51 protein-coding genes and 1 tRNA gene (1 of these 52 running past the window's edge) are annotated in these 57671 nt (G+C 56.8%); 32 read left to right on the top strand and 20 right to left on the bottom strand.

Annotation, left to right across the window (positions count from 1 at the left end; genetic code table 11):
* The first annotated feature begins 275 nt into the window (after positions 1–275).
* The 4 genes from AVO41_RS07115 to fabB all read left to right on the top strand — a co-directional run bounded on the left by AVO41_RS07115 (position 276) and on the right by fabB (position 3171).
* Complete coding sequence (locus AVO41_RS07115; RefSeq protein WP_068584867.1) at positions 276–1034, top strand: type III pantothenate kinase; 759 nt, start codon at positions 276–278, stop codon at positions 1032–1034.
* Between the two features lie 79 nt (positions 1035–1113).
* Positions 1114–1189 (top strand) — tRNA-Thr (locus tag AVO41_RS07120).
* Between the two features lie 244 nt (positions 1190–1433).
* Positions 1434–1949, top strand: coding sequence for a 3-hydroxyacyl-[acyl-carrier-protein] dehydratase FabA (fabA, locus tag AVO41_RS07125; RefSeq protein ID WP_068584869.1), 516 nt, complete (start codon positions 1434–1436; stop codon positions 1947–1949).
* A 1-nt stretch (position 1950) separates the two neighbouring features.
* Positions 1951–3171, top strand: coding sequence for a beta-ketoacyl-ACP synthase I (gene fabB, locus AVO41_RS07130; protein WP_068584871.1), 1221 nt, complete (start codon positions 1951–1953; stop codon positions 3169–3171).
* A gap of 50 nt (positions 3172–3221) precedes the next feature.
* Here fabB and AVO41_RS07135 read toward each other — a convergent pair whose 3' ends face one another.
* Together AVO41_RS07135 and ftsY are read right to left on the bottom strand one after the other, a co-directional pair.
* Entirely contained in the window at positions 3222–4145 is a 924-nt protein-coding gene (locus tag AVO41_RS07135; RefSeq protein WP_082676634.1) for a DUF2914 domain-containing protein, read from the bottom strand.
* A complete protein-coding gene (gene ftsY / locus AVO41_RS07140) occupies positions 4145–5236 on the bottom strand; it encodes a signal recognition particle-docking protein FtsY (protein WP_068584876.1) in 1092 nt (363 codons plus the stop codon). The genes AVO41_RS07135 and ftsY overlap by 1 nt, the downstream gene beginning before the upstream one ends.
* Positions 5237–5329: 93 nt before the next feature.
* On the opposite strand from ftsY, the gene AVO41_RS07145 reads away from it, so the two are divergent.
* Together AVO41_RS07145 and AVO41_RS07150 are read left to right on the top strand one after the other, a co-directional pair.
* The gene (locus tag AVO41_RS07145; protein ID WP_068584878.1) at positions 5330–6712 is read left to right on the top strand and encodes a pitrilysin family protein; all 1383 of its coding nucleotides are present in this window, start codon (positions 5330–5332) and stop codon (positions 6710–6712) included.
* Complete coding sequence (locus AVO41_RS07150; protein ID WP_082676635.1) at positions 6712–8040, top strand: pitrilysin family protein; 1329 nt, start codon at positions 6712–6714, stop codon at positions 8038–8040. The genes AVO41_RS07145 and AVO41_RS07150 overlap by 1 nt, the downstream gene beginning before the upstream one ends.
* Before the next feature lie 4 nt (positions 8041–8044).
* Here AVO41_RS07150 and AVO41_RS07155 read toward each other — a convergent pair whose 3' ends face one another.
* Entirely contained in the window at positions 8045–9394 is a 1350-nt protein-coding gene (locus AVO41_RS07155; RefSeq protein ID WP_068584880.1) for an APC family permease, read from the bottom strand.
* Between AVO41_RS07155 and AVO41_RS07160 the strand changes: the two genes are divergently transcribed.
* The 8 genes from AVO41_RS07160 (at position 9393) to modC (ending at position 15277) form a co-directional block, all read left to right on the top strand.
* Complete coding sequence (locus tag AVO41_RS07160; protein WP_235584697.1) at positions 9393–9878, top strand: CidA/LrgA family protein; 486 nt, start codon at positions 9393–9395, stop codon at positions 9876–9878. The genes AVO41_RS07155 and AVO41_RS07160 overlap by 2 nt on opposite strands.
* The gene (locus tag AVO41_RS07165) at positions 9875–10609 is read left to right on the top strand and encodes an LrgB family protein (protein WP_068584884.1); all 735 of its coding nucleotides are present in this window, start codon (positions 9875–9877) and stop codon (positions 10607–10609) included. The genes AVO41_RS07160 and AVO41_RS07165 overlap by 4 nt, the downstream gene beginning before the upstream one ends.
* Before the next feature lie 7 nt (positions 10610–10616).
* On the top strand, positions 10617–11249 hold the full coding sequence (gene rsmD, locus AVO41_RS07170; RefSeq protein WP_068584886.1) for a 16S rRNA (guanine(966)-N(2))-methyltransferase RsmD: 633 nt from the start codon (positions 10617–10619) through the stop codon (positions 11247–11249).
* A gap of 3 nt (positions 11250–11252) precedes the next feature.
* A complete protein-coding gene (gene coaD / locus AVO41_RS07175) occupies positions 11253–11729 on the top strand; it encodes a pantetheine-phosphate adenylyltransferase (RefSeq protein WP_068584889.1) in 477 nt (158 codons plus the stop codon).
* 90 nt (positions 11730–11819) lie between these two features.
* Positions 11820–12626 (top strand): TOBE domain-containing protein, encoded by an 807-nt coding sequence (locus AVO41_RS07180; protein WP_068584892.1) that lies wholly within the window; start codon positions 11820–11822, stop codon positions 12624–12626.
* A 69-nt stretch (positions 12627–12695) separates the two neighbouring features.
* Positions 12696–13469, top strand: a complete 774-nt coding sequence (gene modA / locus AVO41_RS07185; RefSeq protein WP_068584895.1) for a molybdate ABC transporter substrate-binding protein — start codon at positions 12696–12698, stop codon at positions 13467–13469.
* 20 nt (positions 13470–13489) lie between these two features.
* Positions 13490–14182 (top strand): molybdate ABC transporter permease subunit, encoded by a 693-nt coding sequence (gene modB / locus AVO41_RS07190; protein WP_068584898.1) that lies wholly within the window; start codon positions 13490–13492, stop codon positions 14180–14182.
* 3 nt (positions 14183–14185) lie between these two features.
* Positions 14186–15277 carry a molybdenum ABC transporter ATP-binding protein gene (gene modC / locus AVO41_RS07195; protein ID WP_068584902.1) on the top strand — a complete coding sequence of 364 codons (1092 nt, stop codon included), beginning with the start codon at positions 14186–14188 and terminating at the stop codon, positions 15275–15277.
* A 29-nt stretch (positions 15278–15306) separates the two neighbouring features.
* On the opposite strand, the gene AVO41_RS07200 is transcribed toward modC, so the two are convergent.
* The 6 genes from AVO41_RS07200 to mutM all read right to left on the bottom strand — a co-directional run bounded on the left by AVO41_RS07200 (position 15307) and on the right by mutM (position 22703).
* Positions 15307–16029, bottom strand: a complete 723-nt coding sequence (locus tag AVO41_RS07200) for a 3'-5' exonuclease (protein WP_068584904.1) — start codon at positions 16027–16029, stop codon at positions 15307–15309.
* A 2-nt stretch (positions 16030–16031) separates the two neighbouring features.
* A complete protein-coding gene (locus tag AVO41_RS07205) occupies positions 16032–17936 on the bottom strand; it encodes a DUF294 nucleotidyltransferase-like domain-containing protein (RefSeq protein WP_068584907.1) in 1905 nt (634 codons plus the stop codon).
* Between the two features lie 140 nt (positions 17937–18076).
* Complete coding sequence (locus AVO41_RS07210; RefSeq protein ID WP_068584910.1) at positions 18077–18523, bottom strand: isoprenylcysteine carboxylmethyltransferase family protein; 447 nt, start codon at positions 18521–18523, stop codon at positions 18077–18079.
* Positions 18524–18544: 21 nt separating this feature from the next.
* Positions 18545–21238 (bottom strand): cation-translocating P-type ATPase, encoded by a 2694-nt coding sequence (locus AVO41_RS07215; RefSeq protein ID WP_068584913.1) that lies wholly within the window; start codon positions 21236–21238, stop codon positions 18545–18547.
* A 23-nt stretch (positions 21239–21261) separates the two neighbouring features.
* Positions 21262–21786 (bottom strand): hypothetical protein, encoded by a 525-nt coding sequence (locus AVO41_RS07220; RefSeq protein ID WP_068584917.1) that lies wholly within the window; start codon positions 21784–21786, stop codon positions 21262–21264.
* 80 nt (positions 21787–21866) lie between these two features.
* Positions 21867–22703 carry a bifunctional DNA-formamidopyrimidine glycosylase/DNA-(apurinic or apyrimidinic site) lyase gene (mutM, locus tag AVO41_RS07225; RefSeq protein ID WP_068584921.1) on the bottom strand — a complete coding sequence of 279 codons (837 nt, stop codon included), beginning with the start codon at positions 22701–22703 and terminating at the stop codon, positions 21867–21869.
* A 204-nt stretch (positions 22704–22907) separates the two neighbouring features.
* On the opposite strand from mutM, the gene AVO41_RS07230 reads away from it, so the two are divergent.
* Positions 22908–23147 carry a hypothetical protein gene (locus AVO41_RS07230; RefSeq protein ID WP_068584924.1) on the top strand — a complete coding sequence of 80 codons (240 nt, stop codon included), beginning with the start codon at positions 22908–22910 and terminating at the stop codon, positions 23145–23147.
* Here the strand turns inward: AVO41_RS07230 and AVO41_RS07235 are convergent.
* Together AVO41_RS07235 and AVO41_RS07240 are read right to left on the bottom strand one after the other, a co-directional pair.
* Positions 23144–25327 (bottom strand): molybdopterin cofactor-binding domain-containing protein, encoded by a 2184-nt coding sequence (locus AVO41_RS07235; protein WP_068584927.1) that lies wholly within the window; start codon positions 25325–25327, stop codon positions 23144–23146. The genes AVO41_RS07230 and AVO41_RS07235 overlap by 4 nt on opposite strands.
* A 3-nt stretch (positions 25328–25330) precedes the next feature.
* Positions 25331–25798 (bottom strand): (2Fe-2S)-binding protein, encoded by a 468-nt coding sequence (locus tag AVO41_RS07240; protein WP_068584930.1) that lies wholly within the window; start codon positions 25796–25798, stop codon positions 25331–25333.
* 255 nt (positions 25799–26053) lie between these two features.
* On the opposite strand from AVO41_RS07240, the gene AVO41_RS07245 reads away from it, so the two are divergent.
* The gene (locus tag AVO41_RS07245; RefSeq protein WP_235584698.1) at positions 26054–28762 is read left to right on the top strand and encodes a diguanylate cyclase; all 2709 of its coding nucleotides are present in this window, start codon (positions 26054–26056) and stop codon (positions 28760–28762) included.
* 100 nt (positions 28763–28862) lie between these two features.
* Here the strand turns inward: AVO41_RS07245 and rpmG are convergent, their stop codons facing one another.
* The 4 genes from rpmG to radC form a co-directional block, all read right to left on the bottom strand.
* Entirely contained in the window at positions 28863–29015 is a 153-nt protein-coding gene (gene rpmG / locus AVO41_RS07250; RefSeq protein WP_068584933.1) for a 50S ribosomal protein L33, read from the bottom strand.
* Positions 29016–29026: 11 nt separating this feature from the next.
* Positions 29027–29263, bottom strand: a complete 237-nt coding sequence (gene rpmB / locus AVO41_RS07255) for a 50S ribosomal protein L28 (protein WP_068584936.1) — start codon at positions 29261–29263, stop codon at positions 29027–29029.
* A gap of 200 nt (positions 29264–29463) precedes the next feature.
* Positions 29464–30213 carry a hypothetical protein gene (locus tag AVO41_RS07260; RefSeq protein ID WP_068584938.1) on the bottom strand — a complete coding sequence of 250 codons (750 nt, stop codon included), beginning with the start codon at positions 30211–30213 and terminating at the stop codon, positions 29464–29466.
* Positions 30210–30887, bottom strand: coding sequence for a DNA repair protein RadC (gene radC / locus AVO41_RS07265; RefSeq protein ID WP_068584940.1), 678 nt, complete (start codon positions 30885–30887; stop codon positions 30210–30212). The genes AVO41_RS07260 and radC overlap by 4 nt, the downstream gene beginning before the upstream one ends.
* A 62-nt stretch (positions 30888–30949) precedes the next feature.
* Here radC and AVO41_RS07270 point away from each other — a divergent pair, with 62 nt between their 5' ends.
* Both AVO41_RS07270 and coaBC read left to right on the top strand, forming a co-directional pair.
* Positions 30950–31345: a thioesterase family protein gene (locus AVO41_RS07270; protein ID WP_068584948.1), complete on the top strand. Its 396-nt coding sequence runs from the start codon at positions 30950–30952 to the stop codon at positions 31343–31345.
* Positions 31342–32592, top strand: coding sequence for a bifunctional phosphopantothenoylcysteine decarboxylase/phosphopantothenate--cysteine ligase CoaBC (coaBC, locus tag AVO41_RS07275; RefSeq protein WP_068584950.1), 1251 nt, complete (start codon positions 31342–31344; stop codon positions 32590–32592). The genes AVO41_RS07270 and coaBC overlap by 4 nt, the downstream gene beginning before the upstream one ends.
* Positions 32593–32620: 28 nt before the next feature.
* On the opposite strand, the gene AVO41_RS07280 is transcribed toward coaBC, so the two are convergent.
* On the bottom strand, positions 32621–33454 hold the full coding sequence (locus AVO41_RS07280; RefSeq protein WP_068584953.1) for a pirin family protein: 834 nt from the start codon (positions 33452–33454) through the stop codon (positions 32621–32623).
* A gap of 122 nt (positions 33455–33576) precedes the next feature.
* Here AVO41_RS07280 and AVO41_RS07285 point away from each other — a divergent pair, with 122 nt between their 5' ends.
* The 4 genes from AVO41_RS07285 to recQ all read left to right on the top strand — a co-directional run bounded on the left by AVO41_RS07285 (position 33577) and on the right by recQ (position 40783).
* Entirely contained in the window at positions 33577–34506 is a 930-nt protein-coding gene (locus AVO41_RS07285; RefSeq protein ID WP_235584699.1) for a LysR family transcriptional regulator, read from the top strand.
* Positions 34507–34578: 72 nt separating this feature from the next.
* Positions 34579–35748 (top strand): efflux RND transporter periplasmic adaptor subunit, encoded by a 1170-nt coding sequence (locus AVO41_RS07290; protein WP_068584956.1) that lies wholly within the window; start codon positions 34579–34581, stop codon positions 35746–35748.
* Positions 35748–38888, top strand: a complete 3141-nt coding sequence (locus tag AVO41_RS07295; RefSeq protein WP_068584959.1) for an efflux RND transporter permease subunit — start codon at positions 35748–35750, stop codon at positions 38886–38888. The genes AVO41_RS07290 and AVO41_RS07295 overlap by 1 nt, the downstream gene beginning before the upstream one ends.
* A 65-nt stretch (positions 38889–38953) precedes the next feature.
* A complete protein-coding gene (recQ, locus tag AVO41_RS07300; RefSeq protein WP_068586018.1) occupies positions 38954–40783 on the top strand; it encodes a DNA helicase RecQ in 1830 nt (609 codons plus the stop codon).
* On the opposite strand, the gene AVO41_RS07305 is transcribed toward recQ, so the two are convergent.
* Complete coding sequence (locus tag AVO41_RS07305) at positions 40780–41424, bottom strand: DNA-J related domain-containing protein (protein WP_068584961.1); 645 nt, start codon at positions 41422–41424, stop codon at positions 40780–40782. The genes recQ and AVO41_RS07305 overlap by 4 nt on opposite strands.
* Before the next feature lie 40 nt (positions 41425–41464).
* Here AVO41_RS07305 and nadD point away from each other — a divergent pair, with 40 nt between their 5' ends.
* From nadD to lspA, 5 genes are read left to right on the top strand one after another with little or no spacing between them, the layout of a single operon-like run.
* On the top strand, positions 41465–42184 hold the full coding sequence (nadD, locus tag AVO41_RS07310; protein WP_201022864.1) for a nicotinate-nucleotide adenylyltransferase: 720 nt from the start codon (positions 41465–41467) through the stop codon (positions 42182–42184).
* 29 nt (positions 42185–42213) lie between these two features.
* Positions 42214–42579: a ribosome silencing factor gene (gene rsfS, locus AVO41_RS07315; protein ID WP_068584964.1), complete on the top strand. Its 366-nt coding sequence runs from the start codon at positions 42214–42216 to the stop codon at positions 42577–42579.
* Complete coding sequence (gene rlmH / locus AVO41_RS07320; protein WP_068584966.1) at positions 42580–43050, top strand: 23S rRNA (pseudouridine(1915)-N(3))-methyltransferase RlmH; 471 nt, start codon at positions 42580–42582, stop codon at positions 43048–43050.
* Positions 43051–43087: 37 nt separating this feature from the next.
* Positions 43088–44461, top strand: a complete 1374-nt coding sequence (locus AVO41_RS07325) for a GGDEF domain-containing protein (RefSeq protein ID WP_068584969.1) — start codon at positions 43088–43090, stop codon at positions 44459–44461.
* An 11-nt stretch (positions 44462–44472) separates the two neighbouring features.
* Positions 44473–45003, top strand: a complete 531-nt coding sequence (gene lspA / locus AVO41_RS07330; protein WP_068584973.1) for a signal peptidase II — start codon at positions 44473–44475, stop codon at positions 45001–45003.
* 179 nt (positions 45004–45182) lie between these two features.
* On the opposite strand, the gene AVO41_RS07335 is transcribed toward lspA, so the two are convergent.
* Positions 45183–46409, bottom strand: coding sequence for a lytic murein transglycosylase (locus AVO41_RS07335; RefSeq protein ID WP_068584976.1), 1227 nt, complete (start codon positions 46407–46409; stop codon positions 45183–45185).
* 98 nt (positions 46410–46507) lie between these two features.
* Here AVO41_RS07335 and rlmKL point away from each other — a divergent pair, with 98 nt between their 5' ends.
* Positions 46508–48727: a bifunctional 23S rRNA (guanine(2069)-N(7))-methyltransferase RlmK/23S rRNA (guanine(2445)-N(2))-methyltransferase RlmL gene (gene rlmKL / locus AVO41_RS07340; protein ID WP_068584979.1), complete on the top strand. Its 2220-nt coding sequence runs from the start codon at positions 46508–46510 to the stop codon at positions 48725–48727.
* Positions 48728–48760: 33 nt separating this feature from the next.
* Here rlmKL and AVO41_RS07345 read toward each other — a convergent pair whose 3' ends face one another.
* Both AVO41_RS07345 and amt read right to left on the bottom strand, forming a co-directional pair.
* A complete protein-coding gene (locus AVO41_RS07345) occupies positions 48761–50908 on the bottom strand; it encodes a methyl-accepting chemotaxis protein (protein ID WP_082676637.1) in 2148 nt (715 codons plus the stop codon).
* Positions 50909–51044: 136 nt separating this feature from the next.
* Positions 51045–52874: an ammonium transporter gene (amt, locus tag AVO41_RS07350; protein WP_068584982.1), complete on the bottom strand. Its 1830-nt coding sequence runs from the start codon at positions 52872–52874 to the stop codon at positions 51045–51047.
* 225 nt (positions 52875–53099) lie between these two features.
* On the opposite strand from amt, the gene AVO41_RS07355 reads away from it, so the two are divergent.
* The 4 genes from AVO41_RS07355 to AVO41_RS07370 all read left to right on the top strand — a co-directional run.
* Positions 53100–53711 (top strand): flavin reductase family protein, encoded by a 612-nt coding sequence (locus tag AVO41_RS07355; RefSeq protein ID WP_068584985.1) that lies wholly within the window; start codon positions 53100–53102, stop codon positions 53709–53711.
* Positions 53712–53874: 163 nt separating this feature from the next.
* Positions 53875–55257, top strand: coding sequence for an oxygen-independent coproporphyrinogen III oxidase (gene hemN / locus AVO41_RS07360; RefSeq protein ID WP_068584988.1), 1383 nt, complete (start codon positions 53875–53877; stop codon positions 55255–55257).
* Between the two features lie 204 nt (positions 55258–55461).
* Positions 55462–56892 carry a tRNA (N6-isopentenyl adenosine(37)-C2)-methylthiotransferase MiaB gene (gene miaB / locus AVO41_RS07365; protein ID WP_068584991.1) on the top strand — a complete coding sequence of 477 codons (1431 nt, stop codon included), beginning with the start codon at positions 55462–55464 and terminating at the stop codon, positions 56890–56892.
* Positions 56893–57005: 113 nt separating this feature from the next.
* Positions 57006–57671, top strand: partial view of a PhoH family protein gene (locus tag AVO41_RS07370; RefSeq protein ID WP_068584994.1) — the 5' portion only. The gene runs 315 nt beyond the window's last position; only the first 666 of its 981 coding nucleotides appear in the window; it begins with the start codon at positions 57006–57008; its stop codon lies beyond the right edge, outside the window.

The raw sequence follows: 57671 nt of genomic DNA on the forward strand, positions 1-57671 counted from the left end.
TGCCGAACTCAGAAGTGAAACGTCTCAGCGCCGATGGTAGTGTGGGAGGTCCCATGTGAGAGTAGGTCATCCCCAAGCTTATATCCCAAACCCGTGAGGTAGCCCCTCATGGGTTTTTTTATGTCTGACGTTTAGGCATCAGTGGATGGTGACAAACCCGCTAAGCTCTATTTTAATTGTGTATGATAGCCTGCCGATAGGGCGCAAGCTTGAGTAAGCTGCATGCTGATGCGTCTGCTTGTGAGCATGGGATAAAGAACGATACTTAGGACACTATGAAATTATTTTTTGAATTAGGGAATTCGCAGATCAAAGCGGCCCTTGTCAGCGAGGCCGGTTATGAATACTTGGGGCGAATCACCAATGCATCGGTCGATCAACAACGGGTGATCGAAGACTTTGACTTGCAGGGTGAGCCGATTGATGCTGTGTTTCTAAGCTCTGTCGCCAGTGCGGAACGCAATTCATTATTTATCGAGCAGATACAGACGAATTTTGGCTGTTACCCCACCATGTTGACGACACAGCATCAAAGCGCTGGAATTGAATGCGGTTACCAGCAGTTCGAACAATTAGGTGTGGATCGCTGGATGGCCATCATTGGTGCAACCAATGGACGAGCAAAGCCAACGTTGATCGTTGACGCCGGAACAGCATTAACCATTGATGTGGTCGATGGCCGTGTGCATCAAGGTGGGTTTATTGTCCCCGGCTTGTCTTTGATGCGTCAAACGCTGTTTGATAAAACCGCCCAAGTGAAACAGGCGAGTTTGAAACAACCTTTGACTGAGCCAGCAGGGCGCTCTCTTCTGGCGAAAGACACCGAAAACGGGGTCTTGGGCGGCACGCTTTACATGACGGCTGCGTACATCAATCATCTGGTCCAAGACATGGAAGCGGAGACCGGACGCCGTTTTGATTGCGTGGGTACAGGAGGTGATTTCCCGGTGATTCAGGGCATGCTGGACCGTTCTTTTGAGTACATCGAAGATTTGACATTAAAAGGCATGGTTAGAGTCATCGAAGAAGCTTAATCTCTCGGTACAAAATTGAGTTTCTAGCAGGTTCTTTGCTTGACATGCTCAAAAGAAAAACTATAATACGCCTCATTCAGCCGAAATAGCACAATTGGTAGTGCAACTGATTTGTAATCAGTAGGTTGGGGGTTCAAGTCCCTCTTTCGGCACCATATCTCAAAGCCTCCTTTTAGGAGGCTTTTTTGTTTGTTGTCTTACGTTCCATAATTACCCCGAACATACGTTGCTGTTAGGCAACGGTCCCCTCCTGTATAAAGCTTCCATGACTAAGAAGGTCAATGATTATAAGTCGTAGCGCGCAGACCAATAGAATTGTAAATTGAGTCTTCCGCTTTGATTGTAATGAATTTCTGGCAACTGTTATAATACCCAAAATTTTTATTATCTGGAAACTGAATGGAAAAGCAATCAAGCTACACCAAAGAAGAACTGCTCGCCTGCGGGCGGGGTGAATTATTCGGCCCGGGCAATGCCCAGTTGCCCCTGCCGCCTATGCTGATGTTTGATCGCATCACACACATTTCGGATGAAGGTGGTGCTTATGGCAAGGGACAACTGCGCGCCGAATTGGACGTAAAACCAGACCTGTGGTTTTTTGACTGCCATTTTAATAACGATCCGGTCATGCCCGGTTGTTTGGGGCTGGATGCTATGTGGCAATTGATTGGCTTTTTCCTCGGCTGGACCGGCGGCCCTGGGCGTGGGCGTGCCTTGGGTGCCGGTGAAGTCAAGTTTTATGGACAAGTGTTGCCCAAAGCCAAAAAAGTTGAGTATGTCGTCGATATGAAGCGCGTGATCAAGCGTAAGCTCTACATGGGCATTGCGACCGCACACCTTTATGTAGATGGACGTGAAATTTATTCGGCGGATGATTTGAAAGTCGGACTGTTTACTAATACGGATAATTTTTAACATGAAAAGAGTCGTTATTACCGGTCTCGGGATCATTTCAAGCCTGGGCAATGACAAACAAGCGGTGACGGATTCCTTGAAAAACGGACGTTCCGGCATCGAGTTCGCACCGGAATACAAAGAAAACGGGCTGCGTTCGCAGGTACACGGTTCGATTAAGAACCTGGACCTGTCTGAACATATCCATCGCAAAACGCTTCGTTTTATGGGCGATGCGGCTGCCTACACCTATATTGCGATGGATCAGGCGATCAAAGATGCCGGTCTGACCGAAGAGCAGGTTTCCAACGTACGCACTGGCTTAATCGCAGGTTCCGGTGGTGGTTCCAATGCGCAATCGGTCAAAGCGGTTGAAACAGCCAAAACCCGCGGCGTGAAACGTGTCGGTCCCTATATGGTGACCCGCACCATGGGCAGTACGGTTTCGGCCTGTCTGGCCACGCCTTTCAAAATAAAGGGCGTCAATTTCTCCATCAGCTCCGCCTGTTCGACGTCGGCCCATTGTATCGGGACGGCGGTGGAACAGATTCAACTGGGCAAACAGGATGTTGTGTTTGCCGGTGGTGGGGAAGAGTTGGATTGGACCATGTCGGTGCTGTTCGATGCCATGGGTGCCTTGTCCACGAAATACAACGACACCCCGGAAAAAGCCTCACGTGCTTATGATGCGGGTCGGGATGGTTTTGTCATCGCCGGTGGCGGCGGCATGGTAGTTGTGGAAGAGCTTGAGCACGCACTGGCGCGTGGCGCGAAAATTTACGCCGAAATCACCGGTTATGGGTCCAATTCGGATGGATATGATATGGTTGCCCCATCCGGTGAAGGGGCCGTACGCTGTATGAACATGGCGCTCAATGGCGTGCAGGGTCCAGTGGACTACATCAATCCGCATGGCACTTCCACCCCGGTTGGAGACACCAAAGAAGCAGCGGCGATTCGTGAAGTCTATGGCAATGACGTGCCTAAAATCAGTTCGACCAAGTCGCTTTCAGGCCACTCTCTGGGGGCAGCGGGCGTGCACGAATTTATTTACAGCCTGTTGATGCTTGAAAATGATTTTATTGCGCCCTCAGTCAATATCGAAAACCTCGACCCCGATGTGGAAGGTATGCCGATTGTCACCGGGCTGGTTGAAAATGCCGGACTGAATCGCATCATGAGCAACAGCTTCGGGTTTGGTGGTACCAACGCGTCTCTGGTCTTTGAAAAATATACAGACTGAACGTGTTGCGACTCAAACATTGTTTATAAAAGCCGCTTTGAGCGGCTTTTTTATTGCCCGGATGTTTCTTGATTCTGAGCGATATAAACAAATTCGAATCGTTCAATGACCTCACCGCGTTCGTTTTCAATATCAATCCGCCAAGGTCCGGCCCAAGCACTGCTCAGACGTTTGCTCGACCAGGTACGAAAGCGGTCGCTTCCGATGTCGAGTTCAATTTCTGCCATGGAGCGATTGCGGTGGTACCAGTGGTGCGTCAAGGTCTGGCCTTTTGCGCCAACCACCTCGGTGAAAAACACGATGCGGCGGACGTATTTAGGAACTGGATGATTGAGCACCCCGGTCGGCTCCATTGACTGCACAGATCGAGCCAGTGTCATGCGTCGAACATCGACTGAAGAGCTTGTTACAGGCGGAACTGGATCGTGGGTCGCATTTAACTTGGCCAGATCTTGCTTGCGCTCGCTGAGATCTTGCCGGGCCTGGTCAGAGATTAAACTCAATTTTGGCTTTGTCTCGGCGCTTTCCGGCTTGTCTGGTGTTGTGTCAGCGGCTAAATTAGCCGAATCGGCCATCTGTGACGGCGTTGTTTGCAAAAAAAGGGGAGATGCCTCAGAGACTGTGTTGGCTGGCTCAGGCGTTGTGCTTGCCAGGTTGGCATCTGACGGTGCATCAGGGGATCGCTCGGATTCAATGTTGTGCAGCATCAGCCCTGCTGTGGCCAGACCCGCCAAGGCCATCATCACCCACCAGGCCAGGCGCTGGCGCCAGGGTTTGTGGCGAGACGCGAGCGTGGATTCAGCCAGATCGGCCTGGTACTGTTCGTAACCGGCGACGAAATAATCCCGCAGGTTGGCCTCATAGCGGATTTGACTCGGCATGAACGTCTGGGCAAGCCCTGCTTTGGCTGTACGATAACCCTTTTTGAAGGCATAGAGCTCGTGGGCGTTCTCAGTATCGGGCAGCCGCATCATTACTGATCATCACGCGCAAACAAAGCATCCACAAAGGTTTTGGCGTCAAAAGGACGCAAGTCGTCGGCCGATTCCCCCACGCCAATAAAGCGCACTGGTAAGCCCAGCTGTTTGGACAGGGCCACAATGATCCCCCCTTTGGCAGTGCCGTCCAGTTTTGTCAGGGTCAGGCCGGTGACGCCCACCGCCTCATGAAACTGTTTGGCCTGACTCAATGCATTCTGACCGTTGCCGGCATCGAGCACCAGCATGATTTCATGCGGTGCGGTGTCGTCCACTTTTTGCATGACCCGTTTGACCTTTTTCAATTCTTCCATCAGGTTGGACTGGGTGTGCAACCGTCCGGCTGTGTCCGCAATCAGTACATCCATGTTTTTGGCGCTGGCGGACTGGATCGCATCAAAAATAACGGCGGCCGAGTCGGCGCCGGTTTTTTGTGCCATCACCGGTACTTGGTGTCGCTCGCCCCAGGTTTGCAGTTGTTCCACCGCGGCCGCCCGAAAGGTATCCCCGGCGGCGAGCATGACCGATTGCCCGTCCTGTTGAAATTTTTTGGCCAGTTTGCCGATGGTGGTGGTTTTGCCCACGCCATTGACGCCTACCATCAAAATCACATAAGGCCGATCCGAATCCGGTAATGTCAGCGGCTGGGTGACAGGTTCCAACATTGCGCACAGCTGTGTTTTCAAGCTGTCAATCAGCGCTTGCGGGTCTTTCAGGGTTTTGCGTGAAACCTGATCGGTAAGGTTTTCAATGATTTCGTCGGTGGCTTCAATGCCGATGTCGGCGCTGAGCAGAATCATTTCCAATTCATCCAGCAGGTCGTCATCGATTTCCTTGCGCCCCAGGACCAGACTGGCCAGGCCATCGCTCAAGCCTTTGCGCGTTTTGCTCAGTCCGGATTTCAGGCGGGCAAACAACCCTTGTTTCGGCTCGGAGGCCGCAGGGGCGGTTTCGATTGCGGTCGACGGCTCGGAAGTCGACTCGGTCAAGGACTCGTGCGATTGGGCATTGGTGTCCGTTGATTCGAGCTCGCTTGACGCGTCATTGGATACGTCAGTGTCTTTTTTGCGTTTAAACAGCTTAAGCATGAAGGTGTTTCCAGCGTTTGTTCAGGGTTGAAACCGATTTTTTCGGTATTATAAACCAATCGTGGTACAAACACCGAACACAGGAGCGTAACGATGACAGCGACGCGCAGGCATTTTAACCAGGCCTGGTGGTTTTTGGGTTGGCTCAGTGCCATCTGGCTTTTTAGCAGTCTGGCACAGGCGAGTCTTCACACTGCCGAACTCGATAATGGCATGCGTGTCATTATTAAGGAGGACCATCGCTCGCCGGTGGCGGTGCAACAGGTCTGGTATCGAGTCGGCTCCAATTTTGAGCACAGCGGCCGTACCGGTCTGTCACACATGCTCGAACACATGATGTTCAAGGGCACCAAAACCCGTGGGCCCGGCGAGTTTTCCGATATTGTTTCGCGTCTGGGTGGACAGGACAATGCGTTTACCTCGCGTGACTACACCGCTTATTATCAGGTCATCGGCGCTCAGCATCTGGAAACAATGATGGCGCTCGAAGCCGACCGCATGCGCAACATCGACATCTCAGATGAACATTTCCAGACCGAACGGGATGTCGTGGCCGAAGAACGTCGCTGGCGGACCGAAGACCGCCCCAGTTCAAAATTGTATGAGCTGTTCCGGGCCACTGCATTCATCAACAGTCCGCAGCACCACCCTGTGATCGGTTGGATGAGCGATATTCAGAATTGGACCCTGGAAGATGTTCAGGCCTGGTACAAGCGCTGGTATGCACCCAATAACGCCACGTTGGTGGTGGTCGGGGACGTGGATCCCGAACAGGTGCTTGACTGGGCGCAGACCTATTACGGTCAGCACGCGCCCGAGACCATCGAGCCTCCCAAGCCTCAGGTGGAAATGCCCCAGAACGGCGAGCGCCGCATGACGTTGAAAGCGGCCACGCACACGCCGGAACTGTTGATGGGCTTTCATGTGCCTTCTCTGGTCACAGCGAAAGACGCATCCGAAGTGTATGCGCTGGCCGTACTCAATCACATTTTGGATGGGGATGACAGCGCACGCCTGACCACGGAACTGGTGAATCAGTCTAAACTCAACTCGGCCGCCAGCTGGTATGACAGCACCAGCCGCTGGGAGAGTCTGTTCACGTTGAATGCCACACCCAAGCAGGGACAAAGTCTGGATGAGGTGGAGCAATTGCTGTGGGCACAGATCGAGCGGCTGAAGACCGAACTGATCAGTGAGACCGATTTTCAGCGTGTCTTGGCACAGGCCGAAGCCCAGCATGTGTACCACCAGGACTCGATTCAAGCGCAGGCGCGTTTGCTGGGCATGCTTGCCAGCCTGAACCTGCCGCTGGATACGTATGACAACTGGGCCAAAAACCTGCGTCAGGTCACGCCTGAAGACGTGCGCGCTGTGGCCAGAAAATACCTGAAAGCCGACAAAGCCACCTACGCCCACCTCTATCCCAATGGAGAAGACGTAAGCCGCAAAGCGCCGCCAGCCGGAGGAATGCACTGATGCGACAAACCATGCAAGCGATTCGACAAACAGCGGTCCAGCTGCTGGCCGCAATGGGTGCCAGTGTTCTGAGCATGACCGCCGCGGCCAGTGTGGAGATTGAACATTGGCAAACCAGTAAAGGCACAGACGTCTATTACGTGGGCGCGCAACAGTTACCGATGGTCGATATAGAGCTGCGTTTTGATGCCGGTTCGGCGCGAGACGGCGATGCCCATGGTCTGGCGGCCATGACCAACCGTCTGCTGGGCACCGCCACGCCCAAACTGGATGAAACCGCGATTGCTCAGGGCTTTAACCAGTTAGGCGCGCAATTCGGACAGAGCGCCGGGCGCGACAGCGCCACCCTGTCATTGCGCACGCTGACCCGTGACCGTCTGTATGAACCGGCAGTGGACCTGTTTGAGCAGCTGTTGGTCGAGGCGGTGTTTCGACCCGAAATTCTGACGCGTGAAAAGGCCCGTCTGGAAGTGGCGATCAAGCAAAAAGCCACCCAGCCTCCGGCGCTGGCCTCCATGGCTTTGTGGTCACGTCTGTATGGCGACCATCCGTATGCGCATCCGACCGAAGGGACGTTGGCCAGTCTGGACACACTGACCCGCGACCGGTTGCAAGCGTTTTATGACCGCTACTATGTGGCCCGAAACGCTCAGATCACCATTGTCGGCGATCTCAGTCGCGCTGAGGCCGAAGCCCTGGCCGAGCGCCTGACCCAGCGTCTGCCGGCAGGAAACCGTCCGGAACCGATTCCTGCGGTGCAAACGGTGGCCCAACCGGGCAAAGCGGTTACCGAGTTTGATGCCACCCAGACTCAGATTATGCTGGCGACGCTGGGCGTCAAACGGGGTGATCCCGATTATTACGCCTTATTCCTGGGGAATCATCTGCTCGGTGGCAGCGGCTTTGCCTCGCTGCTGATGGAAGAAGTGCGAGAAAAGCGCGGGCTGGTCTATGGCGTATCCAGTGGCTTTATCCCCATGCGTCAGGCCGGACCGTTTATGATTCGTCTGTCCACGCAAAATGCCAAGGCGTATGAAGCGCTGGACGTGGTGGAGGCGACTCTGAAAGGTTTTATGGACGGTTTTTCTGACGAGAAGCTGGAGGCCATCAAAAGCAATCTGATCGGCGGCTTCCCGTTGCGTCTGGACAGCAACGGCAAAATTGCCGGGTATGTGTCGATGATCGGTTTCTACGATCTGCCACTGGATTATCTCGACGCGTTTCCCAAGAAAATTGCGGCGCTGGACAAGCAAGCCGTTCTGCAGGCCTGGCAGAAACGTATGACGTTTGATCAGGCCACGCGTATTCTGGTCGGTCAGCCACAATAAGGCGTCAGTGACGCTGGCGGCAATGCCAGCGTGAATAGCCCCAGGCACTGAGGGTCAGCAGGACATAGAGTCCGACAATGAATGTGACTTCGGCCGGGGCGTGGCGTATTTCGTAATACAAAATCAATCCGACCGCCAGTATCAGAGCGACAATTGCGCTCAGAGTGATCACCGGATGCGCCCCGGTTAAACGGCGAATGCGATAGTTGGCCACCGCCATCAACAGCGACACCCATAAAAAGGTGATGCTGCCGAACTCCACCAGCATTTTCAGATTGCCGATCAGGATCAGAGCGGACGCCGCTGCCGCCATGGTCACAATCGCCATCACGGGGATGTGCTGGGCAGAGCGTTTGCCCAAAGCCGGTGGGAAATAGCCATCTTCGGCAATCACCGCCATCTGCCGGGACGCACCGAACAAGGTGCCGCTGACTGCGCTGCTGGTGGCCATGAGCGCCCCCAATATCATCAGGTACAAGCCCCATTTTCCCAATGCCTCGCTGGTGCCAGCGGCCAGGGCGTGTTCTTTGTTTTCGATGATCTGTTCAAACGGGATCGCCAGCACCGCCCCCAACGCAATCAGAAAATAAATGCCGGCGGCAATGCCAATGGCACTGTACATGGCAGTCGGCAGACGCTTCTCCGGCGCGTCGATTTCATTGACGGCATTCGCCACCAGTTGAAACCCTTCATAAGCCACAAACGTCAAGGCCGCCACAATCAACACCTGAAACCCGAACGCCAGGGGTTGATCGGTGTCCGGCATCAGTTCGGGCAATGAGGCATCGCCGTAGTTGATCAGCACAAAGGCGATGACCGCCAGTATCATCAGTTTGCCATAGACCAGAAAATCCTCCAGACGCCCCATGCCTTTGACGCTCCAGATATTGATCAGCGCAAACACGCCGAGCATCGCAATCGCCACCAGTTGCCGCAGCCAGGTCGAGGCCTCCAGTTCAAAACTGCTTAAAAAATAGGCGCTGAAGGTGTAAGCATAGATCGCAAGCGTGCTGATGAAACCGAAAATGACATACCAGCCGATCAGCGAGGCTGCAAAATGTGAGCCGGGGAAGGTGCGTTTAAAAAAAGCGTAGCTTGCGCCTTCGTCTTTAAAGTAAACGCCCAGTTTGACATAGGAATAACTCGCCAGCAGCGCCACGGCCCCGCCGATCAGAAAGGCAAGCGGCGTCAACACGCCGATCATGCCCACCGATATGCCCAGCACGGTAAAAATCCCACCGCCGACCATGCCGCCCAGGGCAATCGCGATCAGCTCCGGGGTGCCCAGGTTTTTCTCGCGATGCCGGTGCGGGCTTTTTTGCTTGGCCGAGGGGTGCGGGTTGAATTCGGTCATGGCAAAATCCTTCGTTCCATCCCAGTATGACGTTAAAATAACGCCCATTAAGCGCAATCACAACCAGGCCTGGTTAAAAATGCGACCGGGGCAGAACGAAAGGAGCCGTATGACCTGGCTTTATGGGTTAACCGGATTATTGGTGTTTCAGTTGCTGGGTGAAATGGCGGTTCGCCTGTTGCACTTGCCTGTGCCTGGTCCGGTGGTGGGGATGCTGTTGCTGCTGGGCTGGTTGTTCTGGCGCGGTGACACGCCTCCGGCACTGGATCAGGCGGCCAAAGGGTTATTGAATCATCTGTCGCTGTTGTTTGTGCCCGCCGGAGTGGGCGCCATGATCTATCTGGACGCGCTCATGGCCAATGTCTGGGCGGTGGTGCTGAGCCTGACATTGGGCACGGTGCTGACGCTGATGGTCACCGCCTGGGTCAGTCAGAAAACCCAGCGCCGCAGCACCATGCGCCAACCGGAGCGGTCGGACGGATGACGGAGACGCTGCCTTTGCAACAGCTGTGGGTGTACCTGGCGGCCACGCCATTGACCGGTTTGACCATGACGCTGGTGGCTTACAGTGGCGCAGTCTGGCTGGGACAGCGTTTCGGCTCGCCTGCCTGGCTGAACCCGGTGTTGTTGTCGATTGTGGCGCTGGTGATGTTTTTGCAGATCACGGACCTGTCCTACAGCGACTACTTCGCCGGCGGTCAGTTTATTCATTTTCTACTGGGGCCGGCGACGGTGGCGCTGGCGATTCCGCTCTATCAGCAGCGCGCGCATTTGCGCGAGCTCTGGCGGGCCATTACCTTTGGCGTCGGGATTGGCGTGATGTTTGGGGCCGCCAGCGCCATGCTGCTGGCCTGGCTGGCCGGGTCCGACTGGTCGATGATGATGACGCTCGCGCCCAAGTCGGTGACCGCGCCCATTGCCATGGGCATTTCCGAACAGATCGGCGGGGTGCCCAGCCTGACCGCCGTTCTGGTGGTGCTCACCGGCGTAGTGGGCGCGCTGATCGGGCCCTGGCTGTTGCGTTGGATGGGATGCCGAGATGAGCGCATTCAAGGCTTGGCCATTGGGGTGGCCGCACACGGCATTGGCACTGCACGGGCGTTTCAGTTGTCACCCTTGATGGGCGCTTTTTCCGGTCTGGCCATGGCGCTGTCAGGCATCGCCACCGCCTGGTTGCTGCCCTGGGTGACATACTGGGCACCGGTCTCATCGTGAGGAGTCTATGACACAACGCCGCCGCTCAAAACGACGCACCACGCCACGCCGCACGCCGGGGCATCAGGCTGGCGGGCAGATCCGCCTGATCGGTGGTGACTGGCGTGGACACAAACTGCCAGTGCTCAGTGCCGATGGTTTGCGCCCCACCTCGGATCGGGTGCGCGAAACCCTGTTTAACTGGCTGCAGTTTGAGCTGCCGGGTTCGCAGCTGCTGGACGCGTTTGCCGGTACGGGTGCACTGGGACTGGAAGCGCTGTCGCGCGGGGCGCAATCGGTCACGTTGGTGGAGGCCTTTGCCCCCGCGGCGGCGCAGCTTCAGGCAAACCTTGCGCGGTTGCCGGGCGCTTCAGAGCGGGCCACGGTGTTGCAGCGCAGTGTGCTCGATTGGCTCGCGAGCTCGCGACCCAACGACCGGGCGCCGTTTGACGGCGTTTTTCTGGACCCGCCGTTTGAACAGGGGCTGATGCAACCGACGCTCAACGCGTTATTTCAGAACAACTGGCTCAGCGACCAGGCCTGGTTGTATCTGGAGCAGGAAAAACACTTAGACTGGCCAGTCCTGCTGCAAGGGTGGGCGCTGGTCAAAGAAAAAACCACCTCGCAGGTCCGGTTCGGCCTGGTGAAAAAGGACGTTTGATCTATGTCGATTACAGCGGTATACCCCGGTACGTTTGACCCCATTACCTGTGGCCATTTTGATTTGATTGAGCGGGCGGCCCGATTTTACGAACGGCTGGTGATTGCGGTTGCCGACAATCGCAACAAAACTTCTTTGTTCACCCTGGAAAAACGGGTGGCACTGGCCAAAGAGGTCACCGCACACATGCCCAATGTCGAAGTCATCGGGTTTGATGGTCTGTTGGTGGACTTCGTCAAACGCATTGAAGGCAATGTGCTGCTGCGTGGACTGCGCGCGGTGTCGGATTTCGAGTACGAATTTCAGTTGGCGTCGATGAACCGTAAACTCGCACCCGAGGTGGAAACCATGTTCATGACCCCGGCGGAACAATACGCGTTTATTTCGTCCTCATTGGTGCGTGAAATCTCTGCGTTGGGTGGCGATGTCTCTGACTTTGTGCATCCGGTGGTGGCCGAGGCCCTGCAGGAAAAACGCTGACCTGTTTTTGACCAGGCCTGGTCAAAAAACCATTGCATGCGCGACGTTGATGACGTAAAGTACCTCTCGTTATGTACTAAAGGGTATAACGTGACCGAGGCAACGCAACCGGAAAAACTGGTGCAATCGTTTCTGCTGGGCTCCAAACAGTCGCGTTCGGGCCAGCGTCGTCTGACGCTGTTATCAAAGATTGCGCATCTGGGCTCGCTCAATGCCGCGGCCAAGGCCTGCGGCATGAGTTACAAAGGCGCCTGGCAGGCCGTCGAGGCCATGAACCAATTGGCGGACACGCCCTTGGTGCACACCCAGAAAGGCGGTGCCGGCGGCGGCGGCATGGTGCTGACGCCAGCGGGCGAATCGTTGCTGCAGGCCTATCGGTTATTTGAACAGCAGATGCAGGCCTGGTTGGAAACGCTGTCTCAGCAGCCGCCGGAGATGTTGGATCAATTGGACTTGATCAGGAGAATGTCGATGAAAACCAGTGCGCGCAATCAGTTTTTTGGCACCGTGACCCACATTGAAACCGGGGCGGTCAATTGCGATGTGACCTTGCAGGTGCGCGACGGTTTGCGTGTGGTGGCCCAGATCACGCCGGCCAGTTTGGAACGTCTGGGCATTGCTGTGGGCAGTGACGCCTATGCCCTGATTAAGGCCAGCTTTGTGATCCTGGCAAAAGACGATGGCATGCAAACCAGTGCGCGCAATCGTTTTTGTGGTAAGGTCCGTTCGTTGGACAAAGGGGCGGTCAACACCGATGTCACGCTCGATCTGGGCGGTCAGCAGCAGGTCTCGGCCATGATCACCAACCAAAGCTGCGAGTCGCTGGGCGTGGCCGAGGGCGAGCCCTTTTGCGCGTTGGTCAAAGCCAGCCATGTGTTGTTGGCGGTGGCTGAATAAGGAGCAAGTCATGGGCTCAAAATTTTTTGTTTCTCGATATGTATTAAAGGTAATAAGGAGAGTGTTTGTATGAGTTTGATTCAACGTTTTTTTGCCAAAACCCTGTTTGGTTTGTCCGTTGCGGCTTTTTCAGTGCCCGCGTTCAGTGAGAGCGCCACCATTGCGGTAGCGGCCAACTTCACCAAAACCATGGAAGTGATCGGCGAGGCGTTTGAAAAGGAAAGCGGGCACGAATTGAAATTTTCGTTCGGCCCCACCGGCAAGCTTTACGCACAGATCAGCAACGGCGCGCCGTTTGATATGTTTTTCGGGGCCGATGAACGTCGCCCCAAAAAGACCATCGACGATGGCATTGGGTTAGCTGACACATATTTTGTGTACGCTCAGGGCCAGATTGTGCTCTACAGCGACCAATATCCGGTCAAAACGCAGGCCCTTGAGGTGTTGAAAGACGCCCAGTTTAAGCATCTGGCCGTGGCCAACCCCAAAAACGCCCCTTATGGCGACCGCGCAGTCGAGTTTCTGAAAGGCGCGGGCGTTTATGCCGGGGTGGAAAAGAAACTGGTCTATGGGGAAAGCATTGCGCATGCCTTTCAATATGTTGCCACCGGCAATGCGCCCATCGGGTTTGTGGCCATGTCGCAAGTGGTGGACCCACAAAGCCCGGTCTATGAAAAAGGCGAATACTGGGTGGTCCCGGCCGACAGCTACACGCCCATCAACCAGGGTGCACTGGTGCTCAAACGCGGGCAGGACAATGCCGCCATTGCCGACTTTGTCGAGTTTCTCAAAACCGACACCGCCAGAGACATCATTGCGCGTTTCGGGTATCGTACGCCCTAACGCTTTAAAAGGACGCAGGCATGACGCTGTTTGGCATTGAAATCGAATGGTCGCCCATCTGGTTGACGCTGGAAATCGCCACCCTCACCACGCTGGTGCTGTTGGTGCTGGGCACGCCGCTGGCCTGGTGGATGGCCAGAATGAAATCGAGCAACAAAGTATTGCTCGAAGCGCTGGTGGCACTGCCGCTGGTGTTGCCCCCCACTGTGCTCGGGTTTTATCTGCTGATTATCATGAATCCCAATGGCATGGTCACCGAAACCCTGAGCTGGTTTGGCTACGAGGGCCAGTTGACCTTCAGCAAAACCGGTTTGGTGATCGGTTCCGTGTTTTATTCGCTGCCGTTTGCGGTGCAGCCGCTGATGCATGCCTTTGAAACCATTCCTGATCGGTTGCTGGATGCGGCGGCCACCTTGCGCGCCTCCTTTCTGGATCGCTTTCGCACCATTGTCATGCCACTGGCGCGGCGCGGGTTTCTCACCGCCGCCACGCTCAGCTTTGCGCACACGGTGGGTGAATTCGGCGTGGTGCTGATGGTCGGGGGCAACATCCCGGGTGAGACCCGCATGGTCTCGATTGCCATTTTTGATCACGTTGAAAGCCTCGAATACGCGCAGGCGCATCTGCTCTCGGCGATGATGCTGGTGTTCTCGTTGGCGGTGTTGATGCTGGTCTATGGCCTCAACCGCAAATTTGAAGTGAAGGTGGGCTAAGCAATGAAATCGGTGACCTTACAAGGCAATCTGACGCTGGATCTGGACGGGTTTGTGCTCGACAGTGGCGACTTCGAGCTACCGCTGTCGGGGGTGACGGTGTTGTTCGGACGTTCCGGCAGTGGCAAAAGCACCTTGCTACGTGCCATCTCCGGGCTGGATAAGCGTACCCGTGGTCAGTTAATGTTCGGCGATACACTCTGGCAGTCGGGCAAACAACATCGGCCCACCGCCGAGCGTGATATCGGGTTTGTGTTCCAGGATGCGGCCTTGTTCCCGCATTTGAGCGTGCGCCAGAATCTGGACTACGGCATCAAACGCCTGCCCAAAGGCAAAGCGCCTGCGGATTTCGATCAGATTGTCGAGCGAGTGGGCGTGGGGCATTTGTTGGACCGCGACATCGGCTTTCTCTCCGGCGGCGAGCGCCAGCGGGTCGCAATTGCCCGGGCGCTGCTGATGCAACCCAAACTGCTGTGTATGGACGAACCGCTGTCCGCGCTCGACTGGCGCGCCAAAGCCGAATTACTGACCTTGATTGAAGAACTGGTGGAAAGCCTGCAATTGCCGGTGCTCTACATCACCCATGACCCGATGGAAGTCGAGCGATTGGCCGATCAGGTGGTGCTGATGGCGGATGGCCGAATCCAATCGGTCGAACCGCTGGCCCAGTTGCTCAACCGGGCCGACTCGCCGTTGTTCGATCACCAGGGCGCGGTGTCGGTACTGCAGACCCATCCGCTCGAAAGCGGTGATGTCTCTCAGGTACGCGTGGCCGACCAGATCTTGTCGTTGTCAGGTGCCAGAGCGGCAAAAGGCAGGCGACCTTCGAAACGCCAGTTATCACGGGTGCGCATTCTGGCGCGCGACGTCACCCTCGCACTGGAAGACCCGCACAAAATCAGCACCAGCAACCATCTGGTCGCCACCGTGGCGGAATTGATCGATCAGGACGACCACAGTCGGCTGGTGCGCCTCAAACTCAATGATGAGCAAACCTTCTTTGCCGAAGTCACCCACGACTCCGCCCAGCGACTGCAATTATCACCAGGCCTGGTGGTGTTTGCCTTGATTAAAAGTGTGGTGCTGAATCGGTGAAGGTCAGATAAGCGGCTCGGTGCTTGCCTTTATGCCCAAAGTTCGCTGACGGGCGTCTGGGGCGAATAATGCCGGGCGATTTGGGCCTGCAGCAGTTCGGCGGTGGCCAGTGCGTCGACTTTGGCGTGGTGAGTGGAGTAGGGGGGTAAGCCATAGCGCTCACGGCTGGCGGCCAGACGAATGGAGGGCGGGGCGATGCCGAAAAGCCGCTTGAGTGTTTGGAAGCGCTGCCCTCGTTCAAACCGAGCTTCGATCACCATGGTGTCAATCACTGGAAACAGGCAGTGCTCGCCGCGTCGGGCGAAGATGGCCCCGTCCAGAAAGTTGCGTTCAATGTTGCGATAATGCACGACCACAAGATGCCCCGCCAAGCGGTCGAGCACTTCGTCGAGCACCGTCTCCAGATCAGGCGCGTGTTCGATTTCCGAGTGGGTGATGCGGTGATGGACGATGGATTCTTCGCGCAGGGAGCGTCTGGGTTTGACCACCCAATAATGGCCTTGGGCCGGACGGATACGCTGCAGGGTAAAGGGCACCATGCCGATGCTTACGATGTCGTGTTTGGCGGCGTTCATGCCGGTGGTCTCAAAATCCAGTGCCATCAGTGGTACTTCGCCGATCGGGGTGTCCGGTGACACCAGACCTGTGGCGTAAAAACGCTGAAGTGTCGGGTCCTGACAGTGTTTTGCCTGGGTTGTGTAGTAATCTGCCCAGCTTTGTGTCGATGACGGCGATGTATTTTTGAGCCCCATGGTTAGCCGCGGCCTCGTTCGGGGTAGCGAAAGCGCAGGTATTTTTGTGCGTGGTTTAATACCTGAAAGGCTTCCTTGAGATTGTGACGGTCGTGATCCGAAATGTATTCGGGTTCGATGGAGTTGTCGGCGGTATGGTTGTGCTTGATGTCATCGGCCTGATGACGCAAACGCACCAAAGCCATGAATTCGAGTGCGTAGCGCAAACGGTCGGTCTGTCCGATCGAGAGGATATTGGCTTCATCGATGTCATCCAGTCGTTCAAACGGGTTTTGTGCCTGTGACCCCACGCTCAGCGCATGCACACGGATCACATCGTTCATGGGCGCCACGCCGCGGCGTTTGATGTTGATGGAATTGTTGTGCTTGCCATCCTTTTCCATCACGAAATTGCGAAAGACGCCCAATGGCGGGGTACGGTTGAGTGCATTGCGCGCGAGGGCCGCCAGAAATTTCGGGTTTTTGGGTGCCTGAGTGGTGATCAGGTCCTGCAGTGCTTCGACGAAACGCTCCTCCCCATACACCGCATCCAGGTCAAAGAAAATCGAGCTGTGCAGCAACCGCTCCGGGTCGGGTTCCGCGATCCACTCTGTGAAGTATTGCTTCCACTGGGCCAGGGGTTGGCGCCATTGGGGGTTGGTGGCCATGATGCCGCCTTTACAGTAGGGGTAGCCGCAGGCATCCAACCCGTCGCTGACACGTTGTGCCAGCGCTTTAAAATAAACATCGTGCTGCGCCGGGTCGAAGCTGTCGTGCAAGACCAGAGCATTGTCCTGGTCGGTGGTAATGGACTGGTCATTGCGCGCCAGCGAGCCGTGCACCATAAAACAATACGGCACAGGCGGTGGTCCCAGTTCCGCCTCGGCCAGCTCCACCAGCCGTCGCATCAGGCTGCGGCCAATGCTGGACATGGCGTTGCCGATCATCTGAGAGGTGGCTCCCTCATCCACCAGGCGCAAGAAGGCTGCCTGGATGTTGGGCTTGAGGCGCTCGAGCCCACGTGCGCTGGTCTGCTTCAGGATGTTGCTCATCAAGTGCAGACTGCTGTCGGTTTCGTAGCGCACAATGTCCGAAAGAGACACCAGACCGACCGGGCGACGTCGGTGCAGCACAGGCAGGCTCTGAATGTTGTTGCGCAACATGATCAACATGGCTTCATAGATGGATTCATCCGACTGAATGGTGTGAAGCCCTTCATCTGTGATTTGCGTCAGAGGTGTTTGTGCGGGCAGGCCCTGGGCGAGGACGCGTTCGCGCAAATCCAGATCGGTGATCATATCGCTCAGTCGCCATTGTTGGCCGTCAAGATCACTGAAAACCCGGTCCGAATCCGAGTGGTCAGGCGGGGCGAGTACCAGCAGAGAGGACACTTCCTGTTCGGTCATCAAACGGGCTGCTTCCTGGACACTCGCGGAGGCCTCGATCATCACCGGTAATCGTGTGATCAGACGGCGAACGGGGGTGAACATCATGTCGTTGCCGCGTGCGCTTTGTTCCACCGTGCTTTTCAGGCGCGAGCCCCAGAGCCCGACAAAGTCGGCAAAATTTTCGTCTTGGTCGCACAGGCGGTCGAACACGGCGGCGGGAATGAGGTAGATCAGTGTGTCTTCAATGGCCGTGACTGGCGAGCGTACGCGCCGGTTGAGCAGCAGGCCAACGTGGCCAAAGATGTCGCCTTCATCGAGACGGTTGTAAAGCTCGCCATTTCGTAAATAGACCTCGACGGCGCCACTGCGGATATAAAAGAGATAGTGGATGGGGTCGCCGAATTCGACGATGGGCGCCCCCGCTTGATAGTAGGCAATTTCCACCGATGTGGCGATGTCATTGAGCAGAGCATCGCTGAGATCCCGAAACGGCGGGTAAGCGCTGATGTGGTCACGGATTTCTTTGATTTCAGCTTCCATTCGCGCTCCCTGGTCGGTTTGAAGACACGGTCCATAAAGAGTGCCGTCAACGCCTTTACAACCATCCCGATTATACAATTCAACGCTGCGTTTTCGAGCTTATTCCGGCCCCAATCTTTTTGGCATGGCATCCGTCGGAATCAGAAGATAAAAGGCATCAGCTTGTGCGTGCGCTGCTGGTAGTCCGGGTAGTCGGCAAAGCGTTCTTTCAGGAGGGCTTCTTCGTAATGCAGTTTGAGTAACAGATCGAGCAAAAGCAAACTCAGCAGTGCCCAGCGCAAAGGCGTGGGCGCGACAATCACCAGAGGCGTGAAAAACAGCAGGATGGAGGTGTACATGGGGTGGCGTAGCCAGCGGTAAGGCCCGGCCTGCACCAGCTTAGAATCCGGACGCGGATCGGGAATGATGTTGAAGTGTCCCAGGTGCATGGTCTGCACTGCCCAAAGCCCCAGCCCGATGCCAAGGATCTGGAAGATGAATTCCCATCCTGAATGGATCCAAGGGCCGGTCAGCAGCAGTCCCCCCATCGTGGCAAATTGAACGCCCACCAGCGTGTAGGAGATGAGAGGGTGCTTTAAATGACGCATGGTTTCATTCCTTCACATCACTCAGAGCCATTTGAGTCCGGTAATGCGTTTGATGGATGAAAGCACCAGTGTGGGCAACGCGCCCATAAACAGCGCCATGGCCAGATGGGCGCTGCTTAAGGCTTCGGTGCCGATGGCCAGATTGCCAAACGGGGTGTAGACCATCAGCAGTGACAGCGCGGCTGAAAGCGCCACCGCGCCCAGCAGCATGTGGTTGCTGAAAGGGTTGCGTTGAAACAGGGTAGTGAAGGTCCGTGCGTCAAATACATGCACCAGTTGCCCGAAGATCAGGGTCATGAAAGCAAGCGTCTGGGCGTAGGCGACTGATTCGCCCTGCGAGAGGGCATGGAAAAACATGAAAAAGGTCATCGCACCCATCACCAAGCCGCGGGCAATGATTCGGGTGCCCAGATGATCGGCAAAAAAGCTTTCATCCGAGGCGCGGGGCTGGCGTTTCATCACGTCGTCTTCGGCGGCATCAAACCCAAGCGCCAGCGCGGGAATGCCATCACTGACCAGGTTGATCCAGAGGATCATCAATGGCGCCAGGGAGAGCATGGGTTCATCGATGATGATCAGAAACGCAAACAGAATCGCCGAGACTTCGGACACATTGGCCGTCAGAGCCTGGCGGATGAATTTGCGGATATTGTCGTAAATGCGGCGACCTTCGCGCACGGCGTTGACGATGGTGGCAAAGTTGTCGTCCAGCAGAATCAGATCGGACGAGTCCTTGGCCACATCAGTGCCGCCCTGACCCATGGCAATGCCGATGTCGGCTTTGCGCAGGGCGGGGGCATCATTGACCCCGTCGCCGGTCATGGCAATGACATCACCATTGGCCTGCAGCGCCTGGACAATGCGCAGTTTGTGTTCGGGGGTGACGCGGGCATAGACACTGACCTCGGCGGCGCGATTGATCAGTGCCTCGTCGCTGATCTGATTCAGTTCCGGGCCGGTGATGACATCCGCGGTTTCGTCTTTGACAATGCCCATCTGCGCGGCGATGGCTTTGGCCGTGACGGCGTGGTCACCGGTGATCATCACCACGCGCACGCCGGCTTTGTGTGCCGAGCGCACGGCTTTGGTGGCTTCTGGACGCGGTGGGTCAATGATGCCGTGAATGCCGTTGATGATCAGGCTGTGTTCCAGTTGTTCCACCGGCAGATCGATGTCGGAGGGATTCAGTGGCCGATGGGCCACCGCCAGGGTGCGCAGGGCTTCGCGCCCGAAACCTTCAATCACCTCGTTGATCATGGATTCGTTACTGACCATGTCCAGATGTTTGTCGCCACAATCGATCGCATCGGCATGGCGGCTGACCACATCGGGCGCCCCTTTGACAATCAGATGAAGCTGGCCGTGTTTGTCTTCGACCACCACGCTCATCATTTTGCGCCCGGAATCAAATGGGTGGGTGCGCAGCACTTTAAAGTCGTTCTGCAGGGTGTCGGGGGTGATGCCGGCCTTGGCCGCCGCGACCACCACCGCGCCTTCGGTGGGCAGGCCCTGAATACGGTACTGACCCGATTCCTCGATTAATTCGGTGTCCGAGCAAAGCACGGAAAAGCTGAGCATTTGGGTTAAATGAAAGTGGTGCTCGGGGGTGACAATGTGCCCGGTCGGGTCGATAAAGTCCCCTTTGGGCTCGTAACCCTGGCCGCTGACGTCATAGATTTCACCGCTGGCCCAAAGCTTGAGTGTCTGCATCTTGTTCTGGGTGAGGGTGCCGGTTTTGTCGGAACAGATCACCGAGGTGGCTCCCAGCGTTTCCACCGATGCCAGTTGCTTGGCCAGCGCGTGGCGGTGCATCATCTGTTTGGCGCCAAGCGTGAGCACAATGGTGACCACCGTCGGCATCCCTTCCGGAATGGCTGCCACCACCAGTGAAATGGTGGTGGTAATCAGCTCCATGGCGGAAAGCCCCTGATAAATGCCCAGTGCCACAATCAGAGCGACGATTACGAACGCCGCCCAGATCAAGGCGTGTGACAGTTCCTGAATGCGGCGCTGCAGTGGGCTCAGGCGGGATTCGGTGGTTTGCATCAGGTCGGCGATTTTGCCCACCTCGGTCTGCATGCCGGTTTCAGTGACCACCGCAATGCCCTGACCCCGGTTGATCGGGGTGCTCATAAAGACCCGGTTGCTCTGGTCACCCAGTGCCAAATCGGCTTCGGACAGGGCCTCGGCCTGTTTCTGTGCCAGTTCCGATTCACCGGTCAGCGCGGCCTCGTCGATCTGAAGGCTGTCGGCTTTGATCAGGCGGGCGTCAGCGGGAATGATGTCGCCATTGGCGAGCTTGATCAGGTCGCCGGGCACCAGCTCGCTGGCCGGGATTTTCTGCCACTCGCCCTCGCGCATGGCCAGACATTTGGGCGCGGCCATGTTTTTGAGGGCATCAATGGACTTCTGGGCTTTGTATTCCTGCACAAACGAGATCATGGCGTTGATCACAATGATCACGCTGATTGCAATCGCATCGATGTGGTGGCCAGTCAGGAACGATAGCACGGCGCCCACGGCCAGAATGATCAGCAAGGGGTTTTTGAGTTGGGCCAGAAACAGCATGATCGCTGAGGTCTGCTCGGCCTGATGCAAGTTGTTGAGGCCATATTCAGCCTGGCGCGATGCCACCTCTTCCGCGGACAGGCCGGTTTCGGCGTGGGTGCCCAATTGTTTGAGCACACTCGAAGACGACAGTTGATGCCAGTTCATAAACGTCCCTATCTGGATTGGTGTCAGTCGGATTGCTGATTGTATGTGGTCAACTGAAACGGCACCTGAATCTGGTGACCGTCATTGAGTGTGATCAGCACCGTGACTTGCCAGTGCATTTCATCATTGGTGCAAAAGGCCAGCATCAGCGGCCCGGTATAGTGGCCCGGCGACTGGCGCTGAAGCGGCACCCGGTTGTAGCCCATATACATATTAATGCCCGCCACATCGATTTCCACGGATTTGATGGCGTCATCGGCAAACCCTTCCAACCGCGCACTGGCCTCAAGGCTGCGTGCGACCTGAACCGGGCGCGGGCTGAGCGACAGTGTCACACGCTGGTCGGTGATGGGCGCTTGGCCCGGCACCTGAGCCAGCGACAGCTCTTTGGGTGCCTGCGCGGTGCACACGGATTCGCGCAGTTCACACGACTGCATCATTGGCCAGGCCGTGGCGGTGGGGGCATCGTTCTGGGAGGAGCAACCACTCAGAAAGCCGAGGGTGACCAGGAGTAACCAGCCAGTTTGGCGCTTGATAAAATCAATCATATCGGGTCCCCGGCATTGAAAAGGCATGCTCTTATATTAGTGAAACCCCGGCGGGAGTACAAGCCGGAAACCTCTCGCGTTTAAAGTGGCTGACAATGCGGGCAAAAATAGCTGGCGCGCTGGCTGATGACCTGTTTTTCGATCGGTGTCCCGCAATGACGACAGGGCTCGTCCAGACGACCGTAAACAAACAAACGTTGCTCAAAATAACCGGGCGTGCCGCTGGGCGCGAGGAAATCATTCAGCGTGGTGCCGCCTTGTTCAATCGCCGCCTGCAACACTTCTCGTATGTGGCGGGCCAGTGTTTCGCACTGGGGTTTGGTGAGCGTGTCGGCGCGTAAAGTGGGGTGAAGGCCGCTCAGAAACAGGGCTTCGTTGGCGTAAATATTGCCCACGCCCACCACAATGTGCGCGTTCATCAGACAGGTTTTGATGGCGCTTTTGCGGCGTGACAGCGCCTGAAACAGCACGTCGCCGTCAAAGGCCTCACTCAATGGCTCCGGCCCGAGTTTGGCCAGCAGTGGGTAGGTGTTGGGTGGCTGGTCGGTCCAGAGCCAGGCCCCAAAGCGTCTGGGGTCGTGGTAGCGCAAGCAGGTGCCATCGGTCAGTATCAGATCGATGTGGTCATGCTTGCGGGGTGCGGTCTCAGGCGGCGTCAGGCGCAGACTGCCCGACATGCCCAGGTGAATCAACAGCGTGCCCGCCGAGGTGCCATCGACTTGCGTCAATGTCAGCAACAGGTATTTGGAGCGACGCTTGACCGATGAAATCACCAGGCCTGGTAAAAAATCGGTCAAATGCGCGGGCACGGGCCAGCGCAGTGAGGGTTGTCGGACTTTGAACGACCGGATGGTGCGGCCGCGCAGGCTGGGTTCAATGCCTCGGCGGGTGGTTTCGACTTCGGGTAATTCGGGCATGGGATCAGCTCACAACTGGATCAATCTAAACGCTTCGACAGCGCATTATAAAACGGTGGGGCAAACTGGTGCGAACTTTGCTGCGTCGCTTAACAAGCGATCCGTCAATCTAAGCTTGCGCCGGGATTGGCCGATACAGAAAGTAGGCCCGGAAAGTCAGGCGAAAGGCTCGTCAACGGCTTTCATCAGACACAAGGAGGGCGTATGACCACACAACATTATTGTCTTGAAAAAGACGAATGCGGCTATCACATTGTGGGCGCCAAAGGCTCTGTGGCGTTGTTTGCAGGCCTGGAGGAAGCGTATGAAGCCTTGCAGAATCTGCGCGAACACTGGCCTTTGCCCAGAATGAGTCCCCAGGCCTTTCGTCGTTATCGACGTGAGCTGGCGGGCAAGCCGCCTTCGGTTGAACCAAGCGCGGTGCCCATGGCCGAGGTCGGCTAGATTTTAATGGGCAAACGTCGAACCGGCTGGCCGGTCAATGACAGAATCGCGCCAGCCAGCGCAGGCGCAACCGGTGGCAACCCGGGCTCACCATAACCCCCGGGGGCCTGCTCGCTGGCCACAATTTCCACGTCAATGTCCGGGGTCTGCGCCAGGGTCAGCATCGGATAGTCGTCAAAGTTGCTCTCCTGCACACGGCCCGATTCAAAGTGGATTTCACTTTGTAACGCGGCAGTCAGTCCATAGATCACCGCACTGCTCACCTGACGTCGCACGATTTCGGGATTGACCACACGTCCACAGTCGATCACACAGTAAACCCGATCCACGACGATTTGCTTGTCTTCCAAATGGGCTTCGACCACCTGACCGGCCAAACTGCCGAAGCTTTCCACGCAGGCCATGCCGCGCCCGATGCCGTCTGCCGCCGGTTTCTGCCAACCGGAAAGGGCTTCCAGTTGGTCCAGCACGCCGTGCATGCGGGCGTCGTCTTTGAGCAGTTGACGACGATACGCGAACGGGTCAATCTGCTGGCGGTGTGCCAGTTCGTTAACCATGCCCTCCAGAAAGAAGCCGGTAAAGGAGTGACCGACCGATCGCCAGAAACCGATGGGGACAGAAAAGTTTTCGCGGACAGCCTTGAGCGACAGGTTGGCAATTTGGTAGGCCTGATCGCCCAAACCTTCGGTCATGGCACTGTCGATCATGGTGTCCGATCCACCGGTGAAGTCGGCCATCACCGAGTCGGTGACCACTTTGTTGCGCCAGGCAAGCGGGTAGCCGTCGGCATCCAGATCGACATCGAATCGGGCGAGGGCCGCGGGGCGATAAAAATCATGTTGCACGTCTTCTTCGCGGGACCAGATCAGCTTGACCGGGGCCTGCATTTCGGTCGAAAGCAGGACCGCCTGGGTGACATAGTCCACATAGGCCCGTCGGCCAAAGCCACCGCCGAGATAGGTGGTGTGCAAAGTGACCTGATCCGGCTGTAACAGACTGGCATCGGCCGCCGCCTGCACTGACTGGGTCTGGTTTTGGGTGGGCGCCCAGACCTCACAGTGGCTGTCGGTGACATGGGCGGTGGCATTCATGGGTTCCATCGGCGTGTGCGCCAGATACGGGGCGTAGTAGTCTGCCTGAATGGTTTCCGAGACTTGCCCGGAGGCCGATTGCGATGATTCGATGACGGTTTCGCCGTCTTTGTTTAATCCGGCCTGAAGTCGGGCTTCGATTTGTGTGTTGTTCAGCTCGGGCATGGCACCGACACTGAATTGGGGATTGAGCTTTTCCAGTCCTTTTTTGGCCGGCCAGTAACCGTCTGCGACCACGGCAATGGCGCCCGGCAGTTCGACCACTGCTTTCACGCCTTTCACCGATTTGGCAGCGGCCTCGTCATACGTCTCAATGTCACCGCCGAATACGGGCGCCTGAGCAAGGGTCGCGGTTAGGAGGCCGGGCAACTGGACATCTATGCCAAATTGCGCCTGGCCGTTGAGCTTGGCGGGGGTGTCCACCCGAGGCATGGGACGACCAATGTACTGATACTCACTGGGGTGACGCAAAGGCGGATCGGCTGGCGCTGTTTGTTGCGTCAGAGTGGGCAGCAATTCGGCGAAATCAATCTGGCGATGATTGTGGCGCTCAATGACCCGGTTTTCGCGTGCGTCACAGTCCTGTGGGGCCACGCCCCATTGCTCGGCGGCGGCCTGACACAGCATCGCACGCAGGGTCGCCCCCACTTTGCTCAGGGGTTCCCACCAGGCGCGCACGGCGGTACTGCCGCCGGTTAACTGCATGCCGAACATCGGATTGTTGTACATGGGGTCATTCAGCGGCGTTTTCACTTGAATGCGAGGGTAGTCGGCCCCCATTTCATCCGCCATGATCATGGCCAGCGCCGCCTGCGACCCCTGCCCCATTTCAGAAACGGGCACGATCAGGACCACCTCGTTCTGCTCGGTCAGTTGCAGCCAGCCCTGAACCGGAAAATTGGATGTTTGCTGCGCGTCCGCGTCAGAAGCCGCGCGGGCTTTGCGTGCAAGAGGCAGCTGAAAGCCAAACAAAAGGCCGCCCGAGGCAATCAAGCCGGCTCTGAGCAGGGCACGGCGGCTTGGGTTCTCTGGGCCGATTTCTTCGACGGCGTTGGATGGCGTTGGCTTGGATTGCATCAATGCTTTCATGGGTTACGCCTCCTGCGGGTTGGTGGCAAAGGACAGATCAATGGCCTGTTTGATTTCCGGGTAGCTGCCGCATCGACATAAATTGGTCATGGTGGTCTTGATGGCGTCATCGCTGGGTTTGTCAGCCGTTTTCGCCTGTTCATAGAGCGATACGGCCGAGAGGATCTGGCCGGATTGGCAGTACCCGCACTGAGGCACATCCTTTTTTTGCCAGGCCTGCACAATGGGATGGTTTGGGTCGAGGCTTTCAATCGTGGTGATCTGAGCCTGGTTCAGGGTCGAGACTGGCGTGATGCAGCTGCGCGTGGGTTTTTGGTCGACGAGGACCGTGCAGGCACCGCACAGCCCTTTGCCGCAACTGAATTTGGTGCCGGTCAGTTGCAGGTGGTCGCGCAGTGCCCACAAAAGCGGCGTGTCGGGGTCAATGTCCAGGGAATGCGTTTGCTCATTGATGGTCAGGGTGGTCGACATGCAAAAACTCCTTCGGGCGGGACCCGGTGAATTCTGAAGGAAAAGACAGTACGAAAATAAGTGTGACACAAGGCCCGGGCCTCTGCAACGAAGCGCGTTCAGTTGTGATATTCATCTCTTTTTTAAAGGTTTTTGTGGTTTTTACGGCGGGCCAAGAGGGAGTTTGGTAAACTTGTTAAGCGCCTCGGGGCAGTGCCCGAGTCAATGACATGATGGTTTGACCACTGATTTCAAAAGAGAAAAGGAACACCTCGAGTGTTTGGTTGCACACACTATACGTTTTATTCGGTCCGTCGATGGCTAATCTATGGTGGCGCGTTTGCTCTGTTGTCTGCGCTGTTTACCTTTCAGCCTGTTCTGGCTGCCTCGCCTCAGACCCCGCAAGTCAGCAATGAACAGGATTTGAAGACCGTTCGCGTGCGGTTTAACTGGCATCACCAGTTTCAGTTTGCCGGGTTCTATGCCGCGCAGATGCAAGGGTATTATCGCGAGCGCGGACTGGAGGTCGAGATTCAGGATTGGGTGCCGAGCGCCCGTCCTGCGGAAGTGGTCCGTGCCGGAGAGGCCGAATTTGCGGTCGGTTACAGCACGCTGGTGGCCGACTATGCCGAAGGCGCGCCGATTCGGCTGGTGATGAGTGCGTTTCAGTATTCGCCCATGGTGTTGCTCAGCCATGAGCGCATTAATGACCTGGCCGACGCCGGTGGCAAGACGGTGATGCACCAGCACAACATGCAGGTGATGAACCTGATGCGCCAGATCCAGAAACTCAGTGACCAGCCTGTAATTGAGGTACCGGCAACGGGGCGCCTGGAAGATTTTATCGAGCGTCGGGTGGACCTGTATGCGGCTTATATGACCAATGAGCCTTATCGGTTGAACAAGCTGGACGTGCCGTTTTTTATTTTGGACCCGAAGTCTTATGGCTCGCAAAGCTATGGTGACATGCTGGTGACCTCGCGTTATTTTGCGCGTCAGCATTCCAGTCAGGTTCAGGCGTTTCGTGACGCCACCATTGCTGGCTGGGAGTACGCTCTGGCTAACCCTGAGTCGGTGGTGGATTACATCATGGCTCATTTCAACGTGGTCAAATCGCGTGATGCGCTGCTGTCAGAGGCCAAATTAACTCGTCAATATGTGGAAAGTGGCAATACCCCCATCGGCGACGTGGATGTGGCCAAAGTCAAAGCCACCGCCGCCAGCGCGCGCGATGCCGGCATGATCAGTGAGGTGACCTACCGCAATACGGATTGGGATACGTTTCTGTTTCAGCCGAGCAGTCTGGTTTTGACGCCTCAGGAGCAGGCGTTTCTGATGCACAATCCGGTGATCCGCATCGGCAATGACATTGATTGGGAACCGTTTGAATTTATTGATCCGTCCGGGCGCTATCAGGGGATCGCCGCCGACTATCTGGCTTTGTTTGAAGAACGCCTTGGGGTGACCTTTGAACCGGTTAAAGAAAAGCTCTGGGCCGAGGTGGTGGGCATGGCCGAACGCGGCGAGCTGGATATGTACTCCTGTGCTGTGGGCTCGCCTGAGCGGCAGGAGTATATGCGCTTTACCCAGCCTTATCTGTCGTTTCCCATGGTGCTGCTCGGGCTGAAAGACATGTCCTACATTCAGGATTACGAACAGTTGAACGGCGAAACCGTGGCGGTGGTCAGGGGGTATTGGTCGGAAGAGACCATGCGACGCCATTATCCTGAAATTCGCCTGTTAAAAGTGGATTCGGTCAAAGAAGGCATTGAAGCCGTGATCGAGGGGCGCGCACGGGCCTATTCCGGTAATCTGGGCGCCATCAACTACGCCATGAACCAGCATGGGCTGACCGGCGTGCATGTGATCGGTCAATCGGAGCAGCGATTTGAACTGGCCATGGGGGTGCGTCGTGACAGCCCAATTTTATTCGGCATCATCCAAAAGACCCTGAACTCGATCAGCGAGCAGGAACGCCGCGAAATCTACAATCGCTGGATTCGGCTGGAAGTGGTCAATCAGCTCGATCAGCAACAGCTTTGGAAACTGGCGGGTTCGGTGCTGTTGCTGGCGTTGATTTTGGTTGCGCTGGCACTGGTGTACCGTTATCAGAAAAAACGCCAACAGGCTTATATTGACCAGATTCATGAGTTGACCTACGCCACCCTGATTGATCTGGAAACCATGCGCATTGTCAAAGCCAGCGACAGCTTCCTGCGCTTGACCGGTTACAGCCGTGAGGATTTGCAGGCGCTCAATTACCTTGACTTGTCCACTGACCAGATTGACAGCCACCGTCAGGAAAAAATCCTGACCCTGTTGCTGGAAGGCAAGCGCTGGCGCGGTGAAATTCAGGGTCGAAAGAAAAGCGGGCAGCTGTATTGGGTGGAACTGACCTTTACCCCGGTGCGTGACTGGAAGGGCGAAGTGCGTCAGGTCTGGGCCACCCGGGTGGACATCAGTGACCGCAAAAAAGTGGAACGTTTGTCGATTCAAGACGAGCTGACCGGCGTGTACAACCGCCGTTTCTTCAATCAGCAGTTCCCGAAAGAGCTCAGTCGCCATCAGCGAGAGAAAAACCCGGTGTGTGTAGCCATGCTGGATTTGGATTATTTTAAGCAGGTCAATGACTACTTCGGGCATCAGCACGGCGACCAGGTGTTGGTGCAAGTGGCGGAACTTCTCAAATTGCGCTTTTCGCGCAGTGGGGATTACATCTTCCGCATGGGCGGGGAAGAGTTTCTGGTGATCACCACCATGCCCACCCCTGAAGCCTTCTACGAGTACTGCGAAAACCTTCGTCACGCGGTGTCTGATTGCGCCATTGCCAACCCGGACGCGCCTCAGGGCATTCTGACTTTTTCCATTGGTGCCGCCTATTGCGACTCGGATGAGTCCTTGGAAGCCGAAGAAGTGTACCACCGTGTGGATGAGCAGCTTTATCTGGCCAAGCAGCAGGGACGTAACCAAACCTGCATGATTTGATCGGATTGTTCTCCTCTCTGTTTGCTTGGCCACTGACGTTCAGACATAAAAAAACCCGGTAAAATTACCGGGTTTTTTGCGTCAAACAAGCCAGTTTCAATTACTTGATTTTGGCTTCCTTGAAGATCACATGCTTGCGGACAATCGGATCAAATTTTTTGATCTCGAATTTTCCGGGCATATTGCGCTTGTTTTTATCCGTGGTATAAAAATAGGCGCTCTCAGTCGATTTCAGTTTGATCTTATCGCGCATGATGGCACTCCTTAAACCTTCTCACCACGTGCACGCATCTCTGCCAGCACTGACTCGATGCCGTTTTTGTCGATGATGCGCATGCCCGCAGTGGACAGACGCAGTTTCACAAAGCGGCTTTCGTTTTCCACCCAGAAACGGTGCGTTTGCAGGTTTGGCAGAAAGCGACGACGAGTTTTACGATGAGAGTGGGAAACATTGTTACCGACGGCAGGTTTTTTACCTGTGACTTGGCATACTTTCGACATTTCTCTAATCCTCTCAAACACCCTGATTGACTGCGTCCGCAGTGCAAAAAAGGCCATTAAAAATATTCGAATATTTCTAAATTTTCACAGACCGGCCAATGTGGTGTTGGCCAAGTGATGAAAAATAAGAAGCGGAATTATCACGGATAACCCTGATAAAAGCAAGCCCTGAAACGGCATTTCTTTTGAAATCAAACCGTTTACACCATATAAGGCGGGTGCTTATCCACCAGTTGCGCTTCCAGTGAGCGCAAGCTGTGCGCCAACAGCGCCAGGCCCCCCAGCGTACCGGTCAGCCAGACCAGAGCCGTCCACACAAATAAATCGGGCGTGGCCAGCAGGGTCATTAGCAAAGAGTGGTCATAATGCAAAAGCGATGGCGGCCAGTTGGGCAGCAGGGCGTCAAACAGGGTTTTCAGTGCCGGGATCATCCCCCAGAACAGGTGCGTCAACAGGCTGATTACCCCAACTGACCCAATCAGCCACCAGGCCTGAGTCGGGGCAGGAAGCCAGCGTTGCCACAAAAGCAATAATGTCAGCAGGCCCCAGCCTGAAAGGGCCCACCACCAGAATTTTGTGGCGACCTCAATGGTTTGAGACAGCTGGGTCAGTTGCGCCACCTCGCCCGGACGCAGCAGTGTCGTGGTTGTCTCTGAGGTGGTGTAGTGCAATTGTGCCAACCCCTGACCTTGCGCTTGCAGAGCGTTCACCAGGTCGGCGATCAGACGCTGCTGGGTGGCAGCGCTGGTCTGTTCAAACCCTTTTTTAAACGGGTTTTGAGGCGCATGGGTCGCCACCGTTTGCGCAACCTTGGCCGGTTCGTACCAGGCCGAATACAGAAAGTTGCTTTGCGCCAGGCCCCAACCGCTCAACCCCATGGCGACGGTCAGGGTCAAGAGAAGCCAGAGACCGCCCAGTAGCTGTCGAAGCATTTGAATTAACCGGGTCATAGTTGTCCTCGTTGCGCCATGGAATGCCAGCGACCGTGATCGCCGATGATCAAATGATCAAGACAGCGCACATCAATCGTCGCCAGTGCCGTTTTCAGACGCTCGGTCAGGTGTCGATCCGATTCACTGGGCGTGGGATCTCCCGAAGGGTGATTGTGTGCCAGAATCACTGCCGCGGCCTGATGATCGAGCACGCTTTGAATGACCTCCCTGGGGTGAACGCTGGCTTGATTCAGCGTGCCGGTAAACAACGCATCGAACGCAATCAGTTGGTGTTGCTGATCCAGCAGCAACAGGCCAAAGGTTTCGCGGGACTGGTGGGATAAATGATGTTGCAGGTAACGTGCGGCGATTTCGGGTTCGGTCAGGGCCTGGCCTTTTTCAAGGCCGGATTGAAAGTGGCGGCGTGACATTTCCAGCACGGCCTGCAATTGCACGTATTTGGCCGTGCCCAGTCCTTTGCCCTGACAAAAATCATCGTAGGAGGCGCCCAGCAGAGCCGACAGGGTGTCGAACTGGTCCAGAAGGGTTTGCGCCAGCGCCACTGCGCTCTGGCCGGACACCCCGGTGCGAAGAAAGATCGCCAATAATTCGGCATCGCTCAGCTTTTCGGCGCCGAAATGGAGCAGTTTTTCTCTGGGGCGGTCGTGTTCATGCCAGTGGCAAATGGCCATGCCGGGTTCCCGGTTCTTTTGCTAGAATACCCGTATAGTATCGGAAGTAAGGAAAAGTGACAATGTTTCGAGTGTCGATGCAGGTGCGCGACTACGAATGCGATCTGCAGGGCGTGGTCAATAACGCCGTTTATCAGAACTATCTGGAACATGCCCGCCATGCCTTTTTGCATCACCACGGCATTGATTTTGCCGCCCTCACACGCGAGGGCGTTCACCTGATGCTGATTCGTGCCGAACTCGATTACAAGGCCCCGCTCAAACCTAATGACCGGTTTGAGGTCACGGTGTGCATGGTGCCAGAAGGGCGCATGAAAGCGGTGTTTGAACAGAAGATTGTGCGTGACGACGGCCAGTTGATGGTGGACGCGCGCACCATTGGTGTCAATACCTGCAACGGTCGTCCGGCGCGCTTGCCTGCCGAATTGATCGCCGCGATGGACGAGGAGCGCGCATGAACATTCTGCTGGGCGTGACCGGCGGCATTGCCGCCTACAAAGCTTTGAATCTGGTGCGCTTGTATCGCAAGGCCGGGCACGAGGTGCAGGTGGTGATGACCGACTCGGCGCAGGCGTTTGTGGCTCCGCTCAGTTTTCAGGCCCTGTCCGGGCATCCGGTGCGCACCGACCTGTTTGATGCGGAACAGGAAGCGGGCATGGATCACATCGCACTCGCCCGGTGGGCGGAGGTGATGGTGATCGCTCCGGCGACCGCCAATGTGCTCGCCAAACTGTCTGCCGGGCTGGCCGATGACCTGCTGAGCACACTGGTGCTGGCCAGCGACCGGCCGCTGGTGGTGGCGCCAGCCATGAACCGGGTGATGTGGCAACAGCCGGTCACCCAACAGAATGTCCAGATGCTGCGAGCGCGCGGCGTACAGATCGTTCCCCCGGGCGAAGGCGAACAGGCCTGCGGTGAAACCGGCGAAGGGCGGCTGGCGGACGAAATCGAGATTGTGTCCGCGACCGAATCCGTTTCCTCCACTGTGCCTGCTTCGTCCCAACCCGAAAATGACCAGGCCTGGTTAAAAACCCAGGCCTTTTTGCAAGGCAAGCAGGTGGTGATCACCGCCGGACCCACGCAGGAACCGATTGATCCGGTGCGATTTCTGGGCAATCGCAGCTCCGGGCGCATGGGCTTTGCGCTGGCTGACGTCGCGGCACAGGCGGGGGCCAGCGTCACCCTGATTGCCGGGCCAGTGAGCTTGCCCACACCCGCAAACGTCAGGCGCGTGGATGTGGCCACCGCTCAGCAGATGTTGGCCGCCGTGCAGACCGAGTTTGCGCAGACGGATGTGTTGATTGGCGCCGCCGCCGTGGCCGATTATCGCGTGGCCGAACCAGCCGAGCAAAAGCTGAAAAAATCGCCGGACACCGACGAGCTGACTCTCAAACTGATCAAAAACCCCGACATCATCGGCTGGGCCGGTCAGCAGAAAGCCGAGAACCACGGCAAAGGCCCGATTCTGGTCGGCTTCGCCGCCGAAACCGAAAATCTGGAAGCCCACGCCCGAACCAAACTCAAAACCAAACAACTCGACATGATCTGCGCCAACCAAGTCGGCGCCAACCTCGGCTTTGACCAGCCGGATAATGCTTTGACTCTAATTACTTCTACCCAAACCAAGCGTCTCACTCGATCTGGTAAAACCGATCAGGCAAATCAATTATGGCAAACGTTGACTGAATGGCTCAGTCAGTCATGATTGGCCCAGCGTTCAGTGGCGTTTGGCATTAAAACCGCCCCAGTCGGTAGTCTTCAAACGCTTGATTGAGTTCGGCCTGGGTGTTCATGACAAACGGGCCGCGTCGGGCGACGGGTTCGTTGATGGGTTGGCCGCTGATTAACAGAAAGCGAGCGCCGTTTTCGCCCGCCGTAAGCTCGCCTGAACCGCTGACTTGTGCCAGTTCGCCGGTTGACAGGTCAAACGGGTCGTTCAAGCTGCCTTCGATCATGACCAGCAAGGTGGTGTGTTCGGGCGTTTCCAAAAATGACCAGGCCTGGTTGGCGGGCAGAGTGATGTCCACAAACAGGGCTTGCGTGGCCTCGGCCTGAATCGGCCCCTGATACACCTTGTCTTCCTGACGAATGTCCCCGGCCAGCAGGCGAAAGCGGCGTCCGGCATCGTCCGTCCATTCGGTCAGTTCCTCAGGCTTGACGTCCCGGTAGCTGGCCGGTTGCTGTTTGTCTTCGGCGGGCAGGTTCAGCCAGAGCTGATAGCCGTGCAGGCGCCCCTGTTTCTGTTCCGGCATTTCCGAATGCACAATGCCGGCACCAGCGGTCATCCATTGCGCGCCGCCGGATTCGATCACGCCTTCGTTGCCCTGGTTGTCGGCGTGGCGCATCCGCCCTTCGATCAGGTAAGTCACGGTTTCAAAGCCCCGGTGCGGGTGCGGGGGGAAGCCAGCGAGATAATCCTGTGGTTCGTCGGTGGCAAAACGGTCCAGCATCAAAAACGGGTCGGCATCGGTCCAGTCGGGCGTGCCCAGTAGACGGGTGAGCTTGATGCCCGCGCCGTCCGTGGCGGCGTGGCCCTGCGTTTTGTGTGTCAAGGTCAGATGGCTCATGCATTTATCTCCTGATCATTGGCTTGTTTTGGTAATCTTAGCGCAGGGATTGCCCCGAAAAAACGCCCGGACGGGCAATACTCTGTTGTGAATCTGAGAACGGTGCGTTGGGGCGGCATGTGATGGGAGGCCAAGTGGCACAACTGGAACAAATCGAGGTGTTCATCCGGGTGGTCGAAGCCGGTGGCATCGGCAAAGCGGCAGAGCAGCTGGATGTCGCCAAGTCGGCGGTGAGTCGGCGCCTAGCTGATCTGGAGGCGCAACTGGGGATGAAGCTCCTGCAGCGCAATACCCGCCAGTCGCGCCTGACCGAAGAAGGCCAGCGGGTTTATGACAAGGCGCTGGCCGTGCGCGAGGCGGTCGCGGCCTTGCAGGAAAGTGCACAAACCGATCAGGCGCATTTGAGCGGACCGCTGCGGGTGTCCCTGCCGTTGTCGTTCGGGCTGGATCATCTCTCTGAACCAATGGGCCGCTTTGCCGAGCAGTGGCCAGAAGTGAAGCTGTCGGTGGACCTTTCGGACCGCCAGGTTGGGCTGATTGAAGAAGGATTCGATCTGGCTCTGCGCATCGGGCAGTTGGAGGCGTCCAATCTGCAGGCCCGAAAACTGGCGCCGATCCGGTTGGTCATGGTGGCCAGCCCGGGGTATCTGGCCGAATATGGCGCGATTAATACGCTGGCCGATTTGCAGGCGCACCCGGTACTGCGTTATGAAGGCGAAAGCACCCAGAGCTGGACGTTGGAAGCCCCAGATGGGGAATGGGTGACGTTGCAACAACCGGTGCGTCTGTCGGCCAATAACGGACATTTTCTGGTGGACATGGCCCGTGCCGGGCTGGGCCTGGCGGTGATGCCGGAGTTTCTCGCCCGTCAGGCTCTGTTGGCAGGGGAATTGGTGCCGGTGCTGCCTGCGTACCGTTTTCCTGAATTGGCGTTGTATGCGGTGTATCCGCAAAACCGTTATCTGTCCGGTAAGGCCCGGGCGTTGATTGACTTTCTGGTGGATTGGTTTGAACGCTCGGCGGTGCGCGCTGATTTGCGGGCAGATTCATGATTGTTGCACCCTGTGACCGCCTGACAGAAAGATAATCATTCTGATTCTTTTAACCGTGACGTCGAGTAACGCATGACTGAGCATAGACCTGATTCAAGATTTCGCGCGCTGGTTTCACTGGCATTGGCACTCTGGCTGGCAGGACCGCTGTCGGCCTTAGCGGCCGAACGCTCGGCATCGTCGGCGGTGCCGGTGATTGTGACCGAGGTCGACCGGGCGCCGGTCGAGGTCACCCTGACGCTGCTGGGGGAGCTCAAAGCCCGGGATGCGGTGATGGTGACGGCCACGGTGACCGAAACCATTGACCGCATTCACTTTGAAGACGGGCAAACGGTGAAAAAAGGCGATCTGCTGGTCTCGCTGCGTGATCGGGAAGAAGAGGCCAGGGTGCTGGAAGCCCAGGCCCGGCTTCGGGAAGCTCGGGCGCAATATGAACGGGCGCGCGAAGTCGAAGGGCGCGGCAATGTGACCAAGGCACTGGTGGATGAACGCTATCGCCAGTGGCAAACCGCTCAGGCACAGTTGACCGTGGCCGAAGCACAGCTGGCGGATCGGCAGTTGACTGCGCCCTTCTCGGGTCAGTTGGGCTTGAAGCAGGTGAGCGAGGGCGCACTGGTGCAGGCTGGTACCGAGATCGTGTCTCTGCAGAACATTCGCCAGCTAAATCTGGATGTGTTGATCCCCGAGCGCTTCCAAAACAGTGTGTTTGTGGGTCAGAAGGTGCGTCTGCACGCCCTGTCGGCCCCCAAACAATCCTACACGGGCGAGGTGTTTGCCCTTTCGCCGGAGATGGACCCGGTCTCACGGCTGTTGCCGGTGCGTGCGCGGGTCAGCAACAGCGCGGATCAGGCATTGAAAAATGCGATGATGGTCGAGGCCACGCTGAATCTGGCCACGACGCCGCAAATCCGTATTCCCAACAGCGCCATGTTGATGCAGGGCGATTTTTCCACCGTCTATCGCCTCAAGGCAAACGACGGGCAGGCCGGGTTTGAAACCGGTCAGACCTATGAGTTGGAACGGGTGCGCATTGAAACCGGCCAGCGCGGGTCGAACACCATTGAGGTGTTGTCGGGCCTCTCGCCGGGGGATGTCATCATCGCTCAGGGCGTGATGGGGGCGTCGGTGCGCAAGCCGGTCACCATCAAAGACTGGCAGACGGCGGACAGCTCGCAACGTATGTTGCTGAAGGGTCAGCCGGTCGCGACCCCGGACGCGGCCTCGGCTGAGGTGTCGCGCTGATGTGGTTGTCGGACACAGCGGTCAAACGCCCGGTATTGGCCGGGGTGGTGTCTTTGCTGTTGTTTGCGGTGGGGTTGATTTCCTATGAGCGGATGTCGCTGCGCGAATACCCGGATGTGGAGCCGCCCATTGTCAACATCGAAACCAATTACACCGGCGCGTCGGCCGCGGTGGTGGAAGACCGCATCACCAAGCTACTGGAAGACCGCATCGCCGGGGTGTCGGGCATTCAATACATTTCATCGACTTCCAAGGATGGGCGCTCGGACATCACCGTCGAGTTCGACATTGATCGCGACATCGATGCCGCGGCGAATGATCTGCGCGATCGGGTCTCGCGGGCACTGGACAATCTGCCCGAGGAAGCCGATCCGCCGGAGGTGGAAAAGCGCGAGGGCGATGACAGCCCGATCATGTGGTTCAACCTGGCCAGTGACGACAAAACCATTCCCGAACTGACCGATTATGCCGAACGCTACATTGTGGACCGTTTTTCGGTGCTCAATGGCGTGGCCCGGGTTCGCGTCGGCGGCGGTCAGTCGTTTGCGCTGCGGGTGTGGCTCGACCCGAATAAACTGGCGATGTATGACCTGACGCCAAGCGACATTGAAGCGCGCATTCGCGAGTCCAATGTGGAGTTGCCCGTGGGCGCGATTCAGGGGGAGCACATACTGCTGACGCTCAAGGCCGACAAACCGCTGGCCACGGTGGAAGATTTTCGACGGCTGGTGGTTAAGCAAAGCGACCAGACCGGTCAGGTGCGGCTGGATCAGGTGGCCGAAGTCCACATGGGAGCAGTGGAGCGGCGACGTTATTTCAAAGGCAACGGCAAGCCGATGGTGGGCATCGGCATCATCAAACAGTCTACCGCCAACACGCTGGAAGTGGCGCTACTGGCCAAGGCGCGCAAAGAACTGGTGAACAAAACCCTGCCGCCGGGACTGGAATTGCGCGACAGCTATGATGCCTCGGTGTTCGTGGAAAACGCGATTTTCGAGGTGTTTAAAACCCTGGGCATTGCGCTGGGTCTGGTGATACTGGTGATGCTGGCGTTTTTGAAAAACTGGCGTGCGGCGCTGGTGCCGGCGGTGACCCTGCCGGTGTCACTGATGGCGACCTTCTGGGTGCTGTGGATGCTGGGCTTTTCGGTGAACCTGCTTACCTTGCTGGCGCTGGTGCTGGCCATCGGGCTGGTGGTGGACGATGCCATTGTGGTGCTGGAAAACACCCAGCGCCATCTGGATATGGGGTACCCACCCAATGCCGCGGCGTATCTCGGCACCCGGCAGGTGGGCTTTGCGGTGATGGCGACCACGGCGGTGCTGGTGTCGGTGTTTCTGCCGATCGGGTTTATGGAAGGCCAGATCGGACGGCTGTTTTCCGAGTTTGCGGTCACTTTGGCGGTGGCGGTGATCTTTTCCAGCTGGGTGGCGCTGACCCTGTCACCGGCGCTGGCGTCCAATCTCCTGAAAAACCGCTCGTCGGCCCCGGCGCTGACGACAAACAACCACTCAAACCACCAGGCCTGGTCAAAAAAGCATCGTCCGGCCCCCAAACACGGTTTCAAGAAATTGCTGATCAAAAACCTGCGTTATCCCTGGGTGATTCTGACGGTGTTTGCTCTGGTGGTGATCTGGCTGGTGCAGACCGTGCAGACGTTGCCGCGTGAATACACACCCAAAGAAGACCGCGGGGTTTTTTTTGTGATGGTCAAAGGGCCGGAGGGCGCGACCTTTGAATACATGCGCACCTACATGGAAGAGATCGAAAGCCGGATGATGCCGCTGGTGGAAAGCGGCGAGGTCAAGCGCCTGATTGTGCGCGCGCCGCGTTCGTTCGGCTCCAGTGAGATTTTCAATTCCGGTTTTGTGATCGCGGTGATGGAGGACTGGGCCCAGCGGCGCAATGGGTTCAAGATCATGCAGGCGGTGCGCGAGAGCCTGTCCGGCCTGAGCGGGGTGCGGGCCTTTCCGGTGATGCGCTCCAGCATTGGCGGGCGCATTCAGAGTCCGGTGCAGTTTGTGATCGGTGGGCCCAGCTATGAAAAGCTGGAACAGTGGAAAGCCGACATGACCGAGGCCATAGAGCAGAACAATCCGGGTCTGAACAGTCTGGACTGGGATTACGAGCCCACCAAACCGGAGCTGGCGCTGACCATCGATTACGACCGGGCCAAAGCGCTGGGCGTGACCCATGGCGAACTCAACGAAACCCTGCAGATACTGCTGGGGTCCAAGCGGGTGACCACCTTTGAGTACGAGGGCGAAGAGTACGACATCATGCTCAAAGCCGATCCCAAATGGGCCATGGCCCCGGAAGATCTGCGTCAGATTTATTTGAATGCCGACGGACAGATGGTGCCGTTGTCGTCTCTGGTGAGTCTGGAAGAGCGCGCCACCGCGGGGGAACTCAATCGCTATAACCGCATTCGGGCGATCACCCTGAGCGCCAAGCTGGACGACGGTTATTCGCTGGGGCAGGCACTGGATTATCTCAATGAGCTGACGCGTGACGTTCTGCCGGAAGAGGCGACCATTGATTACAAAGGCCAATCGCGTGATTTTCAGACCTCGTCCAATTCGATCCTTTTTGTGTTTTTGTTCGGTCTGGTGGTGGTGTTTCTGGTGCTCTCAGCCCAGTTTGAGAGTTTCCGTCAGCCACTGGTGATCATGCTCACCGTGCCGCTGGCGTTTGCCGGCGGCATCTGGGCGATGGTCCTGTTTGGGATCAGCCTGAACATTTATTCCCAGATCGCGCTGGTGATGCTGCTGGGGCTGGCCACCAAAAACGGCATTTTGATTGTGGAGTTCACCAATCAGCTGCGTGACAAAGGCATTGGCTTTTATCGTGCGCTGCTCAGTGCCACCCAGTTGCGCTTGCGCCCGATTGTGATGACCACGCTCACCACCTGTGTGGGCGCGGTGCCGCTGATTCTGTCCAGCGGGGCCGGGGCCGAAACCCGCGAAGTGCTGGGCTGGGTGCTGCTGTTCGGCGTGGCGCTGTCCACGCTTTTGAGCCTGCTGGTGATTCCGCTGGCCTACCGTCTGCTGGCGCGCGGCACTCACTCGCCGCAATACAGCACCCAGAAGCTGGAGCGCTCACTTAAAGAGGCAGGCGCGGTGCCTTCAGAACGCTTGTGATCCCGTGAAAAATGCAGTAGTGTGAGCCTCTTTTCAACGACCGATCGAGACACACCATGATGGACATGGCCGATTCTGCGCAGGATTCCTCCCACGACACCGCTCGCCTTCAGGCCCAAACGGTCCTGAAATCGGTGTTTGGGTTTGAAGACTTTCGTCCCGGCCAGGAAGCGGTGATCACGCACCTGCTCGGCGGGGGCGATGTCATGGTCCTGATGCCCACCGGCGGCGGCAAATCTCTCTGCTATCAGATTCCTGCTTTGATCCGACCGGGCACCGCAATTGTGGTGTCGCCGCTGATTTCATTGATGCAGGATCAGGTGGGCGCGCTCAAGGCGCTGGGCATTCGCGCTGAATTTTACAATTCCTCGCTGGACCCCATGGCAGGTGAACAGGTTCTGCGCCAACTGCATGAGGGTGAGTTGGATCTGCTTTATGTCTCGCCCGAGCGGTTGCTGATGCCCGGGTTCATTGCTCAGCTCCAGTCCCTGCCCATCGCCATGCTGGCGATCGATGAAGCCCACTGTGTGTCGCAATGGGGGCACGACTTCCGGCCAGAATACAGTCAGATCGGGGCTTTGCGCCCATTGTTGCCCGAGGTGCCGTTTCTGGCGCTGACCGCCACCGCCGATCAGGCCACGCGCGATGACATGCTGGCGCGACTTCAGTTGCAGCGCCCGCACATTGAAATCGGTTGTTTCGACCGGCCCAATATCCGCTACACCGTGCAGGAAAAACGCACCCCTGCCAAGCAGCTGCAGGCGTTTCTCGATACCCGTGATGACGATGACAGCGGCATTGTGTATTGTCTGAGCCGCAAGCGGGTGGAAGAAGTGGCCGCGCAGTTGCAGGATCAGGGTTACTTGGCCAAGGCTTATCATGCCGGTTTGCCTGCCGATCATCGGGCCCGGGTGCATCAGGATTTTCTGCGTGACGAGGTGCGCATCGTGGTGGCGACGGTGGCGTTCGGCATGGGCATCGATAAACCCAATGTGCGATTTGTGGTGCATTACGACCTGCCCAAAAACATCGAAGGCTATTATCAGGAAACCGGCCGCGCCGGGCGCGACGGCCTCAGTGCCGAAGCGCTGTTGCTGTTCGGCGGGCGCGACATCAGTACCGCGCGGTATTTCATCGAGCAGAACACCAACGAAGAGCAGCGCCGCATTGAAAGCTTCAAGCTGTCGGCCATGGTGGAGTTTGCTCAGGGTCTGTCCTGTCGGCGCATGGTGCTGCTCAATTATTTCGGTCAGCGCGATGCCAAACCCTGTGGCAATTGCGATGTCTGTCTAAATCCGCCGCGTGTGTTTGACGGATTGGAAGCGGCGCAGAAAGTGCTGTCGTGTGTCTATCGGCTGGGGCAGGGCTATGGCGTGCGGTATGTGATCGAAATTCTGCGCGGTCAGGAAAACGAGCGCATTCGCAATCTCAATCATCAGACCCTGAGCACCTGGGGCATTGGCAAGGAATATTCGGCGGCTGAATGGGAGTCGATCATTCATCAGCTGATTCATCAGGGCTTTCTGGTGCAGGACATCCGCAATTACTCGGTGCTGCAATTCACCGAAAAATCCGGCGCATTGCTGAAAGGTCAGGTGTCGATCGAGCTGGCGTTACCCAAGAAGACCAAAGGGCGCGGCGGCACGCGACGCAGCGAAAAAGACGATCTCAGTGTCCGCCAGCGGGAGGTGTTTGATGCCCTGCGCGCTCTGCGCAAAGAGATTGCCGATTCCGAAGACCGTCCGGCCTATCAGGTGTTCGGGGACGCGGCCTTGATTGAAATGGCCAAACACCTGCCGCAGAACGACGGCGACCTGCTGGCGATACCCGGCGTGGGCGAGCGCAAACTGGCGCGTTACGGGTTTGAATTCTTGCAGTGCCTGCGCACGTTTTAAGCCCGCTGGATGTGACGCAATAAAATCGCTCTGGCTTCGGTCAGCGTGTGGAAGGTGTCGGCATCGCCGCCTTTGTCGGGGTGGTGTTTCTGGCTGAGGCGTCGGTACTGTTGTTGAATGCTGCGCTCGCTCAGTTCGGTATCTTGGGGCCAGTGCAGGGTTTGTTTGGCCTGCTCAACGGCTTGCGGGGTCAGAGTGACCGGCACGGGACCGGCGGCCAGACGTTGCCAGAAATCGGTGAGCAGATCGATCACATCGTCTTCCTGAGTGTCCCGGTATTCGTCAAAATCCAGGTAATAAGCGCGCAACGGGTCGTTTTTTACCAGGCCTGGTGAAAAAGCAGGTTGCTCGGGCATCGGGACCAGGTGAATCGACAGGGTGTGGATCTCTAGCTGACCAATGCCGTCCGTCCACCATTGATCCCGCAGGCGATAGAGCAGGTGAAACAGCATGAAGTGGCTTTGGAACAGGTGCAAAGGATCGAGACTGGGCTGAAACTGCTCAAACCCGGCTTCTACCAGCCGCTGCATCAGTTGGTGTTCACTCAGTTCGCCTTGGTTTTGCAGAAGGGTGCGCAGGGTGTGTTCGAACGCAGGCGGGATCGGCGGCGCCCCGGAAGTTGGTGTTTGTTCGGGCAACATTGCTATAATGTAGCAAAGTCGCAAGGGCCCGGTCAAAGTAATGTCTCTCGGCGTTGACGCCGCGAGTCGGGCCGATGTGCAAGCAATCCAGAGAGGGCGTGTGCCGGAAAGCCAATATCAGAACATCCAACAGGTCGAGCAGGTGATCGGCGTCAATGGCGGCACCTTTGATCCGATCCACTTCGGTCATTTGCGCCCGGCGCTGGAGGTGATGGAGGCGTTGGCCCTGTCGCAAATGCGTTTTGTGCCGGTCTATCAGCCCGTGCATCGGGACCAGCCAGGTCAAAGCGCGATGCATCGCTGTCGCATGGTGGAGTTGGCCATCCAGTCTCAGTCGGGGTTTTATCTGGATCGGCGTGAAGTCGATCGTGGCGGCCCTTCCTACATGGTGGACACACTGCATTCGCTAAAACAGGATTTCCCTCACGCCGCCCTGGTTCTGATGATGGGCATGGATGCATTTTTGCATTTTCCCCGTTGGCACGATTGGCGCGGCATTCTGTCGCTGGCCAATCTGGTGGTGACGCACCGTCCCGGTCAAACCTTGCCGGACACGTCTCAGCCAGCGGGGCAGTTGCTGGCCGAGCGCGGTGTGGATGTGCTGACGCAACCGGCCGGTCAGATTCTGGATCTGGCGGTGACCCAGCTGGCGATCAGTGCCACCGACATTCGCCAGCGGCTGGCCCGGCAGACGTCCGCGGCTTATTTGCTGCCCGAGTCGGTGGCGCAATACATTACAATGCACCAACTTTATCAATGACAACGGCGCGATGCCTCAGGAGACCATGCATGGATTTAGCGCAGACCCGCAATTTGATCGAAACCACATTGGAGGACGCCAAGGCACGTGATGTGCAGGTGATGGACGTCAGTCAGATCAGTTCGTTTACCGATCTGATGGTGGTTGCGACCGGGACGTCCACGACCCATGTGCGTTCTACGGGTGAGGCGTTGAGTCAGGCGTTCAAAGAAGCGGGCGAGCCGCCTTTGGGCGTCGAGTCCGGGCCCAACCCGGACTGGGTGCTGGTCGACCTGGGCCAGGCGGTGGTGCATGTGATGACCGAGTCGGCGCGTGCGCATTATCAGCTGGAAAAACTCTGGGACATGCCACCGCAACGTGCGGGTGAGAAAGTGGATCCGACCGAGCTGCTGTAAATGGTGATTCACCTGATTGCGATCGGGCAGAAAATGCCCGGCTGGGTGGAGACCGCCTACGCCGATTACGCCAAGCGACTGCCGGCACAGTGTCGGCTCAAACTGGTGGCGTTGCCCATGCCGCACCGAGGCAAAAGCCAATCGTGCGACAAAGCGCTGAGCGAAGAAGCCAGGCGGATTGAAGCGGCGATTCCCAAAGGCGCTCGCATCGTGGTGCTGGATGAAAAAGGCCAAGCACCGACCACGGAAAAGCTGGCGGGCAAACTCGACCAATGGTTGGGCAGTGGGCAGGACGTGGCCCTGATCGTCGGCGGACCGGATGGTCTGTCACCTTCGCTCAAACAAGCGGCGCACTGGCAATGGAGCCTGTCGCCGCTGACCCTGCCGCATCCATTGGTGCGCGTGTTGCTGGCCGAACAGCTTTACCGGGCCTGGAGCCTGTTGCAAAATCACCCGTATCATCGGCCCTGAGGCTGAGGACGCTTAAACCAAATCTCAAAGGACACGCATGAATTTGACAGAAGGGCACGACACCAGCGGACTGGCCCAGTTTTATCTGCAAAATCTCTACACCGACGCGCATAATGCATTGCTGAATCAGGGGCGCGAACTGTTTGAGCGGGAAGCCGGAGCGGCGGTGGATAAGTTTTACGATCAACTGATGTCCACACCCAAGGCCGCGGCGTTTCTGACCACCGAGCTGGTGCAAAACCGCCTCAAAGCCGAACTGAAAAAATGGATTCTGACCACATTGTCTCCCAAAACGCCGGCGGAAGTGCCGGAGACGGTGGCGTTGCAACTGAAAATCGGCGAAGTGCATGCCCGCATTGATGTGCCCATGTCGCTGGTGGATTCATCGATTTTTATCATCAAACACCATTTGTTTCGGGCGGTTTTAAACAGTGACCTGTCGCGTGAGACACGGACTGAATTAGTGGCACTGGTCGACACCATTCTGATGGCCAGCTTGAGCCTGATTGACGAAGCCTATCTCGGTGGTCTGGTGGAAAGCGAGCGGGTCAGTCAGGAATATCGCAGTCATACATCGGCCCACGACATTGCGGTGGACATCGAGCGCGTCAAATCGGGCCTGTTCAGTTGGTTCACCAGCTATGTGTCGGATGTGGCGCTCAAACACAAGCGTGTGCCCAAAAGCATTTATCAGGAAGACGCCGGGCTCTGGCTGGTGCACAAGTTGCCACTGATCTCAGGTGATGCCTCCGCGACACAGACTCTCCAAAACAGTCTGAAAGCGTTTGATGAACTGACCCAGCAATCCATGGACGAAGAGGACCTGTCGGATCGATTTGATAAGTTGCAGCAACACCTGAACGAAATTTCATACCTGCTGACACACATTGCCGACCGTAATCTGGCATCGGCCTCGCAGAAAGATGATCTCACGGCATTGGTGGCCCGGCGTTTTATGGTGCCCATCATGCAGAAAGAAACGCAGCTGGCCCTCAAACTTAATAAAACCTACAGCGTGATGATGATTGACCTGGATGATTTCAAAATCATCAATGATGCCCATGGCCATCTGGCAGGGGATCAGGTGCTCAGTCAGGTCGCTGGGCTGGTCACCCGTCACATCCGCGTCACAGATTATGCTTTTCGTTATGGCGGCGAAGAGCTGATGGTGGTGTTACCTGAATGCGCCTTGAGCAAAGCCTGCTCCGTGGCGGAAAACCTGCGTGTGAGAGTGGCCGAGCGCCCGATTGAACTGGAACACGGCAGCCAGATCAAAGTGACCTGTTCAATTGGGGTGGCCGAATTTCAGTCCCACCCGGATTTCATGCAGGTGATTGAGGCGGCGGATCGCCAGCTTTATCAAGCCAAGCATGCCGGAAAAAACCGGGTGCTGCCCGCGCCCAAATCCTGAGAGGACCTGTCATGAATGCATTCGGTTTGAACCGTTTACGCGCCAGTGCCCTGCCCAGTCTGTGGCTGGCGCTGATCTGGGTGGTGGCCGATCAGGTCACCAAAGTCTGGGCCGAAACCCACCTGATGGTGGGCGAACCGGTGGCGGTATGGCCGCATCTGAACTGGACACTGGCCTACAATTACGGCGCGGCTTTCAGTTTTCTTGCCGATCACGACGGCTGGCAGACCTGGTTCTTCAGCATTCTCGCCTTGGTTGTCAGCGTGGCCCTGATCATCTGGCTGGCGCGTTTGCCGCGCGGCTGGAGCACGGAAGTCGTGGGGCTGAACCTGATACTGGGCGGGGCGATTGGCAATGTGATTGACCGCATTCAAGCCGGGCGCGTCACCGATTTCATCGATTTTTACATCGGCAGCTGGCATTACGCCACCTTCAATATCGCCGACATCGCCATCAGCCTGGGCGCGTTTCTGTTAATCCTGTCTGAATTCTGGTTGAAACCTCGGGCTCAGAAACGCAAAGCTCGGAAAGCTCGGGCTTAAACTGATCTTTGACGTCGGTTTCGTGCTTGCTCTGACGCATGCTTGAGCCAGAGTTTTGCAATCTGACATTGATACTTCCAAAACAGATAGGCACTGTGATTGATGTGTCGTGCAGAAATCGGTCGAGTCAGTAACGGCGTGATGTCTTTGTTCATGCCACTCGTTTCCCTCTCATGCGCTCAGTCTCCCTGTCGTTTCCGTAGGATGTTGAGCATGCGCGGGGAGGGGTAGCCATCGGCCGGTAAATCTTCTCGCTTTTGGTAGCGGCGCAGGGCGTCGCGGGTTTTGCTGCCGATGACACCGTCCACCGGGCCCACCGGTAAGCCGGCTCTTGCCAGGCGTTCCTGCAGTTCGCGTGTCTGCTGATGACTCAGTGCTTCGTCATTAGGCGGCGGGTTGGCGGTCAGGGGGGCGCGTCCGACGATGCGATCGGCCAGATGGCCCACTGCCAGCGCGTAATTGTCGGAAAAGTTCCAGCGTTTGATTACGTGGAAATTGTCATAAATCAGAAACGCCGGGCCACGGTGATCGTGTGGCAGCAACAGGGCTGCCTGCATGGTTTCGTCAGGTAGGGCGCGTCCGTCGGCCAGCGTCAGCCCCATTTCTGACCAGGCCTGGAGGGGGCGTTGTGTTTCACCATCGGCCAGGCTGTAATCAAACCCCTCTGGCAAGGCCACTTCGCGGCCCCAGTTTTCGCCACGCACCCAGCCCAATTCTTCCAGAAAGTTGCCCATGGAATAAAAAACATCGTCCAGACTGTTCCAGAGGTCAACCTTGCCGGAGTTGTCGGCATCCACGGCGTATTTGAGGTAGTTGGTGGGCATGAACTGGCATTGGCCCATGGCACCGGCCCAGGAGCCGCGCATCTGATCCGGGCTGACGTGCCCCTGGTCAATGATGGTGAGAGCGGCCATTAATTGTTCCTGAAAGAAACCCGAGCGGCGCGGGTCGTAGGACAGCGTCGCAAGAGATTCGATGATCGGGGTATTGCCCGTATAGCCGCCGTAATTGGTTTCCATGCCCCAGAGTGCAATGATGAAGCGGGCCGGGACGCCATATTGTTGGGTCACTTCGTGCAATCGGGGGCGGTATTTCTGGTATAGCTTCTGGCCGTTTCTCACGCGCCAGTCGGTGATGGCCGCATCAAAGTATTGCCAGAAAGTACGGGTGAACTCAGGCTGACGTCGATCCAGTTCCAGCACGCGGGTATTGAGTGTGACGTTCGCAAACGCTTTTTCAAGGGTGGTCGCGCCGATGCCATGGGAAGCGGCTTTTTTCTTGAAGGTTTGCAACCACTTCTGAAAATCGGCATTGGACTGCGGCGGGGGGCTGTAGGCTTGAGCGCCCAGTGCCAGCCACGACAGGGCCAGAGCCAGAACGATGCGCGATGCGAAACTCGAAATCATGGTCATTCATTGTATGGGTGGGTTGGAAAGGCCCCTATTTTACAAAAGGCGGGGGGCCGGATGCAGTAAAATACGGGTTTTGGGTGAAGGGATTTTTTATGTGTCGCTTTTTTGCAACGTCGCCGCCGGGGTTGAGTGAAATTTTGCGCGAAGAGCTGGAATCGCTGGGCGCGGTTCAGGCCAAGGCCCAGCCGCTTGGGGTGGCGTTTGAAGGCGATCTGGAAGTCGGGTACCGGGCCTGCCTTTGGTCGCGCGTCGCCAACCGGGTGTTTCTGGAACTGGCGGAGATGGAACTGGCCAATCAGGAAGACCTGACCCGTCAGGTTACCCAGTTGCCTTGGTGGGAACATCTGGATGTGGACGGCACCTTTGCGGTGTCCTTTACCGGCAAGGGGCTGGGGATTGAGCACAGTCACTTTGGTGCCCTGACGGTCAAAGACGGGGTGGTGGATGCGTTTCAGGCGCGCTATGGCCGCCGACCCTCGGTGGACATGCAATCACCGGATGTGCGCATTCACGCCCACTTGAACCGGCAAACCTTGCGCATCAATCTGGACCTGGCCGGTCACAGTCTTCACCAGCGCGGGTATCGGCTGGATGCCAAAGTGACCGCGCCCTTGAAAGAAAATGTGGCCGCCGCCCTGCTTTACCGGGCGCAATGGCCGAGCATTGCTGCCAAAGGCGGTGATTGCTATGATCCGATGTGCGGCTCCGGCACTTTTCTGATCGAAGCGGCGATGATGGCCGCCGACGTCGCGCCCGGCCTGGCGAGCGCCGAGCGCATGCAGCTGACTCGCTGGCGAGGGCACGACGACGCTCTCTGGCAACGTTTGCTGAGTGAGGCGGGGCAGCGCGAAGCCGACGGATTGCGTAAGCTGGGTGCGTTTTACGGCTCGGATGTATCGCACAAATCCATTCAAGCGGCCGAGCGCGCCATTGCCGCCGCCGGGTTTGATGATGTGATTGAGCTCAAGCCCATGGCGGTGGAGCAGGCCCATCGCTGGGGTCCCTGGCAACCAGGCCTGGTCATTTCCAACCCGCCCTATGGCGAACGCTTGGGTGAAATTGAGGCCGTGCGCCCGCTTTATACCAAGCTGGGCGACTTGCTCAAAGCCGAGTTCGAAGGCTGGCAGGCTGCGATTCTGACCTGTCACGACGAACTGGCCAAAGCGGTCGGTCTCAAAGCCAAGCGTTGGCACAGCGTCAACAATGGGGCGATGGAGTGCCGCCTTTATCGTTTTGACGTGACTGAGGAAAACTTCCGTCAGGCCGCGTTGCCCACCACGCCTGACCTGGCCGCACAATTGCAGACCTTTCGCCCCGAACTGGCCGAATCGGAAGGGGCCCGAATGTTTGCCAACCGGCTGCGCAAAAACCTGAAACAGCTCAAAAGCTGGCGCAAACAAAACCAGATCGAGGCGTTTCGTGCTTATGATGCCGACATGCCTGAATACGCCTTGGCGATTGATGTCTATGACACCAACGAAGACGGCCGCTGGTGTGTGGTGGCCGAATACGCGCCACCGAAAACCGTGAATGCGGGCAAGGCCCGACGACGTCTGCACGAAGCGCTGGTGACGCTGCCAGAAGTATTGCAGATGCCCGCCGAAAACATTGTGTTCAAGGTACGTGATCGCCAGAAAGGCCAGAACCAGTACGAAAAGCTTGATGAACAAAAGCGGTTTTTGACTGTCAACGAAAACCAGACCCGTTTGCGGGTGAACTTTACCGACTACCTTGACACCGGCCTGTTTCTGGATCACCGCGATGTGCGGGCCTGGTTGGCTCAGCAATGTGCCGGCAAACGCCTGCTCAATCTTTTCTGTTACACCGCGAGCGCCAGTGCGACTGCGGCGGTGGCGGGTGCCAAAAGCAGCCTGAGTCTGGATTTGTCCAAGACCTATCTCAACTGGGCACAGAAGAATTTTCGGTTTAATCAGATCGATGAAGACGCGCATCAACTGCAGCGTGCGGATGTGCTGCAATGGTTGCAGACAATGAGCAAAGATCCGGGTGAGCGGCCGCCGCTGTTTGACTGGGTGTTTTTGGACCCGCCGTCGTTTTCCACCTCCAAGCGCATGGATGACACCTTGGATGTGCAGCGCGACCATGTGCGTCTGATTGAGCAGGCCATGGCTCTGCTGAAACCGGGCGGGCAATTGCTGTTTTCCACCAATCTGCGTCAGTTCAAACTCGATAAAGCGGCGTTCGAGGGAGAGTGGCAGATCACCGATCTGACCCGTAAAACCTTGCCCAAGGACTTTGAACGCAACCCCAAAATTCACCAGGCCTGGTGGTTTTCGCCTCAGGCCCGATGACAGAGGGAGTGCCGTTGGCACGCTCTGGCTTGATTAAGCCGTTTTGGCAGGCAGGGCTGGCTGCGATGAGTGGCCGCTCCCGCTGGCGGGCGAAAGGGATTGGTTCGTGGTGAAAAAGCCCATGCGTTCGCTCAGTCGGGTCGCCTGTTCCTGCATGCTTTCGGCGGCGGCCGAGGTTTGTTCCACCAGGGCCGCATTTTGCTGGGTCACTTCGTCAATCTGAGAAATCGCAGTCTGCAGTTGCGTGACCCCTTTGGCCTGTTCGTTGGACGATTGTGAGATCTGTTCGCTCATTTTGGTCACATGCTCAATGGAGTGTGTGATTTCCTCAATCACCTCGCCGGATTCTTTGGCCAGTGTCGTTCCGTGGTCAATGCGGCTGACGCTCTCGTTGATCAGGCCGGTGATTTCCTTGGCGGCGTCGGCGGATTTCTGTGCCAGGGCTCTTACCTCGCCAGCGACCACCGCAAAGCCTCGACCGTGTTCCCCGGCTCGGGCGGCTTCCACCGCGGCGTTGAGCGCCAGCAGATTGGTCTGGAAGGCAATGCCATCAATCATGGTGACGATTTCGGAGATTTTATGGCTGGAATCCTGAATCGCACTCATGGCATCAATGGTCTGTGCCATCACCTGGGCGGCGGTCTGGGCTTTGTCTTCCACCTTATGTTCGATTTCGGTCTCATCGGAAGCGCTTTGCGCGTTGTTTTGCACCGCCGAACTGAATTCCTCCATGGTGGCGCTGCTCTGCTGGACCGAAGCCGCCTGTTCCTGAACGCGCTGGCTCAGGTCGGTCGCCCCCTGAGAGACTTCGTCGGAGGCGGTGGCGACGGTGTTGGCGATTTCGATGGCCATGGACACCATTTCATCCAGTGAGGAAACGGATCGGTTGATCGCTTTTTTGAGCACGGCCAGCTCGCCGTCGTAATCGTTGTCGATGGTCTGAGTCAGATCGCCCTCGGATTGGGCCACCACCACGCGTTTGATGTCGGCCACCGCGCTTTCCAGTGATTCGATTGACTGGTTGACGTTGTCTTTCAGCTCTTTGAGCTGACCTTGGGCGCGGACCTTGACCCGGTGATCGAAGGCGCCATCGTTCATGGCGGCCATGACGTCGTTGATTTCGACCATGACGGTGTTGATGCTCTGCATGGCCTCGTCCACTTCTTCGCTGAACGCATCGGGGACCTTGTCACTCATCTCCACATCGAAGCGACCGTGACGCAGGCTGCGCATGATCTTGGACAGCTCTTCCATCATGAATTCCACGCTGTCGGCGGAGGCGTTGACCCCGTTTTTCAGAGACTGAAGGTCGCCTTTCTGTTCCGTTCGGACGCGTTGGCTGAAGTCGCCTTCCGCGATGGCGGTCATGACGTCATTGGTCTGGTTGAGGCTGGTTCTTAGGGCTTTCATCAACTGATTCAGGGCGTTGGACACTTGCCCCAATTCGTCTTTGCGCGCTGGCAGAGGGCGATCAAACGCCATGTCACTGGCCAGTGTCTGCACGCTGCGTGTCAGTGATTCAATGCCCCGGCGCACCGAGCGGACCAGCCCCCAGGACAGGCCCAATATGAGCACTGCCAGAACAACGCCCACCGTCAGCATGACGTAAAAATAACCGTCGGAGAAGCTGCGGGCATCGACTTGTGCTTGTTTGGCACGTTCGTGCGTGATGTCACCAAACGCATTGGCCGTTTTGAGGCTTTGGGTCAATGCGGGGTTCATGCCTGTCAGAAACTGCTGGTTCGCCCGATTGAACGCGGCCTCTTCGAGCAAGGCGGTGCCAGCGGCTGTTGCCTGAAGATAACGGTTGATCTGAGTGTCCAGGCGCTGAATGTCATCATTAAAACGGGTGGCCAGCTCTTGTTTTTTCAGAGCACTCAGTTGTTGGTTGATCTGGGAGCGGAGCGCGTCCATGCGTTTCAGATGTTGGCTGATCGGGTGGTCGTGCATGTCAGCCACCGCCGGATTGCTGGGGTCGTGCTGAAGGCTCAACAAAAACTGGGTGTGCAGGTCAAGCAACGGTTCCTGAAACGCTGAGAGTTTGGCGGTTTCTTTCAAACGGTTGTTGTCGACGATGGTCTCATGCAGCCGATCACTGCCCCAGAGGCTGATGATGGCCAGTACCACGAGCGAGATCGTGGCGGCGAGTGAAAGCAGAATCAAACGAGCTTTGATGGTCATGGGCGGGCCTCCTTTTGCAACGGTGCTCCCTAAGGCTATTCACCGTAACAAAGATTAAGCCCGGTTTGTAACTGGTTAAGTTTATGTTTTCATAAGGAAAATAGATGACCGTTCTTTAGGCGCGATGGCGGCGGTTTCAGCCCGTCACCCACTGGTTTTTGCCGCGTTTTTTGGCGGCGTACATGGCTTTGTCGGCGCGTTGCAGCAGCGCGTCCACCTTGGCTTCACCGCAGTGAAAAATCACCATGCCCAATGACGCACTGACCTGATCGGTGTACTGCTGATCCAGTTGATAGGGTTTGTGCAGATTGTCCACCAGAGCCTGAGCCACTTGCGCGACGAAGGTCTCAGAGGGGATGTGTTTGAGCAGAATCACAAATTCGTCACCGCCAAAGCGCGAAGCCAGATGGTCGTGATCGATGGTGGATTGGATGCGCTGGGCGGCTTGTTTGAGCAGTTCATCGCCCGCTTGGTGGCCGAGTTGGTCGTTCACGGCTTTGAAGCCGTCCAGATCCAGGTAGAGCAGGGCATGATTGGCGTGATGATCGTTTTCGGTCTCCGGGGTCAGGCAGTGTTCCAGCTCCAGCAGCAGGGGACGGCGCTTTGCCAGGCCGGTCAACTGGTCGTAATTGGCAATGTAGAGGGATTCCTGAATCAGGGTTTCCTTCTCCGATGACAGTTGGTTGAACGCCTGAGTGACCTGATTGTAAAAGTTGGCAATGACCGCCGCGTCTGAGAAGGGTTCGACCACGATTTTTCTGGAAAAGTCCTGTTTGCGCGCCTGTTCGTTCATACGGGTGACCAGTTCCAGCATGGAGGTGCGGGCACGGTGCTCACTGATGTTGAGGCCCAGGATTTCGTCATTGTGCGTCAGGCGTAAGGACCAGAAACGATTTATGAGGGACAGCAAGCTCCAGGTGATGCCAAAGACGAATGCACCGATGCTGGCCACGCCGAGTAACTGGATCCAGAATTGTTCGAAGGGCGTTTCGGTCAGAAAGGCGACCGCCAGTGTGCCGGCGATGCCAGCAAACAGATGCACAGGAATGGCTTCGATCACGTCATCAATGCGCGCGGCCTCCAACAAGGTTTTGCCGAGCCAGTAAGCCAGATACCCCAATACACCGATTGCGAGGGCCGCTTCGGGGGACGCCAGGTGAGCGCCGGCGGTTATGGCCACCAACCCGGCCAGAACGCCGTTGATCAGGTCGACCACATGGAAGTATCCATAACGGCGATAGCCCAGGATCAGACTGCTCAAGCCGCCGGACACCCCGGCCAGCATGGTGTTGAGAATGACCGGCAGCACATCGCTTTCCCAGGCCAGCACACTGCCGCCATTGAAGCCGATCCATCCCAGCCAGATCAGAAACACTCCCAGAGCGCTGTAGGCGAGATTGGCCGGTTCAAAATCAGTGGGCTGGTCCTGGTCAAAGCGCCCCAGACGGGGGCCGATCAGAATGACAGCGGCGAGAGCGGCCCACCCGCCGACCGAGTGCACAATGGTGGAACCGGCAAAATCAATAAAGCCGATTTGAGCCAACCAGCCTTGCGCGTTCCAGGCCCAGTGTGCCTGAAACGGATAAATGCACACGGACACGATCACGGCGATGATCAGGTAAGTGGTGAATTTGGCGCGCTCGGCAATGGCGCCGGAGATGATGGTGACTGCGGTGGAGGCAAACATGGCCTGAAACAGAACCTGCACCATGATATCCGGCTGGCCCAGGTAAAAGAAACCGCCTGTCTGTCCCCAAAGCCCTTCGTAGCTGTTGCCCAGCAGGATGCCGGCGCCCAGCGTGACAAAGACCAGAAACGAAATCAGAAAGTCACTGAGGTTTTTGATGGCGGTGGAGATGGAATTTTTGCTTCGGGCAATGCCCGCTTCCAATGCGGTAAAGCCGGGTTGCATTAGGGCCACCAGCAATGCGCTGATCACCAGCCATAGCATGTCAATTGAACTCATGCGCTGCTCCACTCGTCGAGTACGGTCTATTATTAAGCAAAAAACAGGCCTGGTTAAAAAATAATATATAGTTAAAACACTTGATTCGATCGGTCCAGCAAAGAAGGCCACTTATGCGGATTTTCTGATTAAGTGTGGTGCAAATTGACTTTTTTTGATTCGTCCGGGTTGGCGTATAATGCCTTTCCATTCAAATGTGAGTTTGCAACGCAAAGGAGCAGAAACATGCAATGGCACTTTCCTGAGATGACCCCGAAAGAGCGCTACCAGTGTCTGGCTCAGGCGGTGATTCCACGCCCGATTGCCTGGGTGCTCACCGCCAATGGTGAGGCGGGCGGCTATAATCTGGCGCCGTATTCGTTTTTTACCGTGATCAGCAGCGATCCACCTCTGGTGCTGTTTTCGGCAGGGAAAAAAGCGGCCGGAGACGAGGCCGGTGAACCCAAAGACACGCGTCGCAACATTCTGACGCAGGAAACCTTTGTGATTCATTTGCCGGGCACGGAGCAATTGCAGGCGGTGCAGGACTCAGCCGCTACCCTGGCGCATGGGGAGTCGGAGGTGGCAAAGCTCGGGCTGACCACCACGGCGTTTGAAGGGTTTGAACTGCCTCGGCTGGCGGATTGTCCAGTGGCGTTGGCTTGCCGGTTGCACCGTTTCGATGAAATCGGGAACGCGCCCCAGGCGGTGATTTACGGCGAGGTTGAGGCCATGTATGCGAGCGACGCGGTGCTGGATGCGGCAAACGGCATTGACCCCAAAGCTATGGACCCGCTGGCTCGACTGGGTGGGCGTGATTACGTTCAGTTGGGCGCATTGTTGCAGCCTAAGCCTTAGAACCCCTTAAATCGGTCACAAGTTTGGATGGCACTGGCGAAACCGGTCGGCTCTGGTAGAATGGCGGGCGCAATCAGAGTCCTCAAGAAAAATGCGGGCACTTACATGACATCCGGCGTGATCACAGCGTGCACGCCCAATGACACAGGCAGAGACAGGGAATATGGAACAGTCCATCCGATTCGATGAGGCGCTGATCAAGCGCTACAACCAGAGCGGGCCGCGTTACACGTCTTATCCGACGGCGTTGGAGTTTGATGAGTCTTTCGGTGTGGCCGACTACAAGGCCGCCGCCGAGCGCAGCAACGAGTCGGATCGTCAGCTCTCGCTTTATTTTCATATTCCGTTTTGCGACACCGTCTGTTTTTTCTGCGCCTGCAATAAAATCTGGACCCGCGACCGCAAAAAAACCACGCCCTATCTGGAACGCCTGTTTAAAGAAATCGAATTGCAGTCGCGCTTGTTTGATTCATCCCGCAAGGTGGATCAGCTGCATCTGGGCGGCGGCACCCCCACCTTTATCAGTCAGGACGAAATGCGCCAATTGATGGCCACCACACGTCAACATTTCAATCTGCATGAAGACGATTCGGGCGAATATTCGATTGAGATTGACCCGCGTGAAGCCAATCGCGAATCGGTATTGGGGCTGCGGGAGCTGGGCTTTAATCGCATGAGCCTGGGCGTTCAGGATTTTGACGAACGGGTGCAGAAAGCGGTCAACCGTATTCAGACCGAAGCAGAGACTTTTGAGGTGTTGGAAGCCGCGCACGAAAGTGGGTTTATGTCGGTCAATATTGATCTGATGTATGGCTTGCCGCACCAGAGTGAAACCAGTTTCATCAAAACGCTGGACCGGGTGCTGGAGTCGAATCCGGATCGGTTTTCGATTTTTAATTACGCCCACATGCCGTCCATGTTTCCCACGCAAAAGAAAATGGACGAATCCGCCATGCCGGGGCCGGATGAAAAGCTGGCGATCATGCATGCGGCCACCGAGCGTTTGCTCGAAGCCGGTTATGTCTATATCGGCATGGACCACTTTGCCAAGCCCGATGATGAGCTGGCGGTGGCGCAGCGCAATGAAACGCTTTATCGCAATTTTCAGGGTTATTCCACGCATGCCGAGTGCGATTTGATCGGCATGGGGGCGACCTCGATTTCCCTGCTCAACAACACCTATGCGCAAAACCACAAATCGTTGAATGACTATTATGCGGCGATTGATGCCGGGGGCCTGGCGGTGTACCGCGGGGTCGCGCTCAGCGAGGACGACGAGCTGCGTCGCGATGTGATCACGCGGCTGATGAGTCATTTTCACCTTAATTTCGAGCGCCTGAATGCGCAGTGGGGCATTGTGTTTTCCGAATACTTTGCCAAGGAGCTGCAGAATCTGGCGCCCATGGTGGACGACGGTTTGATCACGCTGTCGGATACGGATATTTATGTGACCGCGGCCGGTCGTTTGCTGATTCGCAATATCTGCATGGTGTTTGATGCCTATATGCAGGACAAGCTACCGAACCGTTTTTCCAAGGTGATCTGATCCCTATCTGATCTCTATGTAGGCTGCCTGTGTTTTTGACCAGGCCTGGTTAAAAACGGACGGGTCGCCGATGCGCGGCCCGGTTTCAGCCGCTTGTCGAAGCACACTCTCTTTATGTGGTTGTTTTTGCAGTGAAACCGTTCAAATGCCTGTGTTATAATGTTCGGCTTTTCCATTAAAGCGGAATCAGGACGAGTACCCCCTATGGCCCAGACCTCATCAACCCGCCCGTTTGAAGGCGGTTTACTGATCAAAACCTACGGCTGTCAGATGAATGAATACGATTCTGATCGCATGGCCAAATTGCTGGAAAAAACCTATGGCTTGCCATTGGTTGAGACGGCGGAGGAAGCGGATGTGCTTCTGCTCAACACCTGTTCAGTGCGGGAGAAGGCGCAAGAGAAGGTGTTTGATGAGCTGGGGCGCTGGAAAAAATGGAAAGCGGCCAAACCCAATCGCCTCATCGGCGTGGGCGGTTGCGTGGCGTCGCAGGAAGGGGAAGAAATCCGCCGGCGGGCCCCGCTGGTGGATGTGATTTTCGGGCCGCAGACCCTGCACCGATTGCCCGCCATGATGGATCAGGCATTGGATCTGCGTGCGCAGAATAACGCCGACAAAAAAATGAAAAAGCGCGCGGTGATCGACATCACCTTCCCCGAGATCGAAAAATTCGACAACCTGGCCGAGCCCGAATCCAATGGGGTGTCGGCCTTTGTTTCGGTGATGGAAGGCTGCTCCAAGTACTGCACGTTCTGTGTGGTGCCCTATACACGGGGCGAAGAATTCAGCCGTCCCTTTGCCGATGTGATGCGTGAGGTGGAAGCGCTGGCCGAACAGGGCGTGCGCGAAATCAACCTCCTGGGCCAGAACGTTAACGCCTATCAGGGGGAAATGCCCGACGGTGATGTGGCAGACCTGGCGGTGTTGATCCATGCTGTGCGAGCCGTGCCGGGGATTGATCGCATTCGATACACCACGTCGCACCCCAATGAAATGACGCAAAGTCTGATTGACTGTTACCGCGAGGTGCCGGAGTTGGTCTCCCACTTGCACCTGCCTATTCAGTCCGGTTCGGATCGGGTGCTGGCGATGATGAAACGCAATCACATGGCGATCGAGTACAAAGCCACGATTCGAAAAATCCGCGAATTGCGTCCGAACTTAAGTTTGAGCGGCGATTTTATCATCGGCTTTCCGGGTGAGACCTGTGATGATTTTAAACAGACGCTGAAACTGGTGGAAGATCTGAATTACGACCGCTCGTTCAGTTTTATCTACAGCCCGCGCCCGGGCACCCCGGCGGCCAGTCTGCCTGATGATGTGGAAATGACGATGAAAAAGCGTCGCCTGCACGCCCTGCAGACCCTGCTCAATGAGCAGACCGCGGCCCACAGTGAGGCCATGATCGGCTCGACCCAGACAGTGCTGGTCGAGCGATTGTCGCGCAACTCCGTGGATGAAATTTCCGGGCGAACCGAAAACAACCGCGTGGTCAATTTTGAAGGCTCGCCCGATCTGATCGGCCAGTTTGTTGAGGTCCGCATTGATGCTGCCTTTACCAATTCGCTGAAAGGCACGCTGGTGGCGACGCCGGAAGCCGATCTGTATGAACCGCGCCAATACGTGGCGCTGTAATCTGTCATAAAAGCTTGGCTGACGGGGCAGGCGGTTTTGTGTAAACTTCACTTTACACTTTACGTGCCCCGCGCGTTTGGCACATCTGGACATCAACGAAACAGGAAGGGTTTTTGACCACACTCAACACCATACAATTTGTTCTCACCCCTGAAAATAACGAAGCCCTGCTCAACCTCTGCGGTTATCAGAGTGAGCACTTGTCCCAACTCGAGTTGCGTCTGGGCGTGGAAATCAACCACATGGGCTTTCAGTTCAGTGTGACGGGTTTGCCGGAACGGCTGGTGGCAGCCGAGCAGTTTCTGCGTGACCTGTATGAGCGAGCACTCAAAGAGCCGCTGGACCCGCCAAAAATTCATATGGCCCTGCAGGCGATCGGGCATGAACAGGCCCAGTCGATGGACAGCGAACAGCAGTTGATCAAAACCCGCAAGAAAGTCATTAAAAGCCGCAATGCCAACCAGGCCCATTATTTGCGCACCCTGGCCGATCATGATGTCAGTTTTGGTATCGGTCCGGCCGGGACCGGTAAGACCTATCTGGCAGTGGCCGCCGCGGTCGCCGCGCTGGAGCAGGATCAGGTGCGCCGCATTATTCTGACCCGTCCGGCGGTGGAAGCCGGAGAAAAGCTGGGTTTTTTGCCGGGGGACCTGACACAGAAAGTGGACCCCTATCTGCGTCCGTTGTTCGATGCGCTGTTTGAAATGCTTGGCTTTGAGACGGTGGAACGTCTGATGGAAAAGCATGTGATCGAAGTGGCGCCGCTGGCGTTCATGCGC

Origin of the sequence: Thiomicrospira sp. WB1 (assembly GCF_001507535.1) — a bacterium.
Lineage (GTDB): Bacteria > Pseudomonadota > Gammaproteobacteria > Thiomicrospirales > Thiomicrospiraceae > Hydrogenovibrio.

Coding starts and splice junctions, on each gene's coding strand:
- AVO41_RS07115 (WP_068584867.1), top strand. CDS start 276: ATGAAATTATTTTTTGAATTAGGGAATTCGCAGATCAAAGCGGCCCTT.
- fabA (WP_068584869.1), top strand. CDS start 1,434: ATGGAAAAGCAATCAAGCTACACCAAAGAAGAACTGCTCGCCTGCGGG.
- fabB (WP_068584871.1), top strand. CDS start 1,951: ATGAAAAGAGTCGTTATTACCGGTCTCGGGATCATTTCAAGCCTGGGC.
- AVO41_RS07135 (WP_082676634.1), bottom strand. CDS start 4,145: ATGATGCGGCTGCCCGATACTGAGAACGCCCACGAGCTCTATGCCTTC.
- ftsY (WP_068584876.1), bottom strand. CDS start 5,236: ATGCTTAAGCTGTTTAAACGCAAAAAAGACACTGACGTATCCAATGAC.
- AVO41_RS07145 (WP_068584878.1), top strand. CDS start 5,330: ATGACAGCGACGCGCAGGCATTTTAACCAGGCCTGGTGGTTTTTGGGT.
- AVO41_RS07150 (WP_082676635.1), top strand. CDS start 6,712: ATGCGACAAACCATGCAAGCGATTCGACAAACAGCGGTCCAGCTGCTG.
- AVO41_RS07160 (WP_235584697.1), top strand. CDS start 9,393: ATGGCAAAATCCTTCGTTCCATCCCAGTATGACGTTAAAATAACGCCC.
- AVO41_RS07155 (WP_068584880.1), bottom strand. CDS start 9,394: ATGACCGAATTCAACCCGCACCCCTCGGCCAAGCAAAAAAGCCCGCAC.
- AVO41_RS07165 (WP_068584884.1), top strand. CDS start 9,875: ATGACGGAGACGCTGCCTTTGCAACAGCTGTGGGTGTACCTGGCGGCC.
- rsmD (WP_068584886.1), top strand. CDS start 10,617: ATGACACAACGCCGCCGCTCAAAACGACGCACCACGCCACGCCGCACG.
- coaD (WP_068584889.1), top strand. CDS start 11,253: ATGTCGATTACAGCGGTATACCCCGGTACGTTTGACCCCATTACCTGT.
- modA (WP_068584895.1), top strand. CDS start 12,696: ATGAGTTTGATTCAACGTTTTTTTGCCAAAACCCTGTTTGGTTTGTCC.
- modB (WP_068584898.1), top strand. CDS start 13,490: ATGACGCTGTTTGGCATTGAAATCGAATGGTCGCCCATCTGGTTGACG.
- modC (WP_068584902.1), top strand. CDS start 14,186: ATGAAATCGGTGACCTTACAAGGCAATCTGACGCTGGATCTGGACGGG.
- AVO41_RS07200 (WP_068584904.1), bottom strand. CDS start 16,029: ATGGGGCTCAAAAATACATCGCCGTCATCGACACAAAGCTGGGCAGAT.
- AVO41_RS07205 (WP_068584907.1), bottom strand. CDS start 17,936: ATGGAAGCTGAAATCAAAGAAATCCGTGACCACATCAGCGCTTACCCG.
- AVO41_RS07210 (WP_068584910.1), bottom strand. CDS start 18,523: ATGCGTCATTTAAAGCACCCTCTCATCTCCTACACGCTGGTGGGCGTT.
- AVO41_RS07215 (WP_068584913.1), bottom strand. CDS start 21,238: ATGAACTGGCATCAACTGTCGTCTTCGAGTGTGCTCAAACAATTGGGC.
- AVO41_RS07220 (WP_068584917.1), bottom strand. CDS start 21,786: ATGATTGATTTTATCAAGCGCCAAACTGGCTGGTTACTCCTGGTCACC.
- mutM (WP_068584921.1), bottom strand. CDS start 22,703: ATGCCCGAATTACCCGAAGTCGAAACCACCCGCCGAGGCATTGAACCC.
- AVO41_RS07230 (WP_068584924.1), top strand. CDS start 22,908: ATGACCACACAACATTATTGTCTTGAAAAAGACGAATGCGGCTATCAC.
- AVO41_RS07235 (WP_068584927.1), bottom strand. CDS start 25,327: ATGAAAGCATTGATGCAATCCAAGCCAACGCCATCCAACGCCGTCGAA.
- AVO41_RS07240 (WP_068584930.1), bottom strand. CDS start 25,798: ATGTCGACCACCCTGACCATCAATGAGCAAACGCATTCCCTGGACATT.
- rpmG (WP_068584933.1), bottom strand. CDS start 29,015: ATGCGCGATAAGATCAAACTGAAATCGACTGAGAGCGCCTATTTTTAT.
- rpmB (WP_068584936.1), bottom strand. CDS start 29,263: ATGTCGAAAGTATGCCAAGTCACAGGTAAAAAACCTGCCGTCGGTAAC.
- AVO41_RS07260 (WP_068584938.1), bottom strand. CDS start 30,213: ATGACCCGGTTAATTCAAATGCTTCGACAGCTACTGGGCGGTCTCTGG.
- radC (WP_068584940.1), bottom strand. CDS start 30,887: ATGGCCATTTGCCACTGGCATGAACACGACCGCCCCAGAGAAAAACTG.
- AVO41_RS07270 (WP_068584948.1), top strand. CDS start 30,950: ATGTTTCGAGTGTCGATGCAGGTGCGCGACTACGAATGCGATCTGCAG.
- coaBC (WP_068584950.1), top strand. CDS start 31,342: ATGAACATTCTGCTGGGCGTGACCGGCGGCATTGCCGCCTACAAAGCT.
- AVO41_RS07280 (WP_068584953.1), bottom strand. CDS start 33,454: ATGAGCCATCTGACCTTGACACACAAAACGCAGGGCCACGCCGCCACG.
- AVO41_RS07285 (WP_235584699.1), top strand. CDS start 33,577: ATGGGAGGCCAAGTGGCACAACTGGAACAAATCGAGGTGTTCATCCGG.
- AVO41_RS07290 (WP_068584956.1), top strand. CDS start 34,579: ATGACTGAGCATAGACCTGATTCAAGATTTCGCGCGCTGGTTTCACTG.
- AVO41_RS07295 (WP_068584959.1), top strand. CDS start 35,748: ATGTGGTTGTCGGACACAGCGGTCAAACGCCCGGTATTGGCCGGGGTG.
- recQ (WP_068586018.1), top strand. CDS start 38,954: ATGGCCGATTCTGCGCAGGATTCCTCCCACGACACCGCTCGCCTTCAG.
- AVO41_RS07305 (WP_068584961.1), bottom strand. CDS start 41,424: ATGTTGCCCGAACAAACACCAACTTCCGGGGCGCCGCCGATCCCGCCT.
- nadD (WP_201022864.1), top strand. CDS start 41,465: ATGTCTCTCGGCGTTGACGCCGCGAGTCGGGCCGATGTGCAAGCAATC.
- rsfS (WP_068584964.1), top strand. CDS start 42,214: ATGGATTTAGCGCAGACCCGCAATTTGATCGAAACCACATTGGAGGAC.
- rlmH (WP_068584966.1), top strand. CDS start 42,580: ATGGTGATTCACCTGATTGCGATCGGGCAGAAAATGCCCGGCTGGGTG.
- AVO41_RS07325 (WP_068584969.1), top strand. CDS start 43,088: ATGAATTTGACAGAAGGGCACGACACCAGCGGACTGGCCCAGTTTTAT.
- lspA (WP_068584973.1), top strand. CDS start 44,473: ATGAATGCATTCGGTTTGAACCGTTTACGCGCCAGTGCCCTGCCCAGT.
- AVO41_RS07335 (WP_068584976.1), bottom strand. CDS start 46,409: ATGATTTCGAGTTTCGCATCGCGCATCGTTCTGGCTCTGGCCCTGTCG.
- rlmKL (WP_068584979.1), top strand. CDS start 46,508: ATGTGTCGCTTTTTTGCAACGTCGCCGCCGGGGTTGAGTGAAATTTTG.
- AVO41_RS07345 (WP_082676637.1), bottom strand. CDS start 50,908: ATGACCATCAAAGCTCGTTTGATTCTGCTTTCACTCGCCGCCACGATC.
- amt (WP_068584982.1), bottom strand. CDS start 52,874: ATGAGTTCAATTGACATGCTATGGCTGGTGATCAGCGCATTGCTGGTG.
- AVO41_RS07355 (WP_068584985.1), top strand. CDS start 53,100: ATGCAATGGCACTTTCCTGAGATGACCCCGAAAGAGCGCTACCAGTGT.
- hemN (WP_068584988.1), top strand. CDS start 53,875: ATGGAACAGTCCATCCGATTCGATGAGGCGCTGATCAAGCGCTACAAC.
- miaB (WP_068584991.1), top strand. CDS start 55,462: ATGGCCCAGACCTCATCAACCCGCCCGTTTGAAGGCGGTTTACTGATC.